Source organism: Zestomonas ipomoeae (assembly GCF_057128665.1).
In genome coordinates, this window is sequence record NZ_JBSKHQ010000016.1 from 1 (window position 1) to 57,344 (window position 57,344).

At 65.0% G+C, this 57,344-nt stretch carries 50 protein-coding genes and 1 pseudogene (1 of these 51 running past the window's edge); 33 read left to right on the forward strand and 18 right to left on the reverse strand.

What is annotated here, in order from left to right; all coding sequences use genetic code 11:
• The 18 genes from ACWKV7_RS16645 to ACWKV7_RS16730 form a co-directional block, all read left to right on the forward strand.
• A partial coding sequence (locus ACWKV7_RS16645) for a bacteriophage T4 gp5 trimerization domain-containing protein (protein WP_483858809.1) occupies positions 1 to 672 on the forward strand: 672 nt, incomplete at its 5' end.
• A gap of 42 nt (positions 673 to 714) precedes the next feature.
• Positions 715 to 3,927 carry an SH3 domain-containing protein gene (locus tag ACWKV7_RS16650; RefSeq protein WP_483858810.1) on the forward strand — a complete coding sequence of 1,071 codons (3,213 nt, stop codon included), beginning with the start codon at positions 715 to 717 and terminating at the stop codon, positions 3,925 to 3,927.
• Between the two features lie 3 nt (positions 3,928 to 3,930).
• The gene (locus ACWKV7_RS16655; RefSeq protein WP_483858811.1) at positions 3,931 to 4,512 is read left to right on the forward strand and encodes a hypothetical protein; all 582 of its coding nucleotides are present in this window, start codon (positions 3,931 to 3,933) and stop codon (positions 4,510 to 4,512) included.
• Between the two features lie 118 nt (positions 4,513 to 4,630).
• The gene (locus tag ACWKV7_RS16660) at positions 4,631 to 5,035 is read left to right on the forward strand and encodes a hypothetical protein (protein WP_483858812.1); all 405 of its coding nucleotides are present in this window, start codon (positions 4,631 to 4,633) and stop codon (positions 5,033 to 5,035) included.
• Positions 5,036 to 5,191: 156 nt separating this feature from the next.
• Positions 5,192 to 6,118 carry a tetratricopeptide repeat protein gene (locus ACWKV7_RS16665; RefSeq protein WP_483858813.1) on the forward strand — a complete coding sequence of 309 codons (927 nt, stop codon included), beginning with the start codon at positions 5,192 to 5,194 and terminating at the stop codon, positions 6,116 to 6,118.
• 327 nt (positions 6,119 to 6,445) lie between these two features.
• Positions 6,446 to 7,099, forward strand: a complete 654-nt coding sequence (locus tag ACWKV7_RS16670) for a hypothetical protein (protein WP_483858814.1) — start codon at positions 6,446 to 6,448, stop codon at positions 7,097 to 7,099.
• The gene (locus tag ACWKV7_RS16675; RefSeq protein ID WP_483858815.1) at positions 7,096 to 7,650 is read left to right on the forward strand and encodes a hypothetical protein; all 555 of its coding nucleotides are present in this window, start codon (positions 7,096 to 7,098) and stop codon (positions 7,648 to 7,650) included. The genes ACWKV7_RS16670 and ACWKV7_RS16675 overlap by 4 nt, the downstream gene beginning before the upstream one ends.
• Before the next feature lie 97 nt (positions 7,651 to 7,747).
• A complete protein-coding gene (locus tag ACWKV7_RS16680; protein ID WP_483858816.1) occupies positions 7,748 to 8,224 on the forward strand; it encodes a hypothetical protein in 477 nt (158 codons plus the stop codon).
• A 39-nt stretch (positions 8,225 to 8,263) separates the two neighbouring features.
• A complete protein-coding gene (locus ACWKV7_RS16685) occupies positions 8,264 to 8,755 on the forward strand; it encodes a hypothetical protein (RefSeq protein ID WP_483858817.1) in 492 nt (163 codons plus the stop codon).
• Between the two features lie 226 nt (positions 8,756 to 8,981).
• On the forward strand, positions 8,982 to 9,290 hold the full coding sequence (locus ACWKV7_RS16690; RefSeq protein WP_483858818.1) for a hypothetical protein: 309 nt from the start codon (positions 8,982 to 8,984) through the stop codon (positions 9,288 to 9,290).
• A complete protein-coding gene (locus ACWKV7_RS16695) occupies positions 9,283 to 9,654 on the forward strand; it encodes a hypothetical protein (RefSeq protein ID WP_483858819.1) in 372 nt (123 codons plus the stop codon). Before ACWKV7_RS16690 ends, ACWKV7_RS16695 begins: the two co-directional genes overlap by 8 nt.
• 76 nt (positions 9,655 to 9,730) lie before the next feature.
• Positions 9,731 to 10,339 carry a CDP-alcohol phosphatidyltransferase family protein gene (locus ACWKV7_RS16700; RefSeq protein WP_483858820.1) on the forward strand — a complete coding sequence of 203 codons (609 nt, stop codon included), beginning with the start codon at positions 9,731 to 9,733 and terminating at the stop codon, positions 10,337 to 10,339.
• Between the two features lie 28 nt (positions 10,340 to 10,367).
• Positions 10,368 to 12,122, forward strand: a complete 1,755-nt coding sequence (locus tag ACWKV7_RS16705) for a bifunctional alpha/beta hydrolase/class I SAM-dependent methyltransferase (RefSeq protein ID WP_483858821.1) — start codon at positions 10,368 to 10,370, stop codon at positions 12,120 to 12,122.
• A 3-nt stretch (positions 12,123 to 12,125) separates the two neighbouring features.
• Positions 12,126 to 13,469, forward strand: coding sequence for a phosphatase PAP2/dual specificity phosphatase family protein (locus tag ACWKV7_RS16710; RefSeq protein WP_483858822.1), 1,344 nt, complete (start codon positions 12,126 to 12,128; stop codon positions 13,467 to 13,469).
• Positions 13,462 to 13,905 carry a hypothetical protein gene (locus ACWKV7_RS16715; protein ID WP_483858823.1) on the forward strand — a complete coding sequence of 148 codons (444 nt, stop codon included), beginning with the start codon at positions 13,462 to 13,464 and terminating at the stop codon, positions 13,903 to 13,905. The genes ACWKV7_RS16710 and ACWKV7_RS16715 overlap by 8 nt, the downstream gene beginning before the upstream one ends.
• A gap of 10 nt (positions 13,906 to 13,915) precedes the next feature.
• Positions 13,916 to 14,536 (forward strand): lysophospholipid acyltransferase family protein, encoded by a 621-nt coding sequence (locus ACWKV7_RS16720; RefSeq protein WP_483858824.1) that lies wholly within the window; start codon positions 13,916 to 13,918, stop codon positions 14,534 to 14,536.
• Position 14,537: 1 nt separating this feature from the next.
• The gene (locus tag ACWKV7_RS16725) at positions 14,538 to 15,473 is read left to right on the forward strand and encodes a phosphatidate cytidylyltransferase (protein ID WP_483858825.1); all 936 of its coding nucleotides are present in this window, start codon (positions 14,538 to 14,540) and stop codon (positions 15,471 to 15,473) included.
• A gap of 232 nt (positions 15,474 to 15,705) precedes the next feature.
• Complete coding sequence (locus ACWKV7_RS16730) at positions 15,706 to 17,082, forward strand: GntP family permease (RefSeq protein ID WP_483858826.1); 1,377 nt, start codon at positions 15,706 to 15,708, stop codon at positions 17,080 to 17,082.
• Between the two features lie 282 nt (positions 17,083 to 17,364).
• On the opposite strand, the pseudogene ACWKV7_RS16735 reads toward ACWKV7_RS16730, so the two are convergent.
• Positions 17,365 to 18,014, reverse strand: a pseudogene (locus tag ACWKV7_RS16735) (uracil-DNA glycosylase family protein); the annotation flags it as partial.
• Positions 18,015 to 18,372: 358 nt separating this feature from the next.
• Between ACWKV7_RS16735 and ACWKV7_RS16740 the strand changes: the two are divergent.
• The 9 genes from ACWKV7_RS16740 to ACWKV7_RS16780 all read left to right on the forward strand — a co-directional run bounded on the left by ACWKV7_RS16740 (position 18,373) and on the right by ACWKV7_RS16780 (position 29,059).
• A complete protein-coding gene (locus ACWKV7_RS16740; protein WP_483858827.1) occupies positions 18,373 to 18,618 on the forward strand; it encodes an acyl carrier protein in 246 nt (81 codons plus the stop codon).
• A gap of 5 nt (positions 18,619 to 18,623) precedes the next feature.
• Positions 18,624 to 21,227 carry an aminotransferase class III-fold pyridoxal phosphate-dependent enzyme gene (locus ACWKV7_RS16745; RefSeq protein WP_483858828.1) on the forward strand — a complete coding sequence of 868 codons (2,604 nt, stop codon included), beginning with the start codon at positions 18,624 to 18,626 and terminating at the stop codon, positions 21,225 to 21,227.
• Positions 21,228 to 21,252: 25 nt separating this feature from the next.
• Entirely contained in the window at positions 21,253 to 22,416 is a 1,164-nt protein-coding gene (locus ACWKV7_RS16750; protein WP_483858829.1) for an acyl-CoA dehydrogenase family protein, read from the forward strand.
• Positions 22,417 to 22,488: 72 nt separating this feature from the next.
• Positions 22,489 to 23,769 (forward strand): fatty acid desaturase, encoded by a 1,281-nt coding sequence (locus ACWKV7_RS16755; RefSeq protein ID WP_483858830.1) that lies wholly within the window; start codon positions 22,489 to 22,491, stop codon positions 23,767 to 23,769.
• Between the two features lie 46 nt (positions 23,770 to 23,815).
• Positions 23,816 to 24,853: an FAD-binding oxidoreductase gene (locus ACWKV7_RS16760; protein WP_483858831.1), complete on the forward strand. Its 1,038-nt coding sequence runs from the start codon at positions 23,816 to 23,818 to the stop codon at positions 24,851 to 24,853.
• Between the two features lie 14 nt (positions 24,854 to 24,867).
• Positions 24,868 to 25,809, forward strand: a complete 942-nt coding sequence (locus ACWKV7_RS16765; RefSeq protein WP_483858832.1) for a fatty acid desaturase family protein — start codon at positions 24,868 to 24,870, stop codon at positions 25,807 to 25,809.
• Between the two features lie 34 nt (positions 25,810 to 25,843).
• Complete coding sequence (locus ACWKV7_RS16770) at positions 25,844 to 26,281, forward strand: HIT family protein (protein WP_483858833.1); 438 nt, start codon at positions 25,844 to 25,846, stop codon at positions 26,279 to 26,281.
• 91 nt (positions 26,282 to 26,372) lie between these two features.
• Positions 26,373 to 28,205 (forward strand): fatty acyl-AMP ligase, encoded by a 1,833-nt coding sequence (locus ACWKV7_RS16775; protein WP_483858834.1) that lies wholly within the window; start codon positions 26,373 to 26,375, stop codon positions 28,203 to 28,205.
• Positions 28,206 to 28,276: 71 nt separating this feature from the next.
• A complete protein-coding gene (locus ACWKV7_RS16780) occupies positions 28,277 to 29,059 on the forward strand; it encodes a helix-turn-helix transcriptional regulator (RefSeq protein WP_483858835.1) in 783 nt (260 codons plus the stop codon).
• 31 nt (positions 29,060 to 29,090) lie between these two features.
• Here the strand turns inward: ACWKV7_RS16780 and ACWKV7_RS16785 are convergent, their stop codons facing one another.
• The 7 genes from ACWKV7_RS16785 to ACWKV7_RS16815 all read right to left on the reverse strand — a co-directional run bounded on the left by ACWKV7_RS16785 (position 29,091) and on the right by ACWKV7_RS16815 (position 35,259).
• Complete coding sequence (locus ACWKV7_RS16785) at positions 29,091 to 29,624, reverse strand: DUF3299 domain-containing protein (RefSeq protein ID WP_483858836.1); 534 nt, start codon at positions 29,622 to 29,624, stop codon at positions 29,091 to 29,093.
• 75 nt (positions 29,625 to 29,699) lie between these two features.
• The gene (locus ACWKV7_RS16790; protein WP_483858837.1) at positions 29,700 to 30,473 is read right to left on the reverse strand and encodes a substrate-binding periplasmic protein; all 774 of its coding nucleotides are present in this window, start codon (positions 30,471 to 30,473) and stop codon (positions 29,700 to 29,702) included.
• Between the two features lie 57 nt (positions 30,474 to 30,530).
• A complete protein-coding gene (locus tag ACWKV7_RS16795; protein WP_483858838.1) occupies positions 30,531 to 31,613 on the reverse strand; it encodes a 5-(carboxyamino)imidazole ribonucleotide synthase in 1,083 nt (360 codons plus the stop codon).
• 47 nt (positions 31,614 to 31,660) lie between these two features.
• Complete coding sequence (gene purE / locus ACWKV7_RS16800; RefSeq protein ID WP_483858839.1) at positions 31,661 to 32,152, reverse strand: 5-(carboxyamino)imidazole ribonucleotide mutase; 492 nt, start codon at positions 32,150 to 32,152, stop codon at positions 31,661 to 31,663.
• A 155-nt stretch (positions 32,153 to 32,307) separates the two neighbouring features.
• Entirely contained in the window at positions 32,308 to 33,270 is a 963-nt protein-coding gene (locus ACWKV7_RS16805; RefSeq protein WP_483858840.1) for a hypothetical protein, read from the reverse strand.
• Between the two features lie 31 nt (positions 33,271 to 33,301).
• A complete protein-coding gene (locus ACWKV7_RS16810; RefSeq protein WP_483858841.1) occupies positions 33,302 to 34,261 on the reverse strand; it encodes a hypothetical protein in 960 nt (319 codons plus the stop codon).
• 89 nt (positions 34,262 to 34,350) lie between these two features.
• Positions 34,351 to 35,259: a LysR substrate-binding domain-containing protein gene (locus tag ACWKV7_RS16815; RefSeq protein WP_483858842.1), complete on the reverse strand. Its 909-nt coding sequence runs from the start codon at positions 35,257 to 35,259 to the stop codon at positions 34,351 to 34,353.
• A 190-nt stretch (positions 35,260 to 35,449) separates the two neighbouring features.
• Here ACWKV7_RS16815 and ACWKV7_RS16820 point away from each other — a divergent pair, with 190 nt between their 5' ends.
• From ACWKV7_RS16820 to ACWKV7_RS16830, 3 genes are all read left to right on the forward strand, one after another.
• Entirely contained in the window at positions 35,450 to 36,874 is a 1,425-nt protein-coding gene (locus ACWKV7_RS16820; protein WP_483858843.1) for an aspartate ammonia-lyase, read from the forward strand.
• A gap of 422 nt (positions 36,875 to 37,296) precedes the next feature.
• On the forward strand, positions 37,297 to 38,733 hold the full coding sequence (locus tag ACWKV7_RS16825; RefSeq protein WP_483858844.1) for an alanine/glycine:cation symporter family protein: 1,437 nt from the start codon (positions 37,297 to 37,299) through the stop codon (positions 38,731 to 38,733).
• Between the two features lie 256 nt (positions 38,734 to 38,989).
• The gene (locus ACWKV7_RS16830; RefSeq protein WP_483858845.1) at positions 38,990 to 39,745 is read left to right on the forward strand and encodes a substrate-binding periplasmic protein; all 756 of its coding nucleotides are present in this window, start codon (positions 38,990 to 38,992) and stop codon (positions 39,743 to 39,745) included.
• A 168-nt stretch (positions 39,746 to 39,913) separates the two neighbouring features.
• On the opposite strand, the gene glsB is transcribed toward ACWKV7_RS16830, so the two are convergent.
• The 6 genes from glsB to ACWKV7_RS16860 form a co-directional block, all read right to left on the reverse strand.
• Positions 39,914 to 40,825, reverse strand: a complete 912-nt coding sequence (glsB, locus tag ACWKV7_RS16835; RefSeq protein ID WP_483858846.1) for a glutaminase B — start codon at positions 40,823 to 40,825, stop codon at positions 39,914 to 39,916.
• Positions 40,826 to 40,895: 70 nt separating this feature from the next.
• On the reverse strand, positions 40,896 to 41,465 hold the full coding sequence (locus ACWKV7_RS16840; RefSeq protein WP_483858847.1) for a nucleotidyltransferase family protein: 570 nt from the start codon (positions 41,463 to 41,465) through the stop codon (positions 40,896 to 40,898).
• A 35-nt stretch (positions 41,466 to 41,500) separates the two neighbouring features.
• Positions 41,501 to 42,472: an XdhC family protein gene (locus tag ACWKV7_RS16845; protein ID WP_483858848.1), complete on the reverse strand. Its 972-nt coding sequence runs from the start codon at positions 42,470 to 42,472 to the stop codon at positions 41,501 to 41,503.
• A gap of 1 nt (position 42,473) precedes the next feature.
• Entirely contained in the window at positions 42,474 to 43,679 is a 1,206-nt protein-coding gene (locus ACWKV7_RS16850; protein WP_483858849.1) for a c-type cytochrome, read from the reverse strand.
• A 1-nt stretch (position 43,680) separates the two neighbouring features.
• Positions 43,681 to 44,220, reverse strand: a complete 540-nt coding sequence (locus ACWKV7_RS16855) for a (2Fe-2S)-binding protein (RefSeq protein WP_483858850.1) — start codon at positions 44,218 to 44,220, stop codon at positions 43,681 to 43,683.
• Entirely contained in the window at positions 44,213 to 47,041 is a 2,829-nt protein-coding gene (locus ACWKV7_RS16860) for a xanthine dehydrogenase family protein molybdopterin-binding subunit (RefSeq protein ID WP_483858851.1), read from the reverse strand. Before ACWKV7_RS16860 ends, ACWKV7_RS16855 begins: the two co-directional genes overlap by 8 nt.
• Positions 47,042 to 47,347: 306 nt before the next feature.
• Here ACWKV7_RS16860 and ACWKV7_RS16865 point away from each other — a divergent pair, with 306 nt between their 5' ends.
• Both ACWKV7_RS16865 and ACWKV7_RS16870 read left to right on the forward strand, forming a co-directional pair.
• Entirely contained in the window at positions 47,348 to 48,703 is a 1,356-nt protein-coding gene (locus ACWKV7_RS16865) for an 8-oxoguanine deaminase (protein ID WP_483858852.1), read from the forward strand.
• A 92-nt stretch (positions 48,704 to 48,795) separates the two neighbouring features.
• Complete coding sequence (locus tag ACWKV7_RS16870; protein WP_483858853.1) at positions 48,796 to 50,235, forward strand: nucleobase:cation symporter-2 family protein; 1,440 nt, start codon at positions 48,796 to 48,798, stop codon at positions 50,233 to 50,235.
• Between the two features lie 191 nt (positions 50,236 to 50,426).
• Here ACWKV7_RS16870 and ACWKV7_RS16875 read toward each other — a convergent pair whose 3' ends face one another.
• A complete protein-coding gene (locus ACWKV7_RS16875; protein WP_483858854.1) occupies positions 50,427 to 50,903 on the reverse strand; it encodes an RDD family protein in 477 nt (158 codons plus the stop codon).
• Between the two features lie 315 nt (positions 50,904 to 51,218).
• Between ACWKV7_RS16875 and ACWKV7_RS16880 the strand changes: the two genes are divergently transcribed.
• Positions 51,219 to 52,907: a Na/Pi cotransporter family protein gene (locus tag ACWKV7_RS16880; protein WP_483858855.1), complete on the forward strand. Its 1,689-nt coding sequence runs from the start codon at positions 51,219 to 51,221 to the stop codon at positions 52,905 to 52,907.
• 9 nt (positions 52,908 to 52,916) lie between these two features.
• On the opposite strand, the gene ACWKV7_RS16885 is transcribed toward ACWKV7_RS16880, so the two are convergent.
• From ACWKV7_RS16885 to ACWKV7_RS16895, 3 genes are all read right to left on the reverse strand, one after another.
• Positions 52,917 to 55,469 (reverse strand): TRAP transporter permease, encoded by a 2,553-nt coding sequence (locus ACWKV7_RS16885; protein ID WP_483858856.1) that lies wholly within the window; start codon positions 55,467 to 55,469, stop codon positions 52,917 to 52,919.
• Positions 55,470 to 55,627: 158 nt separating this feature from the next.
• Positions 55,628 to 56,599: a TAXI family TRAP transporter solute-binding subunit gene (locus ACWKV7_RS16890; protein WP_483858857.1), complete on the reverse strand. Its 972-nt coding sequence runs from the start codon at positions 56,597 to 56,599 to the stop codon at positions 55,628 to 55,630.
• A 186-nt stretch (positions 56,600 to 56,785) separates the two neighbouring features.
• On the reverse strand, positions 56,786 to 57,344 hold the 3' portion of the coding sequence (locus tag ACWKV7_RS16895; RefSeq protein WP_483858858.1) for a Crp/Fnr family transcriptional regulator. It continues 122 nt past the right edge of the window; only the last 559 of its 681 coding nucleotides appear in the window; its start codon lies off the right edge, out of view — the gene reads right to left on this strand; it ends in the stop codon at positions 56,786 to 56,788.

Genomic DNA, 57,344 nt, shown 5'->3' on the forward strand with positions numbered 1-57,344 from the left:
TGCCTGTACCACAAGGAACACGTCGTCCCCTACGACCTGCCGGCGAACAAGACCCGCAGCCTGTTCAAGACCCTCAGCAGCCCGGGCGGTGGCGGCTACAACGAACTGCGCATCGAAGACCGCAAGGGCCAGGAGCAGATCTATCTCCATGCCGAGCGCGACTGGGACGAGAACATCGAGAACGACCAGAAGATCCGCGTCGGCCACGAACGCCACGACACCGTCGAAGCCAACAGCTACAGCGAGCTGCGCGCCGAAGAGCACGTGACCGTCAAGGCCGAGCGCAAGGTCGAAGTCAAACCCAACGACCACCTCAGCGTCGGCCAGAACCAGCACATCAAGCTCGGCACCGCGCAACTGACCAAGGCCGGCCGCGAGATCCACCTCAAGGCCGGGCAGAAGATGGTCATCGAAGCCGGCATCGAACTCACCGTCAAAGCCGGCGGCAGCTTTATCAAGCTCGACCCCGGCGGTATCACCATCAACGGCCCGCTGGCCAAACTCAACGCCGGCGGCTCACCGGGCAAGGGCTCGGGCATCAAGATCCTCGGCCCGCTGCTGCCGGGCATGGCGGACAAGGACAAGGCCGGGGAGGTGCTGGAACAGGCGGTGCCGAACGACCCACTACCCGTACAGCGCAAACTCAAGCGCATGCTCAGTTTCTCCGGCTAATCGACCAAGCCAGGACGCCATACTTCAAGGATTCGACCCACCATGAGCGACACCAACAAAGTCCAGAACTGGAGCTATCCATTCAAGACGGCTGGCGAAAACAGCAAGGAAGTCACCGACCCGCAGCTGTACTTCGATGCCCAGGCCAAGGCCGAGAACGGCTACTACCCGCTGGGAGCCAACGGCCTCTGGCATGGCGGCGTGCACTTCGACGAAAAGACCGGCGCCTTGCTGGATCAGAGCGAGGTGCGCTGCATCGCCGATGGCGAAGTGATCGCCTATCGCATCGATGAAAAGTATCCGGAAACCCTCTATGGCTCCAACCAACCCGGCGCCGGCCCCGAGCCGGCCGGGGCCAAGTACTCGACGGGTTTCGTGCTGGTGAAGCATCGCCTGGAACTACCGCCAGCGCCGGCTCCAGCAGCTCCAGCATCCGGAGCCGCACCGGCAGCTGCAACTGCAACTGCAACTGCAACTGCAACGACAGAAAGCGCTCCCGCACCCGCGACTGCAACCTCGACACAGCCTGCCGCCACCTCGACCGCGGCAGCCGAGACACCGGCAGCAACCGAAGCGCTGACCTTCTACAGCCTGTATATGCATCTGCTCGACTGGGCCGGCTACCAAGCCCAGCCCGCGCTCAAGCGCCCAGCACATTGGGGCGGCGGCACCTGTAAAGTGAAGAGCGACACGACAGACAAAGTACTTGGCCTGAATGTGCGCGAGCACCACGTCGTGCCGGAAGGCAATGTAAATCGCCCGAAGTACGAAAACATTCTGGCCACGCTGCCGCGCGGCACGGAGTTCGAGGTCACCGGTAATGCAGAGAGCGGCTGGTACAAGCTGGTCAGGGCCACTCCTGCAGTCGAGGGCCTCGCTGAAAATACCGGCTGGGTCTATGTCGCCGAGTCGAAGTCGCTGGGCGGAAAACGCTATCTGGTTGCCGAGCACAAATCCAATGACGAACCCGCCGGGGCCGCGCGGTTCGGCCTCCATGTGCGCAAAGGGGGGGCGGGCAGTGACGTTCTTGCCGTGCTGCCCAGAGGAACCGAGATCACGGTCAACGAAGCGGAAGCCAGCGGCAATTACCTGAAGCTGGTGTCCATCGTCAGCGGCAGTTCCATACCGGTGCTGGCCGCAGACGCCGAAGGAAAACTCCCCGGCTATGTCTGGAAGGACTCCCTCGATCGACAACAGGAGCCCGACGCCCGAGGGCGAGACGCAGTGCATGTTCTTGCCACGCCTCACAAGATCAAGGCCGGCGAGCTGATCGGCCACCTGGGCGTCTACCAGGATTACAACCAGTCCGCGCCGAAACCCCGTCTGCACCTGGAGGTCTTCAGTTGCGACGACGTCCCGGCCTTCATCACCAAGAGCCAGGCAAGGGCAGCCGCCCTGCCCGAAGCGCAAAAGACCCTGATCAAGGTGCACAAGGGCTCGGCGATCATCCAACCGACCGCTGCCGACACCCAGATCGAGGCGAATGGAGATGTGCGCCTCTGTGCCGACTCGCCCAAGGAAGGCCGCTGGGCCAAGGTGCGGAAGTACGTCACCTGCAATGCCGACAAGACGACGGAGCTGAGCAGCTTCGATAGCGGCAAGTTGACCTACCAGCTAAGCGCGGCACAGAAGACCACATTGGCTGCCCGCATGGGCATCGAAGCCAGCGACATGCCAGGCACGGTCGACTTCCTCAAGGTCTACTGCAATACCGTTGAAGGGGGCGATCCCCACGACTACACGGGAGCGAACATTCCCGCCACCCACACCTGGCGGAAGATCGGCGCAGCGATAGGCGAGCCGATGTGGATCGAGCGCTCCCAACTCAACGCACAAGGAGGGCGCAGCAGCACCGCCGGAGCCTTGAGCGCCTGGAAGCAATTCCCCCTGCAAACCTCGAGCGACGGCGCCAAATCGGGCTACGACCGCATCCTGCCTGCCGGCTCTTGGGACGGCCTGCCCCATGAACGCAAGGCCATCGCCGGCGACAACGTACGCTGGTGGCATGTCACCGTTGGCGACGAGGCGGGCAACGACGCGTCCGGCTGGGTCCCGGAAAAAGACCTGATCGTCACCCGCCACTCCCCCTGGGAATGGCCCGGCTTCAGCACCCTCCAGGAAACCGCCGCCCCGGCCGACCTGCACGCCCGCAGCCTGCAAGCGGAAGGCCAAGCCACTCCGGCAGAAACCACCCAACTGCAAGGCCGTGTCGACGTCGCCGAACGCGGCCCGATATTGCAGAAGCTCTACGAAATCATCGACCAGCCGGACAGCGCTGGCACGCGCGACGGCCTCTTGAGTAAAAGAGAGATCAAAGAAGCCTTAGGAAGACCCTGGCTGGCGCAACAACTTTCGTTGTTGATTACTCAGTATGAGAGCGAGTGGTTTCCCAACGACGCCAAATGGAATGATCTCGATGCGCATATGGCGGATGATTTGGCAGAGTGGAAAAAGGAGAAAGAACGGATAAAAAATTTGATTTGGTGGGATATCCTGAAGGAAAAGCACGGGATACGGAGCGATGGAATAGCTTGGCATTTTCAGCCAGCGGTGCTCATTGGAAACTTTAAGGTGCAGACCGCAGCGTTTCTCACTTACAGAATAAACTTTGCCGCAGGACTCATCGAAAAGGTCATTCCAAAGACTCCTTCAAAAGAGCGAAAAATCAAATACGCATACGTAGACAAAAACGGAAAAACTCATGAGCTTGGAGACTTGGAATATATCGAGACAGCAAAAATAATTTCACCAGCCTCTCCTGAAGCCGGGACCGTTAGACTCATCGACATTAGAACTTTAAAGAGCTATAGAGACGGAGAGATAGGTTTTAATTTAAAAAATGACTCCTCTAGGCCATACATAAATGACTTGGCTCTTGCGAGCTTGCTTGGGGCAATGCTGGAGGTTGGTTATGATGATTTTTCTTGCAACGGTTTTAGTCATGCAGACGGCACTTCCGCACCAAGCGTTTCACATATAAACGGAGTCAATGGCGACTTCAAGTATCTACGAGCAGACGGAAGCACTCAGCAGCAATCAAGCCTACACATAAATACTCAGCCTGCTCTTTTAGATGAGGTCAGACAGAATAAATTCAACGACGCATTATATAAATATGGCTGGAAGCTTCTTTTCTCATACAAGTACACACTAAATGGAGAGATAAGAATACTAAACCATGCGCGACACTTGTCAAATCATCATCATCATCTCCATCTTCATAACTACTCCCCATCCGTTACAGTGGTAGAATGAATCATGAGATCATTACTTATTTTTATTGCCATGCTGTTTTGCTCAAAAATATATGCATGCGAGCTGGCATCAAAAATTTTCGAAGACCGTAACTGGGGGAGCAGGGAGTTTTTATCCATAACTCAACTGATCAACATCTACGATGCAGACCTTACGCCAGAGCTTGCTCTTGACAAATTAGCAGAAACATTTCCAAAAGAAAAAAAGGGCGGCCTCGTGTTAGCCAGAGGTAGATGCGCAGACGTACGATGGGTATCACGGCTTCACCTTAACCCTGTTTTACTTGGTGATGACCTCAATGGGCTAGTTATAACAGTTAGCACCTATAGCAAAGCCGGGAAGCTTATTGACAAAATAGATCTGGCTCACTTTCTATCTTATGAGGACTACGCAACAGAAAGAATAACCTCCAAGCTCGGCGCAAACTCATTTAAGCTATGCGATAGAACAGTCAAACTCTATGAATACATTGAACTAGAGGACCGAGTGGAATATTTCGATCCCCCTATCAAGTCAGAATGCGCAGAAGAAATATACACAATAAAAAATGGCTATTTTAGCAAAACCCAAACATCTAAAGGGTAAAGATAGTGCCGGGCAAACTACGCTATTGCTTTGGCTATCATTAGTGGCGATCACTTCGCCATCAATCCATTGTGCAGAAATTCCAGGCGATAGGGGTGCAGACGAAAAGACTCTTTGCATGGAACACGAAGATGTCTATTTTAGTTGCCACCTAGAAGAAAGGGACACTATTGTCTCCATTTGCTCCTCCGAGAACCGCTCTCCCAAAGAGGGTTACGTCCAATACCGATATGGCACGCCTGAAAACTCCGAATTGATATTTCCCGAAGACAAAGTTCCTCCGCAGGGAATATTCTTCCTCTCAGATGTGAGTGAGGGCAGCATTAGAGGGCTACACATGAGGTTCACAAAAGGGGAATACACCTACGTAGCATCTTCTGTTATGCCTCGCAGCCTCTATGTCATGAAAAATAACAAGGTGATATTCGAAGGCTACTGCTCTCCGGGAAGGTACTCAACCTTCCCACTTGAAGCATACCGAGGGATAGAGCAGCGTCCTATGGCCGAAGTTGTTCTGCATTAGTTCCAGTGCGGCACACAATGGGCAGTATCAACAGATGTCACAGATACTGCTGCTTTAACAGTAAGAGAATGGGTGCAGATTTAGTTTCAGCCAGTAGAAAAGCATTACAAGTAAAAGAGCACGCTGAGCAACGCCTTGAGCCTTAAGGAACATGTAATGCTTAGAATAATCATTATCGCGTGCCTCTCAGTAGGCGCAAGCTATTCGCTGGCTGAGAACTGTGCTCATGACTTTAACCAAGACAATAAATGTGACAGCTACACTATAACCCCAGTAGACAATTTCGATGGAGCAAATAAAGTAACCATCCTCTTAGGAGGTATCGGGGAGATAACAGGCGTATTTTATACAGGCTCCGGAGGCATATATCCCGGCTATCTCCCTGGAGAAATAACTATCCCCTTAAACTACGATAGTCCACGCGATAAACTTCAACAGACCTATACCTTCCGCTGGGATAAGCAGGTAGAAAATTTCGCACTCATTAAAGAGGCCGCCTGGGAAGAGCCCTATAGAGAAGAGCAATACACCCTAAACAATGAACATATTCCGGACAGGGATCGTTTCCCACAGAATTTCGAAGTAAAACGATTTGATTGTTGCCTATTTTTTTCTGACTTTGATGGCCAACCAATTAATTATACAGCCTTGAATCCAGACAAAGCCAAGAAATCCATCGAAGATGACCTTCGTCGGCTGAGAGAGTATCTACCCAGAGGTACAAATAGTCTTCTATTCTATACAGACACACCGCCAAGTGCAGCAAATAGAAAGCCAATACCTGCCGACTTTATTTATGAATTGAGCACTATTCTTTCTAACCACAACGTTGAGGCGCTTAATAATTACGCCTTTTATCTACAAAAAACAGGCAATGATGTTCTGGCAATTATTTTGCTTCGCAAAATCAGAGATACCTACCCACAGCGAGTAGTTGCAGCTTTAAATTTGGCAGACAGTTATTGGAAAATAGGCATGAAGGAATCCGCCTGCCCTTTATACAAAGAATATGAAAAGGAAATGACACAGCGTGGCAAGCAAGCGAGGATACCAGAGAGACTAAACAATCGGCTAGAGTGCTGATTGATTGCTTAAATTATAACTGGAGCCATCTCTCGAGCCTCTGCACTCTGGCGGCAATATTTGGTAAAGAAGGCGATATGACAAATACAGTACTTGGCCTAAATTTACGCGAGCACCTTAAAACCTCCAGCAATAATAAAACTTCTTCAAGTAAAAAATATTCTGCGCACGATACCGCGCGACACAAAGCTCGAGGTCACCGGTAGTCCCAAGGGCGACTGGTAGAAGAGCGGCAGAATAAATTCAAAAATGCTCTGCATAAATTCGGCTAGAAAAGCATGCTTTCCTGGCAGTATGAGTTAGCCGAAAAGAAGAAGATTCTATCGCATGCGCAGCATTATAGCGATCACCACCATGTGCACATCCAATGGTGCCCCCAACTTACATAGCAATAAACTAGCCATGAATCACTTCATATTTGCTCTGTACTTCGCCCTATGCACTGGATGCATCACACCTCTAGCTATCGCCCAACCTCTTCCTGCAAGTCTTAAAGAGATAGATGTCGAGAATTATGTAGATGTAACTGGCGATTTTTTCACCCCGCACAGTGCCCTGTTGGAGCTTGAGAAGAAATCAAACCATGGGCATTTAATGAACAACCACCACATACCATTAGAGACTGGCAGCACGGCGCGCTTCGATTGGCTCACAAGTATCCATGAGGAATCCTTCATTGATGAGACAGGTGAAGAACTATCCGGCTTAGCCATAACTCTATCAACAAAAAAACAAGGGCAATCTATCGACACTCTCAATGCAGCACACTTTCTAACCTATGAGGGATACGCAAAGAAGCGCTCATCCATCCTTAACGAGAACATGATTGAAATCTGCGATAAAACGATCGAGCTTTTCCGCTATTCAGAAAACGGGGACATCATTGGAAAACTATCGCCGTATAGAGAAAGTCCGTGCCAGACGACGCGCTACTTGATAAAGGATGGGGTCTTCAAAAAAATCAGCGCAAAGGACCAATGATAACGAACAAGAAACCCTCCATATTTTTTGCTGCCTTACTAGCAACCTTTGGATGCAAAGCCACCACGCCGCCCGCTGATACTATCGAACTGGACGGAAAATATGGAAGCATTGTCTACGAGTCTCCCCAAAAAGGGGGAACCTGGAAGGATATCTCCTATAAAAATAGCTTATACAAAGAACAACTATTCCTTGGACAAAGCTCTTATTTCGAATCCGGCCAAGAGCCCGACTTCTCACACAATGGAGCTTACTTCAGAGTAAACAGGCTATTACACGGCACAATAGATATAGGTGCAGGCCAAGAGGAAGAATACGCAAACTACTATTGCTCCTTCATCGACATGCACACCGGATGCGTCGTCAGACAAGAGACCGGCTCATTCTGTGGCGGCAGTTGGTCATCTGACGGGGACGATTGGCTTTGGGATGGGGAGCAGCACATAATTGACTTGCGCAAAGTAGAAGGCTTTAGCCTAGGGGACCTCGAAGAATACTTCTCTGAAATTGGCGGAACCAAAAATGTCGATATCTGCACCCAAAGTAAGTAGACAATTCGACGCATGAAGCGGGGAAAATTTGGACAAATTTATTTTTTGGCCTGGAGAAGCTTAGTTGACTCAAACAGCCCAACGGAAGGACAACGGCTTGATTAATCTCAAGTGCAACAATTGGTTTTCTCGGCCAGTTCGAACTTTGGCGCTAGTGGCCATTGCCGCCAGTGCGATGATGGAGGCCCGCGCAGAAGCCTTCGATTGGCAAGGCATTACCTACTCGGAGGCGCGGGCCGAGCTTGCCATGCTGCAGCCCGATGCCGTTGGCGTCTGGACATGTGGCTACACGACCAGCACGACGTCGCAGGAAACTCTCATGGTTGAGATTGATGAGCAGTTTCTCTATCTGAAGCAGCAAAACCAGATTCGGCAATTGACGTTGAAGAGCGAAGACGGGGACAGCATGGTCTATACCCTGCCTGATGAGAGCCTGGTTGTGCGCATGACGATATTGCAGCGCACCAAATTCAGCGAATATCAGGAGTCGCATGACCGCCAAGTATCGGTCGAAATAGAAGGCCAAGGGCGCTCCGAGAAGCGCGATCTTTACGGTGAAGACTGTGGAATCTGACGTTTCCCGGTCGTAGATGGGCAATTTATGAATGGATGCATGCGCAAGGTACCCAAAACGGCAGTTCTTCTCGCACTGGTAGGAGTCCAGCTGATCCCGCCCGGCATTCTCGATGCCCGAGGAGCACAGCGTAGTGAGCAAAACACTGCTCGATACGCAGACGCATTCCCGGTTGTGCCCGAGAATGGCTGTCGCAATCTGAATCTGGAATCAACTCTGGAAGCGTTTTACGAGGATGTCGCTCTGCAACGCTTGCTCGTTCAGGAAACCGTCCGCAAGAGCGTCATGATCGATGCCGACCCGGAGCCAAGACCGGTCACCACCGTGCTGTCGTCCCGGCAACTGACCTATCCGCTCATTCCCAACGCCGCGGATAGGCAATCGAATGATCTGGCGGTGCATCTCGTCGACAGCGACTCGCGAAGAGCCACCGTGCTTTTGAGCAAGCGGGATACGGACTATCAGGTCGTTTATGTCTTCGAAAAGCATGAGTGCTGGAAGCTGACGGAAATCATCGACTTCTCCCTCTGAACAAGTATTGCTCACACCCCCTCTCCCGGTGTTCCCGATGAATCGATGGCTACGCAGTCTGCTCCTTTGTCACTTGGCTGTTCCCCTGGCCTGCTTCGCTGACGGTCCTCGCTTCGACGAGTATGCAGTCGACAGACTATTCCGGGGCGCGCATGCAGCCCTGGCAGCGGATGCGGACGACGACTCCCTGTGGAGCGCTGCCCGCAAGCAAGCCCTGGAAAGGCCGGTGAACTTTGCCGGGCATTACGTTCTGTTCACCGCTGGCTGCGGTGGCGGTGCGGTTTGCGGGGAAGTGCTGGACGCCGAAACCGGTCGGGTCGCCGCCTCGCTGCCCAATGCCTACGAAATGGACAGTGCCGATGGCAGCTACTTCGACGCCGGCCACCAGGCGAACAGTCGCTTGCTGATCATCAGCGGCATAGCCGCCGATCCGGAAACCGGCCCAGGCGGTGAAGTGCTGCCGCGCCGCAATCGCATCCGTTATTTCGAATGGCAGAACGGCGCGTTGCGGCTTGTGAAGGTTGCCGATGAATAGTCCTCTCCCGGTGCTTTTCGCCGCCATCGCCACGCTCGCTCTTATTCCACAAGCTTTCGCGCAGGAAGGCTGCTACGGCCACCTCACCGAACTGGTGCGCAGCAGTGACTTTCCCTTCCGCTATGTGGATAAGGGCCAAGCCAACTTGCTGATCGACAACGACACCGATGGCCGCATCATGGCCCAGCTGTTTTTCGCTACCGATGGCTCGGGTGTGATCGGTTGGGTCAGATATGACGTAGCGGCTCGGCAATTGATGAATATCTCCGCCGATCTCGAAACGCCAGAACCGCTGCAGTTCGACCGTACCCATGCGCTCGCTTTCGAGGCCTGTCTCGCCGAAGCTCCGCGCAAACGTGACTGAATCGACATTGGCCGGGTGACCGCAGCCGCGCATTTGCGTCTTTACGCTAATTCCTCAACAGAACGGAACTCTGCCTATGCCCTCCATCTATCAGCTCAAACCCCGCTTCCAGGCGCTGTTGCGCCCCCTGGTCACGCGCCTGCATGCCCAGGGCGTGACGGCCAACCAGGTTACCCTCGCCGCCTGCGCGGTTTCCCTGCTGGTGGCCGCACTGGTGGCGGGGTTCGTCGAGCATGCCTGGTTGTTCGCGTTGATCCCGCTGTGGATGTTCCTGCGCATGGCGTTGAATGCCATCGACGGCATGCTGGCGCGGGAGTTCGGCCAGCAGTCGAAGCTCGGTGCCTATCTGAACGAGCTCTGCGATGTGATCGCCGACAGCGCTTTGCTGCTGCCGTTCGCTTTACTATCTGGCGTGTCGCCACTATGGGTGGTGGTCGTCACCCTGTTGGCGTTGATCAGCGAATACGCCGGCGTGCTCGGGCCGATGGTCGGTGCCTCGCGCCGCTACGACGGGCCGATGGGCAAGAGCGACCGGGCGTTCTGCTTCGGTGTGCTGGCCGCCGGTGTCGCCAGCGGGCTGCTGCCCCTGGGCTGGATCGATTATGCGTTGATGCTGATCGCCGCGCTGCTGCTGTACACGATCTACAACCGCGTGCGTCTCGGATTGGCCGAGACGGCGCACTGAAATCCCTGAAAAGGAAAAGGAACTTCCCATGCGTAACTGCCAAACCCAGACCTTCACCACCCACGACGGCGTCGAGCTGTTCTACCGCCACTGGCCGGCGGCGGACGAGAGCGCCGGCCCGCGCCGGGCGGTGGTGCTGTTCCACCGCGGCCATGAGCATTCGGCGCGCCTGGCCCATCTGGTCGATGAGCTGAACCTGCCGGACTTCGATTTCTTCGCCTGGGACGCCCGCGGCCATGGCGAATCCCCCGGCGCGCGCGGCGACAGCCCAAGCTTCGCCACCAGCGTGCGCGACGTGCAGACCTTCATCGACCATATCGCCAGCGAGCACAGCATTCCCGAGGAGGACGTGACAGTGCTGGCGCAGAGCGTCGGCGCGGTGCTGGTGGCCACCTGGACCCATGACTACGCGCCGAAGATCCGCTCGCTGGTGCTCGCCTCGCCAGCCTTCAAGGTCAAGCTCTACGTGCCCTTCGCCCGTCCGGGGCTGAAGGCGATGCGCGCCTGGCGCGGCAATTTCTTCGTCGACAGCTATGTGAAGGCGCGCTTTCTCACCCATGACCCCGAGCGCATCGCCAGCTACGACAGCGACCCGCTGATCGCCAAGGCGATCTCGGTAAACATGCTGCTGGGGCTCTACGAGGCAGCGGAGCGGGTAGTGGCTGATGCCGCGGCGATCCAGATTCCCACCCAGTTGCTGATTTCCGGCGCCGACTTCGTGGTCGAGCGCAAACCCCAGGAGCAGTTCTTCGAGCGCCTGGGCAGCGTGCGCAAGGAGAAGCACATCCTGCCCGGCTTCTTCCACGACACCCTCGGTGAGCGCGACCGCGCTCATGCCGTCGCCCGCGCCCGGCGCTTCATCCTGCAGAACTACCAGCAGCCGACGAGCCGCCCGTCGCTGCTGGATGCCGACCGCCTGGGCACCACCTGTGCAGAGGCCGAAAGCCTGGCCGCACCGCTGCCGGCGAAGTCGCCGCGCGCGCTGTACTGGAGCCTCACCCGCGCCGGATTGAAGGTCGGCAGCCTGTTTTCCGATGGCGTGAAGCTGGGCTTCGACACCGGCTTCGACTCCGGCAGCACGCTGGACTACGTCTACCGTAACCAGCCCAGCGGCGAGAACGCCCTGGGCCGGCTGATCGACAAGAACTACCTGAATTCCATCGGCTGGCGCGGCATTCGCCAGCGGAAAATCCACGTGGAGGAGCTGCTGCGCCTGGCCATGCAGCGCCTGCGCGAGGCTGGCGCGCCCGTGCGCATCGTCGATATTGCCGCCGGCCATGGACGCTACATTCTCGAGGCGCTGCAAGACATGGAGCAGTTGCCGGAGTCGATCCTGCTGCGCGACTACAGCGACATCAACGTGCGCGACGGCCAGAAGCTGATCGAGCAGAAGGGCCTCGGCGAGATCGCGCGCTTCGTCAAGGGCGACGCCTTCGACCGGGCCGATCTGGCGTCGCTCGATCCCAAGCCGAGCCTGGCGGTGGTGTCAGGCCTCTACGAGCTGTTCGGCGATAACCAGATGGTCGGCGGCTCACTGGCCGGGCTGGCCGAGGCGGTCGAACCCGGCGGCTACCTGGTCTACACCGGCCAGCCCTGGCACCCGCAATTGGAGCTGATCGCCCGCGCCCTGACCAGCCATCGCGATGGGCAGGCGTGGGTCATGCGCCGGCGGACCCAGGCGGAGATGGACCAACTGGTGGAAGCCGCTGGCTTCCGCAAGCTGACCCAGCGCATCGACGAGTGGGGCATATTCAGCGTGTCCCTGGCGCAGCGGCAGGGCTGAGCCATGGACGCCACCGCACGCGAACCGGGGCTGTGGAAACGCGCCCTGCTCTGGCTGCTGTTTCTCGGCCCGTTCTTTTTCGCCAGCTACGGGCTGGCGACCTGGGTCACCGCCCAGCGCGACGACGTCGGCACCTTCGTCTTCGCCTGGGAGGCGCAGATGCCGTTCTGGGCCTGGACCATCGTGCCCTACTGGTCGATCGACCTGCTCTACGGCCTGTCGCTGCTGCTCTGCGCCACCCGCCACGAACTGGATAGCCACGCCAAGCGGCTATTCAGCGCGCAGGTAATCGCCGTGAGCTGCTTCCTGCTGTTCCCGCTGCGCTTCACGTTTCCGCGCCCGGAAATGGATGGCCTGTTCGGCACGCTGTTCGAGATCCTTGGTGCCTTCGACAAGCCATTCAACCAGGCGCCCTCGCTGCATATCGCCCTGCTGGTGATCCTCTGGGTCATCTACGCGCGGCACCTGCACGGGCTCTGGCGCTGGCTGATGCACGGCTGGTTCGCGCTGATCGGGCTGTCGGTGCTGACCACCTGGCAGCACCACTTCATCGACGTGCCGACCGGCGCCCTGGCCGGCTGGCTGTGCGTCTGGCTGTGGCCGACGGAAGGCACCAGCCCGCTGCGGGCACTGCACCCGGCCCGCTCGGCACAACGCCGGCGGCTGGCGCTGAGCTATGGCCTGGGCGCGGCATTGTGCGCAGTACCAGCCTTTGCCCTTGGCGGTGGCTGGCTCTGGCTGCTGTGGCCGGCAGTCGCGCTGCTGCTGGTAGCGCTGAACTACGGGCTGATCGGCGCAGCGGGCTTCCAGAAGCGTGGCGACGGCAGCCTGAGCCCGGCGGCGCGCTGGCTACTGGCGCCCTACCTGGCCGGTGCCTGGCTCAATTCCCGACTGTGGACCAGGCGGCAGCCGGCGCCGGTGGAAGTCGCCGATGGCGTCTGGCTGGGGCGACTGCCCGGCGCCGCGCAACTGGCCCCCTTCCAGGCGCTGGTGGATCTTTGCGCCGAACTGCCGGTGGTGCCGCAGGGACGGGTCTATCGCACGCTACCGGTGCTGGACCTGACGGCCCCCGACGCCGATACCTGCCGTGCCGCCGCCGAAGCCATCGAGCAGGCGCGCGAGGCCGGCCAGGTGCTGGTCTGCTGCGCCCTGGGCTATTCCCGCAGTGCCACGGCGGTGGCGGCCTGGCTGCTGCATAGCGGTAGGGCGACAACGGTGGAGGATGCCGTGGCCCGGGTTCGCGCGGTGCGGCCGCAGGCCGTGCTTGGCGAGGCCCATCGGCAGGCGCTGCATGCGCTGCTAGGCGGCGAGGTCGCCAGCGCGGCACCGGAGGTGGCCCATGCCTGACTGGAACCTGAAGGTCACCGCCGCGCTGCTGCGACGCGGTGCGGAGCTGGACCGGCTGTCCGCCAGCCTCACCCTGATCGCCCTGTTGCTCGGGCTGATCGGCATCCTGTTCAACGCCACGCATGCACTGTTGTTCGCCTTGGTCGGCACGCTGATCCTGCTGGGACTGGCGCAGAAGTACTGGGCCTTGCGGGTGGCGTTCGACGCCGAGCTGTTCGCCGACATGGCCGACGCCGCCGGTGAGCAGCCGCACAACACCGAGGCCCTGGACCGCGCGCTGATCGACCTCCGCCTGCTGCCCGCGACCCATGCCGGCCGGCCCTGGGCCGAGCGCAGCCAGGGTGCGCTGCGCCTTTTGCGCGTCCAGGCCACGCTCTGCGCCCTGCAACTGCTGCTGGCCCTGGCCGGCCTGCCGCTCATTGCCCTTACCGAGTAGGAACTTACCCATGCTCGAAGCACTGACCGCTTTCACCATCACCGCCGCCGCCCGCGCCGTCACCGGTGCGCGCAGCCTCTGGCTGGGCTGCGAGCCGCAGCCGGTACAGCGCATCTACTACGCCAACCACAGCAGCCATGGCGACTTCGTGTTGCTCTGGGCCTCGCTGCCGCCAGAGCTGCGCGCCCGTACCCGTCCGGTGGCCGGCGCCGACTACTGGCAGAGGGGTGCCTTGCGCCGCTATGTCATCAATCGCGTGTTCAACGGCGTGCTGATCGACCGCGAACGCCGCGATGCCCACAGCAACCCGCTGCAGCCAATGCTCGATGCGCTGGACGAGGGAGACTCGCTGATCCTCTTTCCCGAAGGCACGCGCAACCTGGAAGACGGCCTGCTGCCGTTCAAGAGCGGACTGTTCCACCTGGCCAAGGATCGCCCGCAGGTCGAGCTGGTGCCGGTGTGGATCGCCAACCTCAACCGGGTGATGCCCAAGGGCCGCATGCTGCCGCTGCCGCTGTTGTGCACCCTGAGCTTCGGCGCGCCCCTGCTGCTCGCCGAGGAGGAAACCAAGGACGATTTCCTGAACCGCGCCCGCGAGGCGCTGCTGGCGCTGGCCGAGGAGGCCAACTGAAATGGATAACAACACACTGCTGCTGTTTCTCGGGATCGGAGCGGTACTGGCACTGGCCTCGCTGACCGGCTGGATACTCAAGCGACGCGCCGGCGACGCGCCGAACGTGGTGATCGACAACCTCAATGCACGGATCAACGCCTGGTGGGTGATGGTGGCGGTGATCGGCACCGCCTTCCTGTTCGGCAAGCTGGGGGTGATCCTGCTGTTCTACTGGGTCTCGTTCTCCGCCCTGCGCGAGTTCATGACCCTGACACCAACGCGGCGCAGCGATTACCCGGCGCTGGTCGCCGCCTTCTACTTCGCGCTGCCGATGCAGTACCTGCTGATCGCCATCGACTGGTACGGCATGTTCTCCATCTTCATTCCGGTGTACCTGTTCCTGCTGTTGCCGATCCTCGCCTCTCTCGGCGGCGATACCACGCGCTTCCTCGAGCGCGCCTCGAAGGTGCAGTGGGGGCTGATGATCGCGGTGTTCTGCATCTCCTTCGTGCCGGCGCTGCTGACCCTGGACGTGCCCGGCTACGAGGACCGCAACCTGCTGCTGATCGCCTACCTGGTGATCGTCGTGCAGTCCTCCGATGTGTTGCAGTACATCTGCGGCAAGCTGTTCGGCAAACGCAAGATCGCGCCGAACCTGTCGCCATCGAAGACCGTGGAAGGCTTCGTCGGCGGCGTGGCGCTGGCCACCGGCGTCGGCGCCATGCTCTGGTGGATCACCCCGTTCAACCTCTGGCAATCGGCGCTGATCGCCCTGTGCATCAACCTGCTCGGCTTCTTCGGCGGGCTGGTGATGTCGGCGATCAAGCGCGACCGCGGGGTGAAGGACTGGGGCTATCTGATCGAAGGCCACGGCGGCATGCTCGACCGTCTGGATTCGGTGTGCTTCGCCGCGCCGATCTTCTTCCATATCGTGCGCTTCTGGTGGACGCCCTAGGCATCGGCCTGGCGTTGCCCTGCGGCGCGGGCCAGATGGCCGCTTGCGTTGGGCTTCGTCGCTGTGCTCCTCAACCGCAACCTACCTGCTAGACCCAACGGGTGGCGCCGTTGACTTATCGGGCGCCATGCACAGCGAGAATATATCCGTTCCGACTTTCCCACCTCCGGCCTCGAACGCCTACAGTTGCCTGCACGCCAACTGGCGAAAACAACAAGAGAGGAAGGCACAGATGGTGGGGAATATCGGGCTGTTGGGCGGCTTGGCGCTGCTCATCTTCATGGCCTTGCGTGGGGTCAACATCTTCATTGCCGCGCTGTTCTGCGCCCTGGTGGTGGCGGTCAGCAATGGCCTGGCGGCGCCCAAGGCGCTGCTGGAATTCTTTCCCTTCGGCCCGCTGGGGGCCTTTACCTTCGCCGGAAAGTTCTTCGTGCTGTTCCTCTGCGGGGCGATCTTCGGCAAGTTGATGGCCGCCAGCCAGGCCGCCGGCAGCATCGCCCAGGCGATCACCCGCGGGCTCGGCACGCGGCGGGTGCTCTGGGTGTCGATGCTGGTGTGCGCGGTGCTCACCTACGGCGGCGTGGTGGTGTTCGTGGTGATCTTCACCATGTACCCGCTGGGAGTGACGCTGATGCGCGAGGCGAACCTGCCCAAGCGCCTGTTCTGCGGCGCCACCAGCCTCGGCGCCGGTACCTTCACCATGACCGCGCTGCCCGGCACGCCGTCGATCCACAACGTCATCGCCGCCACCGCGCTGGGCACCGATCTGTTCGCCGGCGCCTGGATCGGTCTGTTGGCCAGTGTCCTGATGGTTGTCCTGGGCATGGCCTACCTGCAGCGCGAATGGCGCCTGGCCCGCGAGCGCGGCGAGGGCTATACGAGCGACGCGCAGGACCAACGCATGGTGCAACTGGCCGGCGCCCCCGGCAGCGGGCCGCACTGGGGCGTGGCCCTGGTGCCGCTGGCGGTGGTGCTGGGCATCATCCTGCTGCCACGGCTGTTGCTGATCAGCGGCGCGGTGAGCGTCGGCGAGGGCCTGGTCGGCGGCCTGGTGGGCTTCAGCCTGGCGCAGCCGGTGCTGTGGCCGAGCCTGGCGCTGGTGATCGCCTCGCTGGTGGCGATCCTGCTGTTTCCCGGTCTGCGGCGCGGCACCCTCGCACTGCTCGGCCAGGGCGCGGACGACTCGATCATGCCGCTGCTGAACACCGCTGCAGTGATCGGCTTCGGCGGGGTGGTGACGCAAACCCCCGGCTTCGGCCACTTCGCCCAGTGGGTGCTGGGCATCGACCTGCCGCCGTTGCTCTCGCTGTTTGCGGCGGTCAGCGTAGTCTCGGCCATCGTCGGCTCGGCCTCCGGCGGCCTGCAGATCTTCATGCAGACCCTGGCGCCGAAGTATCTGGAGATGGGCATCGAGCCGGAGGTGCTGCACCGCATCGCCAACATCGCCGCTGGCGGCCTGGACTCGCTGCCGCACTGCGGCGCGGTGATCGCCACGCTGATGATCATGGGCCTTACCCACCGCCAGGCCTACAAGGACATTTTCGTCATCACCGTCGCGGTGCCGGTGATCGCCGGCCTGCTGTGCATCGGGGTGCTGGGCTTGCTCTGAGTAGGCGCTGGCGGGCTGCTCTAGCCTGGTTGGCGAATGAATTCGCCCCTACAGGCTGAGGCGAGACAAGCCCCGGGGATTTCGTGCCATTGGGCTTCGTCGCTGCGTTCCTCAACCGCAACCTACCGGCTGAGTCTGCGCTGGCGGGTTGCACCCGCGAGGCCTCGTCCGCCCCAATCGACGGATTCGTAACTTTTATTGCTTCATATAAAAAGCGTGAATCAGACGATCGGCTGTGCCCGAGCTCTGTTCTTTCAGGCGTAGCCGTTTGCGAATGATTCGCAGTTGGTCCAGGCGCGCCTCCAGCAACTGCGGGAAAACGCTCGCGCCAGACTCGGTTGCACGGCGACGGGTGGGGCCGCGGGTAGAGGCTGAAGCGGCGGCCGGCGCTGCCTTCGGTCGTCAGCTCGATGTCGAAACGAGCGCTGAAGCGCGCGTCGCTGCGCCAGAAGGCTTCCAGTTGCTCGCGATCAGGCTACGGCTGATCGATGGCAAACCAGTGGAACGCTTCGCGGCCGAGCGTGATCAGCTCATGGCCCGATCAACAGGCGGCATATCAGCCCGTGGAAGCGCCGCTTCACCCGCATCGACCAGGCTTTGTTACCGAGCGGCTTGTAGGGCACGGTGATGATCCAGAAGAACTGCCTGCCCAGGTCTCGCTCGCCCTGGAAATCCGGCATCTCCCGCCCATGCAGGTGGCGGTAGAGCGCCTTGCGCAGCAGCTGCCCACCCGCACCGATGAAGGTTCGCCATGGCGAACCTCGGCGCGACCGGGTCGCGCCCGAAGAAGCCCAGGCGGGCATCGGCATCGCCGAGGCCGACGATCGGTTGCAACGGGCCCTGGCGCATTGGCGATAGGCCTCGAGATCGATGCCTTCGGTGTGGCGGGCCAACTCGCGATAGGCCTCGCACAGCGGCGGATCGAGCGGCATGGGTGCTCCTTGGGCCGGACCGCTTCACTGGCCCTTCAGACCGCTGCGAGCCCAGGCGTGCTGCCCCGTGGCAGCGACCCGCCAGACACGCCGCGCCTAGCGGAATCGCACCGCATCGGCCCGAGTGAGACCTCCCTCACAGCAGCGCGGTGGCCCTGCCGGCCCATCGTCGCCGCTACTCCACATGGAGTATTGCGCCTGCGGACAGGTCGAGCCGATCATCGGCCCCAATCTTTAGTTCTGAAGCGAGTTTTGCTTTTTTCAGCGCATTTCGCACCAAAATTGGTCGTTTAGTCGGCCAATTCAGGGAATTTAGAGCAATTTTGGCGTGTCTTCAGGGCACGAAGGGGATGGATGCGTGAGCTTCGACGAGATGATTTCCCTGGTGTCCGGCGTGGTGGCGTCGGTGCTGGACCAGGAGCCCCACGGGCTGGATACCGAGCGGCCGTTCCACGAAATGGGCATCGACTCGGTGATCGCCGTCGGCCTCTCCGCCGAGTTCGAAGACCGCCTCGGCGTGACGCTCGACCCGGAGCTGGCCTTCGAGCACGACACGGTCAACAAGATCAGCCGCTACCTGCATACGCTGGTTACCGCGGGTTGAACGCCATGCAGACCTCCCGACTGAACCAGACCCGCCAGGAACTGCTCGATTTCGTCGGCCTCGACGAGGCGGTCGCCAAGGCCCAGGGCACCCGGCTCACCACCGCCAGCGGCCAGACCCTGATCGACTTCGTCGGCCAGTTCGGCGCCGTGCCGTTCGGCTACAACCCGGCGCCGATCCTGGACGCGGCCAAGACGTTCCTCGACGGCGCCCAGCCGTCCTTCGTGCAACCGCTGCTCAACCCTCATACCGAGCGCCTGGCCGAACGCCTGGTGGCGCTGGCGCCCGGTGCGTTGAGCCGGGTCGCGCTCACCACCAGCGGTGCGGAGACCGTCGAGGCGGCGATCAAGCTGGCGCGTGCCGCCACCGGCCGCGAGCTGATCATCGGCACCCAGAGCGGCTTCCACGGCAAGACCCAGGGCGCCGTCGGCGTCACCGGCAAGCCGGTCTACCGCGAGCCGTTCCAGGTCGGCACCCAGGGCTTTCTGCACGTGCCTTACGGCGACCTGCCGGCGCTGCACGAGGCGCTGCGCGAGCGCAAGGCGGCGGCGTTCTTCGTCGAGCCGGTGCAGGGCGAGGCGGGCATGATCACGCCGCCGCCCGGCTATCTGCGCGAAGCCCAGGCGCTGTGCCGCCAGCACGGCACGCTGCTGGTGGTCGACGAAATCCAGACCGGCCTCGGCCGCACCGGCCGGCTGTTCGCCAGCGAGGCCGACGGCCTGGAGCCGGACATCCTGCTGCTGGCCAAGGCCCTCGGCGGCGGTCTGGTGCCGATCGGCGCCTGCCTCTATGGCGAGCAGTGCTGGAGCCGCGAGTTCGACCGTTTCCACAGCTCGACTTTCGGCGTGAACGGCTTCACCGCCGCGGTGGCACTGGCCGTGCTCGACCAGTTGGAGGCCGACGAGCGCCGGCTGGTACGCGAAGTCGCCGAGAAAGGCGCCTACCTGCGCGATGCCCTGGATACCCTGGTGGAGCGCTACCCCGAGGTATTCGTCGGTATCGACGGCCGCGGCCTGATGCAGGGCCTGAAATTCCGCGACTGGCCCGGCGAGCGCCTGTACACCCTGGCCCTGGCCAGCTCGGTGGGCGCGCTGGTGCCGATCGTCTGCGGCTACCTGAAGAGCCGCCATGGCGTGTATTGCCTGCCGACCCTCAGCGAAAGCAATGTGCTGCGCATCCAGCCGCCGTTCAGCATCGCTCGCGACGACATCGACGTGCTGATCCACGGCCTGACCACGGCCGCCGAACTGATCCGCCACGACCAGCAGGACCGCCTGGTGCTCGAGGCCCATGGCTTTCCGCCACGCCCGCTGGCCGCGCGCAAGGCGGCGCCGGGCCCGGCAGCCGCACCGACCACCGGGCGCTGCCTGGGCCGCTTCGCCTTCTTGCTGCATCCGACCACCGACGAGAGCGTCAATGGCGACAGCGTGGTCGCGCCGCTGGGGCTGAACGCCGAGGAAAGCGCCTTCATGCAGGACTGGCTGGCGCAGTTCTCCGAATGGGCCAAGCCGGACCTGGACACCGGCATCACCTATCACGCCCGCCGCATCCACAACAGCGACGGCGATTATGTGGAAGGCTGGCTGGTGGGCAGCCTGCTGCAGCCCAAGGACCTGATGCGCCTGAGCCTGGCCAAGCGCAAGAAGCTGCTGGGCAACTACCTGGACACGGTGGCCGGGCTGGACGTCGACTTCGTCGGCCTCGGCGCCTACACCTCGGTGATTTCGAGCGCCGGGATGGACGTGCTCAACGAGCGCTTCCACACCACCACCGGCAACAGCCTGACCGCCATGGTCGGCGTCGAGGGCCTGGCCAGTACCTGCCTCGCCCGCGGCAAGCCGTTGGCCAAGCGGGTCACTGGGGTGATCGGTGCCTACGGCTCGGTCGGTCGCCTGGCCAGTCTCAAGCTGGCGCAGAGCTGCGAGCGCCTGGTGCTGCTGGGCAACGCGGCGAACAAGGCGGCGATGCGCGAACTCGGCCTGCTGGCCGGGGAGATCTACCGCCAGGCCCTGAGCACGGCTGGCGAGCCCCACGGCATCGGCAAGGCCCTTGCCCGGCTGATCCCGGACCGGCAGGACGGCGAGCGCCTGCTCGCCTACGGCGACAGCGCCGAGGGGCTGCTCGCGCTGTTCGAGGAGGTCGAGCGCCTGGCGGCGGCCGCCGGTGTCCCCGCCCCGCTGACCATCGCCTCAGACCTCGGCCATTGGCTGCCGGAACTGGAAGCGATCCTCTCGGCGACCTCCAACGGCTCGGCGTTCATCGACCCGGCGGCGCTGCGGGCCAACGCGGTGATCTGCGATTGCGCGCAGCCGCCGGACATCCGCCATCACACCCTGCGCGAACGGCCCGACGTCAGCGTGGTGGAAGGCGGGCTGATCCATATGCCCGAGCGCGACTACCGCTTCGGCAGCCAGAACCTCACCAGCCTGCCGACCGGCATCGCCTACAGCTGCCTGGCGGAAACCATCGTGCTGACCATGGCCGGCAAGGACCGCGACTACAGCATCGGCAAGCGCCCGGCGCTGGCCGACGCCGAGGAAATCTTGCGCCTGGCCCTGGCATTCGGCTTCGCACCGGCCGTCGACCAACTCGTCGAAATGGCCGGCTAACCCCCTATCTGAAGAGGCACTACCCATGTCGATCAAACACGCGAGAGCCGTTACCGAACACCGTCTTCCTGGCCTGGTGGCCGCCCTCCAGGCCCGCGGCCTGATGACGCTGGAACATGCCGATCCGGCCGAACTCTGCCAGCTGTTCCGCGAACTGGGCGGCACCCATCTGCTGGTGCCCCAGGCCCTCGGCGGCCTCGGTGCCTCGCCGAGCGAGACCGTCGATATCCTGCGCGCGGTCGGTTCGCTGTGCCCGTCGCTGGCGGTAATGATGACCATGCACCACCACACCCTGGCCACCATCGTGCAGCTCGGCGGCATCGTGCCGGCCGCCGACGAGCTGATGGGCGCCATCGCCGCCAACCACCTGCTGGTCGCCTCCGCCTTCGCCGAGGGCACGCCCGGCGCGGCGATCTTCAACGCCAGCCTCAAGGCCCGCGCGGTGGAGGGCGGCTTCCTGCTGCGCGGCAGCAAGAAGCCCTGCACCATGAGCCACGGCATGGACGTGATCGTCGCCGGGGTCGCCCGCGAGGCGGCCGCCGGGCCTGAGGTGCCTGGCTTCGCGGTGGTCTTTGCGGAAAGTGGCAAGATCACCCGCGAGCGCTTCTGGAAGACCCCGGTGCTCGCCGCCGCCGACAGCAACACGCTGCTCTTCGACGATGTGTTGGTGCCGGACGACCTGGTGTTGCTGGCCGAGGGCGAGAACGCCGAGCAGATCGCCGAATCGGCCCAGGCCACGTCGCTGGCCGGGCTCTGCTGGTTCCAACTTATGGTCGGCGCCACCTACCTGGGCGTGGCCTCGGCGCTGGTCGAGCTGCTGATGAACCGGCGCGGCGCTCCGGAGACCCACCTGGCGCAGCTGGCCATCGAGCTGGAGGGCGCGCACCAGGCGCTGCTGGGCAACGCCTACGCGCTGGAGCGCCAGGACAGCGTCGACCTGGATACCTACAACCGCGCCCTGTGCACCCGTTTCAGCGTGCAAGGCGCCATCGAGCGAGCCACCAACCTGGCCACCGAGCTGCTCGGCGGCATGAGCTTCATCGCCTCGGACGAGGTGAGCTACCTGCTCGCCGCCTCACGCGGGATCGGTTTCCATCCGATCTCACGGGTCGCCGCCGCACCGGCACTCGCCGAATTCCTGCGCGAGCACGCCCGCAGTGCCGCCAAGCCGGAACCGGCCCACGCCTGATATGCCAGGCCGGGCCACTGCGGCCCGGCCGCAGGCATCGACTTCCCGAGCAATCCTTCGAGCCTGAAGACCATGCCGACACCCTCAGAAGCACTCTATCCGCCGCGCCCCGGCAACGTGGGCCCGCTCTTCCACGCCCTGGCCATGCCGCTGTTCGCGCTGTTGCTGGTGTTCAACAGCCTCGCCATCGGCGCGATCCTGGCGCTGTCCACCGTGCTGCACGGCGGGCGCCTGCTGCTGTGCCTGATTCCTGGCGTGTCGGCGCTGGGCAGCGGCATCGCCGCCTTCTACCACCGCCAGGTGCAGCGCCTGGCCGACCGCTGGCTGAAGGACCCGCGCGACGAGCCGATCCTCGCCGGCGCCATCACCCTCGGCTGCACCGCCTTCCCGGTGCTGATCGCCCAGCTGTGGCTGAAGGAGATTTCCTGGCCGCTGGTGATCGCCTTCTACGCCTTCGTCTACGGGCCGAACATTCGCGCCTTCGTGCGCTCGTTCAGCTGCATGCACCAGGAGGGCCATCGCCGCGGCGGTATCTTCAAGCGCGACAGCCTGTGCGAGAAGTGGACCGGCAATTCCTTCCTCTACATGTTCTTCGCCGTGCCCATGGGCCTGATTCCCCATGCCGCCGCGCACCTGCAGCAGCACCACCGGGAAAACGCCGGCCCGCTGGACGTGTACGCCACCGCGCGCTACGACCACGCCAGCGCCTGGGACTTCATCGTCTACATGGTGCGCGAGGTGATGTACCAGCAGTTCATGGTCTCGCCGTACCTGTACTTCAAGAGCAAGAACAAGCCGGTGCAGATGCGCAGCATGCTGGTCGGCAACCTCATCTACTTCGCGCTGTTCGCCGCCCTCGCCCTCTACAGCCTGGACATCGCCGTGCTGTACATGCTGGTGCCCTGGTGCGCGAGCAACTTCCTGATGGGCGTCATCCACTGGGCGCAGCACGCCTTCTACGGCGAGCAGAGCGACCCGAAGGACTACATGTACAACACCATCACCCTGCTGGAGACGCCGGTGAACATGCTCAACGAGGGCTACCACGTCTGCCACCACCACTGGGCCAACGTGCACTGGTCGGAAAGCCCGGCGCTGTTCGAGCGCATCAAGCCGGAGATGCAGGCGGCGCGCTCCATCGTGTTCCGCGACCTCAGCGTGCTCGACCTGTTCCTGATGCTGATGCTGCGGCGCTTCGATGCGCTGGCCGAGAAGCTCGACTGGTGGGAGCCACTTTCCCACGCGGAAAAGGTCGCGCTGCTCAAGCGCCGCTGCCGCGCGGCACCGATCGCCGAGCAGGAACGCGCGCGCGCCGCCGCGAGCACCGAACAACCGCTGGGCGCGGCGTCTTAGCCGCCCAGCGAACCGATCACGCGTTAGGCAAGCCGGGATGCTGACCATGAAGAAGCTGTTGAACCTTAAAGTCGTCTCGATCGAAGCGGAAACCGAGGACGCGGTGACCATTCACCTGCGCCCGCCGCTGTTCCGCAAGCTCGGCTACGTCGCCGGCCAGTACCTGAGCCTGGAGTTCGGCTCCGGCGGCAGCCCGCTGTGCCGTTCCTATTCCCTGAGCAGCACGCCGGGTATCGACCGCCACCTGTCGATCACCGTCAAGCGGGTCAGCGGTGGCAAGGTCTCCAACCAGTTGCTGCAGAAGCTTTCAGCCGGCGACACGGTGAAGGTGCTCGGCGCCCACGGTCGCTTCACCCTCACTCCCGATCCGCAGCAGGCCCGGCACCTGGTGCTGCTGGCCGGCGGCAGCGGCATCACGCCGATCTTCTCGATCCTCAAGTGCGCGCTGTACTTCGAGCCGGGCAGCCGCGTCACGCTGATCTACTGCAACCGCAACCGCGAGTCGGTGATCTTCCGCGACAAGCTGACCTGGTTGAAGGAACGCTTCGGCGAGCGGCTGAACATCGTGCATGTGTTCTCCCGCGGCGACGACGGGCAGAACAGCGGCCGGCTGACCCGCGAGCGCGCCGTGCAACTGATCGGCGAACTGTCCGAGCCGACTGCGAAGCACACCGAGTACTACCTGTGCGGGCCACTGGGCATGATGGAGGAGGTGCTCGAAGCCCTGCGCGACCTGCGGGTGCCAGAGCCGGCGATCCACCTGGAGAACTTCGTCGCGCCGAAGAAGCCGGCCGCCGCTGGCGAACAGGTCGCCCGCCAGGTGTCGCTGCAGATGCAGGGTCGCGAGCACCGCTTCGAGGTGCTGCCTGGCCAGTCGATTCTCGACGGCGCCCTGGCCAGCGGCCTCGAACCACCATTCTCCTGCCGCAGCGGCTTCTGCACCGCCTGCGTGTGCACCACGCTGCGCGGCGAGGTGCGCATGAGCGAGGGCCATGGTCTGTCCGAAGCGGAGCTGAAAATGGGCCAGGCGCTGATGTGCGTCGGCTTTCCGACCACCGATGACGTCTGTCTGGCCGTCGACTGAGCGAGGACGCTGTGATGAATCGAGCGGCACAAGATCAATTCCGCCTGACCAAGCGCGCCGAGCTGCGCGTGGCCAGGGACCGCCAGGCCGAACTGCAGGCACTGATGAAACCGGTGCCGGGCAGGTTCCTGTTCTGGCTGGCGGTGCACGTGGCCGTGTGGGTCGCCTGCGCGGCGCTGGTGGCGTTCACCGACTCGCCCTGGTTGCATCTGTTCGCGGTGCTGTTGCTGGGCAGCCAGCTGCACGCCTTCACCGTGTTGCAGCACGACTGCGGCCACCAGAGCGCCTTCTCCTCCCCGGCCCTGAATACTGGGTTCGGCCGCGCGCTGGCGTTTTTCATCGTGTTCCCCTACACCGCCTTCACCGAGTGCCACAAACGCCACCACCGCTACCTCGGCGACGCGGAGCAGGATCCGGACGAATGGAACTACGCCCGCGGCGTCTGGTGGATGTTCGCCCGCATCGCCGTGTTCGTGCCGCGCTTCACCTACTTCGCCCTGGTGCGCTACGGCAACCAGGTGCGCAACACGGTGCTCGCCGAGCTGGCGTGCAACCTGCTGGGCATGGCGGCGCTGCTGGCGGCGGCGATCTGGCTGGGGCGGGTCTACGAGTTCGTGCTGATCTTCGTGCTGCCGCTATTGCTGCTGGCGGTGCTGTACAACCCGATTTCCCGGGGCTACGAGCACTTCCCCATGGCCACCCTCGACGAGCATGACGGCGATCGCCTGGATCTGGCGAAAAACACCGTCACCGTGACCAGCCGGGTGATCGGCCTGCTGTGGGCCAACATCAACTACCACGTCGAGCACCACGCCTATCCCGGCGTGCCCTTCCACAACCTCAAGCGCCTCTCCGCGCTGCTTGCCGACAAGCAGTTCCTGCGCGACCGCTGGCTGCTCGAACGGCTGTTCGCCGCGCAGCCGACCCTGCGTGAAAACCCGCTGATCGGCGACTGACACCCCCTTTTCTTTCCCACGGACGCTGAAACCCATGGATTGCCTGTTCTGCAAGATCGCCGCCGGCGAGGCGGAGTGCGCGCGCGTGTATGCCGACGAGCACTGCTTCGCCTTCATGGACATCCACCCGCTGACCCGCGGCCATGTGCTGCTGATTCCGCGCCAGCATGCGGAAAAGCTGGAAGAGCTGGACAGTGCCAGTCGCCAGCACCTGTACGCGGTGTTCGAACGACTGGTGGCGGCCCAGCGCAAGGCCGGCCTGGGCGTCGAGGGCACCCACCTGATCGTCAACGACGGCAAGGCCACCAACCAGCACATCCCCCATGCCCACCTGCACCTGGTGCCGCGACAGCGCGGCGACGGGCTGGGGTTCGGCTACCGCATGTTCCTGCACTTCACCGGCCTGTTCGGCCTGCGCACCGCCCTGCACCGCTTGCAGGAGCAGGCCCGCAGCATTCAGGCGCAGCTCTGACGCCAGCGACACGCACCTTTTACCGGGCGAGCGCCGCGAACCGTCGACGGCACGCGCCGGCTACCAACTTAACGATCGAGAGGGTAAGGCAATGAGCAATCATCGTTCCCAGGTCAGCCTCGGCTCCGGCAACTTCGCCGCCTGCCTGCAGCGCCACGCCGAACGGCAGCCCACCGCGCTGGCCTATCGCTTCCTGCTGGATGGCGGCGACAAGGAAGCGACCGTCGACTACGGCGAACTGGACCAGCGCGCGCGATCCATCGCCGCCGCCTTGCAACAGCACGGCCGCCAGGGCGAGCGCGTGCTGATCCTGCTCAACCCCGGTTTCGACTACGTCGCCGCCTTCTTCGGTTGCCTGTATGCCGGCATGATCGCCGTGCCGGCCTATCCGCCGAGCACCAGCAAGATCCTCGATCGCCTCGACAGCATCATTCTCGACTGCCAGCCGGCGGCGGCACTGGCCACGCCGGAACACCGCGCCGCGGTGCAGCAGCGCCTGCACGCCATGGCACCGGGCGCCCGCGTGCTGGCCCTGGACGAGCTGCCGCCGACGCTGGCCGACGCCTGGCAATGCCCGCAGGTGGCCGAGGACGACCTGGCCTTCCTGCAATACACCTCCGGCTCCACCGGCGACCCCAAGGGCGTGATGATCAGCCATCGCAACCTCGTGCATAACTCGGCGATGATCCAACGCAACTTCGCCATCGCCCCGGACAGCCACATCCTCAGCTGGCTGCCGCCGTACCACGACATGGGGCTGATCGGCGGCATCCTGCAGTCGGCCTACAGCGGCTGCGCCACCACGTTGATGACGCCGATCCACTTCCTGCAGCGGCCGATCCGCTGGCTGCGGGCGATCAGCAAGTACCGCGCGACCGTCAGCGGCGGGCCGAACTTTGCCTTCGAACTCTGCGTGCGCAAGATCAAGGACGAAGAACTCGAGGGGCTTGACCTGAGCAGCTGGGCCGTTGCCTTCAACGGCGCGGAAAACGTACGCGCCGCCACCGTCAGCGCGTTTCAACAGCGCTTCGCCGCCTATGGCCTGCCCGGCAACGCCAGCACGCCCTGCTACGGGCTGGCGGAAAGCACACTGATGGTCACCGCCAGCGGCCCGCGCCACACCGCGGTGATCCGCGGCTTCGACGCCCAACGACTGGAAGACAACCAGGCGCTGACCCTGCAACGGCCCGGGCCGGCCGGCGACGACCGCCTGCGCGACCTGGTCAGCAGCGGCAGCACCAGGGCAGGCGGCGCGCCGTTCATCATCGATCCGGAAACCGGCGTGGAATTGGCGCCCGGGCAGGTCGGCGAGATCTGCGTGGCCAGCGACAGCGTCGCCGACGGCTACTGGCAGCGCCCGGAAGCCAGCGCCCGTGCCTTCGTCGAGAGCCCGAGCCGGGGGCGCTATTTCCGCACCGGCGACCTGGGCTTCGTGCTCGACGACGAACTCTTCGTCACCGGTCGGCTGAAGGACCTGATCGTGGTCAACGGCGTCAATCACCACCCCGGCGACATCGAGGCCACCGTGTATCGCGAGCAGGAAGGCTTCCGCCCTGATGGTTCGGCCGCCGTCAGCCTGGAGATCGATGGCAGCGAACGCGTTGCCATCGCCCAGGAGGTGGAGCGCCGCGCCTTGCGCGAGCTGGACATCGACCAACTGTTCGAGGACATCCGCGCCAGCCTGTGGAGCCGCCATCGCCTGGCCCAGCCGGTGATCGTGCTGGTGCAGGGCGGCAGCCTGCCGCGCACCTCCAGCGGCAAGATCAAGCGCCAGGAGTGCCGCCGGCTGCTTACGACTTTAGTCGAACGCTCGCGGGCCGGCGCGGTGGCGGCGGAAACAAACCTGGAAAGCCGAGTCATAGCTATGGAGTTCGCCGGCAGAAGGATCGAGTTGCCGGCGAAGTCGGACCTTGCGGCAGTCTGACCGGGCCTTGCGACCTGCTTGCGTGCCGCATTCGCAGTGATGCCACCACTATAAGAACAAAGGGACACATCATGCTTGCCGACCCAATGGACCGGGCCAAACCGGGCGCCAACCTGTTGCACTTCCTCGGACCGATCGTCGACGCGCAGACCGTGGCCGAACTCAAGGCCACCACCGCGCGCGCGCTGCGCAGCATCCTGCCGTGCGATCACTTCCTGTTCGCCCTCGGCGAGCGGCGCGGCGGCACCGCCTACATCGCCGACTGCATCCACACCACGCCCACCGACTACGTGCGCGCCTTCGTGCGGCGCGACGGCAGCATTCCGCCCACCAAGCCGGAACTGATCGAGACTGTCGGCACCCCGCGCCTGACCTGGACGGAAAGCCTGATCGATCCGGTGGACCGCATCTGGGCCGACATCCTGGTCCGCCATCGCATTCGCAACGTGGCCTGGACGCTGTTCCCCGGCAGCACGGCGAACAGCTTCGTCGGCTATTTTTTCTACAACGTGGCGCCGGCAGTGGTCCGCGAGAGCAAGCTGCGCATGGCCATGCTCGCGCCCAACATCCACATCGCCCTCAGTCGCATCCTCGGCAGCGAGCAGCGCTGGGCGGCCGACGCCGGGGAAGAGCCGCCCGGCCAGGCGCTGCCGCTGTCGACCCGGGAGATCGAAGTGGCGCGCTGGGTCGCCTGCGGCAAGACCAACCTGGAGATCGGCCGCATCCTCAAGATCAGCGACAAGACGGTCAAGACCCATGTGCAGAACATCCTGTACAAGCTCGACCTGGCCAACCGCTCGCAGATCGCCGCGCGCTTCTCCAGCTTCCTGCGGCTGCCATCCATCGCCAGTTAGCTGGGCGGCGCAGTCGCCGCGCCACGGCCCGCTAGAGGTCCGCTTCCTCCACCGCCCGCACGCTCGAAGCATCCAGCGCATAGGCGGCGTCGGCCAGCTCGTTGCTGACCGGCTCCACTTTCAGCGTGCCGCTGACCCACAGCGGCTGGTAGATATCGTCCAGGGCCAGGCCCTTGGCATAGCGCACCAGCACGATCTGGTTCGGCGGCGGCGGCGGCACGTGGATGCAGGCGCCGGGATAGGGCACCAGGAAGAAAAGGGTGCTGCGGCCCTGGGCGTCGCTTTCCAGCGGCACCGGGTAGCCGCCCAGGCGGATCGCCTTGCCGTCCAGCGCCGCCACGGTCCTGGCCGAATACATCACCGCCGGCAGGTCGCGTTGCTGCTTCAGGCCGCCGGGGCTGTAGAAGGCGCTGTCGCCTTCCGCGCCGGCATGGTCGATCTCCGGCATCTCCTCCAGGGCGCGGCGGTCATCCGGCGGCATCAGCGCGAGCCAGTCGGTTTCCGGCAGTTCGGCGTGGGCGACGCTGCTGAGCAGCAACAGGCAAAAGATCAGACAGGCACGCATGGCGAGGGTCCCACGGGAAAAAGACCCGCCGAGACTAGCAGCCGCTCGCGCCGACGCCCATAGCCGACCGTGCGCTCAGTCGAGCGGCGCCTCCGGGGAGGGCACGCCGTGGCGGTTGTAGATCAGCTCGACTTCGCCGCTGGCGCGCATGGTGCCCAGCACCGCGCCGAGGCGGTCGTAGAGCCCCTTGCGCGCCCCCTCGTAGAGCCGCCGCGAGGCACCGTAGTGGTTGTCGATCCACTGCTCGTGGCGATAGTCGGCGTAGGCATAGTCGTCGAAACCGAGGCTGCGGAACTCCGCCTCCAGGGCTTCCCGGTCGAGCACGATCAGCCGCTCCAGCCGGTGGGCCTGGAACATGCGGGCGAGAATGGCGTCGTCGACCATCAGCGACTTGCGGATCGCCTGGTCCTGGTCGAATTCCTCGAAGTAGACGGTACCGCGCTTGGCCCCGATCTCGCCGCGGTGGAGATCGGCATAGCGCTGCAACGTGGCCTCCTGGCCGGGGCGGACGATGAACAGGATGGTCTTGCGCTGCGCGCCGATCGGCGGCAGGTAGTGCACGAAGGCGACCCGCTCGCGGCTGAACAGCACCCGCGGAACCAGGTCGACGCGACCCGACTTGAGGTCCTCCAGGCTGCGGATGAATGGCCGCTGGCGCCACTGCACGGTGGCCCCGACACGTTGCGCAGCGGTTTCCAGGATTCGCACCAGCGGGCCGCTGGGCTGGCCATCCAGATCGAACATCTCCGGCGGCCGGGGGCGGTAGTCGGCGATCAATACCTCGTCGGCGAGCGCCGGCGGTATCCCGCAGAACAGACAGCACAGCAGCGCAATGAACGGCCTGGGCATGGGACAGCTCGACTCGCGTGGGACCCCAGCCAGCTTAGCCCAGCGCCGCGGGCGGCACTACCCGGCGATCAGCGCCTGCACCTCGGCGATGCGTGCCTGCAGAGTGGCCGCATCGGCGCAGCGCAGGGTGGCGTGGCCAACCTTGCGCCCGGCCTTGAAGGCCTTGCCGTAGTGGTGCAGGTGGCAGTCGTCGATGGCGATCACCTTGTCCACCGCCGGCACCGCACCGATGAAGTTGAGCATGGCGCTCTCGCCGACCTTGGCGGTGGAGCCCAGCGGCAGGCCGGCGACAGCGCGCAGGTGGTTCTCGAACTGGCTGCACTCGGCGCCTTCGATGGTCCAGTGCCCGGAGTTGTGCACGCGCGGGGCGATCTCGTTGGCCTTCAGGCCGCCGTCCACTTCGAAGAACTCGAAGGCTAGCACGCCGACGTAGTCGAGCTTGTCCAGCACGCGGCCGACGTAGTCCTCGGCCAGCGCCTGCAGCGGGTGGTCGGTACTGGCCACCGACAGGCTGAGGATGCCGCTGTCGTGGGTGTTGTGCACCAGCGGGTAGAAGCGCGTCTCGCCATCGCGGCCGCGCACGGCCACCAGCGAGACTTCGCCGGTGAAGGGCACGAAGCCTTCGAGGATGCACGGCACGCTGCCCAGCTCGGCGAAGGCACCGACCACGTCCTCGGGCTTGCGCAGGACTTTCTGCCCCTTGCCGTCGTAGCCGAGGGTGCGGGTCTTGAGCACCGCCGGCAGGCCGATCTGGATCGCCGCGTGGTCGAGGTCGGCCTGATCGAGCACGTTGGCGAATTCCGGGGTGGGAATGCCGAGATCCTTGAACATGGACTTCTCGAACCAGCGGTCACGGGCGATGCGCAGGGATTCGGCACTGGGGTAGACCGGCACGAACTGGGAGAGGAAGGCCACGGTCTCGGCCGGCACGCTCTCGAACTCGAAGGTGACCAGGTCGACTTCGTCGGCCAGCTGGCGCAGGTGGTCCTGGTCGCCGTAGTCGGCGCGGATGTGCTCGCCGAGGGCCTGGGCGCAGGCGTCCGGCGCCGGGTCGAGAAAGGCGAAGTTCATGCCCAGCGGAGTGCCCGCCAGGGCCAGCATGCGGCCCAGCTGGCCGCCACCGATCACACCGATTTTCATGCGCTACATCTCCAGTTGCCGCCTGCTGCATCCAGCGGATGCGACGATCAGGCTTCGCGGGGGTCCGGGTTGTCCAGCACGCTGCGGGTCTGCTCGTCGCGGAACTGCTTCAGCGCGGCATGGAACTGCGGGTGCTGGTGGCCGAGCATGCTGGCGGCCAGCAACGCGGCGTTGATCGCCCCGGCCTTGCCGACGGCCAGGGTGGCCACCGGCACGCCGGCGGGCATCTGCACGATGGACAGCAGCGAGTCGACGCCGGACAGCACGGCCGACTGCACCGGTACGCCGAGCACCGGCAGGTGGGTCTTGGCCGCACACATGCCCGGCAGGTGGGCGGCACCGCCGGCACCGGCGATGATCAGCTGGATGCCGCGCGCCTCGGCCTGTTCGGCGTACTGGAACAGCAGGTCCGGGGTGCGGTGGGCGGACACCACCTTGACCTCGTAGGGAATGCCCAGCTTGTCCAGCATGTCGGCGGTGTGGCTGAGGGTGGACCAGTCGGACTTGGAGCCCATGATCACGCCTACCAGTGCGCTCATCATCGTGCCTCTTTACAGTGCGCCCGCGGGCGCGACACAAAAACCAACAAGCCACGCGATGAGGCGTGGCTTGTCATGTCGGGGCAAACCGACGGGCCGGTCGGTTTGGAGGCGGCGCAGTATATCGTAAAGCGTAAATTGACGCGCCCCTGGGATTACCGTTCGTCTCCTTCGCCGGCCGGCAGGAAGTCGAACGCCTGCAGCCGGGTCACGGGCCGGTTGTCGAAGCGGCGCAGCAGGCCGCCGATCTCGCCGGCGCGTCGCGCGCAGCCGTCATGGACCTCGCTGCCGAGGATGGTGTTTTCCGACAGCATGGCCGGCCTGCCCATGCTGCCCAGGGCGAAAATCAACGTGTCGGTCCCGGTACCGTAGCCCGTCGAGCTTTCCAGCCGCACCTGCAGGCGCCCGTCCTCCAGCGCGTGCTGCAGCGTGGCGTCGGCGAAGCGGAACTGCGCCGGTACGTCCTCGTAGAGGTCCAGGCCGATCATGCGCAGCGGCGCCAGCGAGCCATCGAAGGCCGGCGCCTCTTCGTCGTCATTCGGCGCCGGGGTTTCGAAGACCATATCCGGCAACGGCTCGTGCAGTGTCGCCTGCACCTGGCAGAACACCTCCCGCCTCGGCGGCGGCGCCGATTCTCCCGGCCACACCCAGGAGCTGGCCACTACCATGATCTGCTCCGGCACTTCGAAGCGGCCTTCATAGGCCTTCGGCAGCCCGGCGATCCGCTCGCGGTCTTCGGCACGCATGCCCGCAAGCTGCGCTTCTTCGATTTGCTCCGCATGCAGTTCCAGGCGGAACGCATCGGAGGCATTCGCGGCGGGGGCCAGCACCTCCTGGAAATAGGCGGCGATGCCCTTGCGCTGGGCCGCGCTCAACGGCTCGCGCTGCACGCTGATGCGCACCGCATGCGGGTCATCCTCGACCTGGTGGAAGTGGATTCGGGCGACTTCGTAGCCCTGGGCGATCAGGGCGTCGCTGAGGGCGGAGAGGTAGTCGTAGTCCCAACCCGTCTCTTCCGAGCGGATCGGTTCTGCGAAACGGAACTGCAACTGCGGCTCGCCACCGCACGCCGCCAGTGCCAGCAGCGGCAAGAGCCTGAAAAAACGAAATAGACGCATGGTGATCTCCACGAGACGCGACGCCGGTCGCTCAGGATTCGTTCTGGAAGCGATACTCGACCGCATCCAGCCGATCCAGGGTCTTGCCGTAGAAGTAGGTGAAGGGGCGGCCGGCCTTGGTCACGCGATCGATGCATTCGCGCTGCATGCGTTCGAAACGCTCCCGATTCATCGCCTCTCCTGCACTGTGCTCGAGCATTCCCAGGCGCCCGAAATCGAAGTCGATGTAGTGCTGGCCGCCAGTCGCCGGGTCATCGCGGAGCCTGTACTCGACCCGTTGCTCATCAAGGCTGGTTTGCATCTCGACGCCCGAAAAAAGCAGCCGATGGGGAACGGTGATCGGCAGGAGCTCGCCCATCGTCTGGAAGAGTTCATCCAGCATCTCGCCCCCACTGGGCGTGCCCAGACGCAGATTGAGCGTGGGCAGGGGCCTGCTCAACTGCGCCGTGACCTTGCAGGAGATCTCATCCGATGCAACGAGGGTGAATACGGCGGGCTTGTCGCCCTCCTGGTAGACCAGCGCGGGCCCTTCTTCGAAGGTCGCCGTGCTGTTGAAGGTGCGGCGCAGGCGCTGGGTTTTTTCGCGCATCTGCTGGCGCAGGTTGTCGTCCAGCAGGTGCCCGCTCGGGGAGTTGAAGAGTTCGTCGAGCCGTTCCGGCTGGATTTCCAGGCTCAGCTTGTCCGATCGCTGATCGCGTGCCGCCAGCCGCGCGCTGAACAGGTCCCGCAACGCCTGTCGTCGTTCGGCGCTCAGCGGCTCGCCGGCAAAACTTACCCGCACCGACTGGCCATCGCCCAGCAGCTTGAAGCCGACCTGCTCGGCGGTGAACTGCTGCTCGGCCAGCGCCTGCTCCAGGGATTCATGCAGCGCAGGGTCGATGCCGCCCTGCTCGGCATTGACCGGTGTATCGAAGTGCAGCACCAGCTCATCGCCGCCGCAGGCGGCCAGCAGCAGGCAAAGCGACAGGGGAAAAAGGCGCAAGTGGCGCATGGCTCCATCCTTGGTATCGAAGAGGGGCGCGCATGCTACCCGACGCCGCCGCATCCAGCCTTGCCCGCCGTCACATTCGCCCCGCCGAGCTAGCCCTGGCTGGCGACACCCGCCTCCAGCTCGCGCCACAGCCGGCGCACCGCCGGCTTGCGTTGCAGGGCGCAGCGGTACAGGCGGATCTCCAGCGGCACGTGCCAGTGGGTGCCGCCGCAGACCGCCAGTTCGCCGCGGGCCAGCTCATGGGTCACCGACAGTTGCGGCACCCAGGCCACGCCGAGGCCCTGCAGGGCCATGCTCTTCAGGCTGTCGGCCATTGCCGTCTCGTACACGGTGGTCGAACGCAGGCCGCGCTGGCGCAGCAGCAGGTTGACCGAGCGGCCGAGGAAGGCCCCGGCACTATAGGCCAGCAGCGGTACGCTCTGCCCACCGTCGAGGTCGAACAGCGGCTGGCCGGTCTCGTCCACCGCGCAGACCGGCTGCATGGAGGTCACCCCCAGGTGCAGCGAGGGGAAGATTTCCGGGTCCATCTGCAGCGCCGCATCCGGGTCGTAGTAGGCCAGGATCAGGTCGCAGGCGCCTTCGCGCAGGGCGTGCACGGCCTCGCCGACGTTGGTCGCCACCAGCCGGGTGGAGAGCGGCAGGCCGGCGCGGCGCAGGCGGGCGATCCAGGCCGGGAAGAAGCCGAGGGTCAACGAGTGGGCGGCGGCGAACTGCAGCACCTCGCCCTGCTGGCCTTCCAGCTGGTGCAGGTGCCGCGCCACCTCGCCGAGCTGGTCGACCACACTGCGAGCAGTGACCAGGAACAGCTGGCCGGCCTCGGTAAGCTCCACCGGCGTGCGCGCGCGGTTGACCAGGGTCAGGCCCAGCGCCTCCTCCAGCGCGCGGATGCGTCGGCTGAACGCCGGCTGGGTGACGAAGCGGCGCTCGGCGGCCTGGGAAAAGCTCCGGGTGGCGGCCAGGGCACTGAAGTCCTCCAGCCATTTCATCTCCAGGTTCATAGGGCCTCCTCCGGCCTCGCTCGCACGGCGCATGCCTTCCTATACGCTCGCCGCGATCCTGGCGTCACAGCCGCATTATGCCGTTTGTGCATGGGCCAGCATTTAATGGCATTGGCCGCCGTCGGGCTTGCAACCTTAGTCTAGTGGGCATTGCGCGACTGCCAGCGCTTCCCCCGAGATCGTCCCCATCATGTCCATCGCTGCATCCTTCCGAGTCGAAAAAGACCTGCTCGGTACCCTCGAAGTCCCCGCCGACGCCTACTACGGCATCCAGACCCTGCGCGCCGTGAACAACTTCCGCCTGTCCGGGGTGCCGTTGTCGCACTACCCGAAGCTGGTGGTCGCCCTGGCCATGGTCAAGCAGGCCGCGGCGGACGCCAACCATGAGCTCGGCCACCTGTCGGCGACCAAGCATGCGGCGATCAGCGAGGCCTGTGCGCGGCTGGTGCGCGGCGATTTCCACGATCAGTTCGTGGTGGACATGATCCAGGGCGGCGCCGGCACGTCGACCAACATGAACGCCAACGAGGTGATCGCCAACGTCGCCCTGGAAGCCATGGGCCACGCCAAGGGCGAGTACCAGTTCCTGCACCCGAACAACGACGTGAACATGGCGCAGTCGACCAACGACGCCTACCCGACGGCCATTCGCCTGGGCCTGCTGCTCGGCCACGACTCGCTGCTGGCCAGCCTCGACAGCCTGATCCAGGCGCTGGCGGGCAAGTCCGTCGAGTTCGCCCAGGTACTGAAGATGGGTCGCACCCAGCTGCAGGACGCGGTACCGATGACCCTCGGCCAGGAATTCCGCGCCTACGCCACCACCCTCGGCGAGGACCTGCAGCACCTCAAGTTGCTCGCCCCGACCCTGCTCACCGAAGTGAACCTGGGCGGCACCGCCATCGGCACCGGCATCAACGCCGACCCGCGCTATCAGCATCTGGCAGTGGCGCGCCTGGCGGCCATCAGCGGCCAGCCGCTGACCCCGGCCGCCGACCTGATCGAAGCCACTTCCGACATGGGCGCCTTCGTGCTGTTCTCCGGCATGCTCAAGCGCCTGGCGGTGAAGCTGTCGAAGGTCTGCAACGACCTGCGCCTGCTCTCCAGCGGCCCGCGCACCGGGATCAACGAGATCAACCTGCCGGCGCGCCAGCCGGGCAGCTCGATCATGCCCGGCAAGGTCAACCCGGTAATCCCCGAAGCGGTCAACCAGGTCGCCTTCGAGGTGATCGGCAACGACCTGGCGCTGACCCTCGCCGCCGAGGGCGGCCAGCTGCAACTGAACGTGATGGAGCCGCTGATCGCCTACAAGATCTTCGACTCGATCCGCCTGCTGCAGCGCGCCATGGACATGCTGCGCGAACACTGCATCGTCGGTATCACCGCCAACGAAGCGCGCTGCCGCGAACTGGTGGAAAGCTCCATCGGCCTGGTGACCGCACTCAACCCCTACATCGGCTACGAGAACTCCACGCGCATCGCCAAGCTGGCCCTGGAAAGCGGCCGTGGCGTGCTGGAGCTGGTGCGCGAAGAGGGCCTGCTGGACGAAGCCACGCTGGCCGACATCCTGCGCCCGGAAAACATGATCGCGCCGCGCCTGGCCCCGCTGAAGCCCTGACGCTCATCGCTTGAGCCGCGCAGGGAGGCGCGGCCGGGCCGGCACCGACGCGCCGGCCCGCCCTTATTTGCCTTTGGCAGATGGCTCCACCAAGGCCGCATCAGACGGCCCCGATAACAACAATGACTGGTGAATCCATGCACAACACAATACGCCTCGCCCACTCTCCCTGTATCCTTCGCGCCCCCGCGGTCGGAGCCGCGGTTGCCGGCCGGAACGCCAGTCGTTCGCGGCGGTCAGCTAAGCCGGCATAGCCAGGCCCCGGAACACCCGAGCCACGGCTCGGTGCGCCCATTTACGGCCGATACCCAAACCACTGCACTTGTCCGGCGACACCGGACAGCTCCGGCAGTTTCCGGCGCAGCCCCGCTACCCGCGAGCCGCGCCAGTCCCACAAGCAAAACAAAGGGAGATATCCCCCCATGCTCGACGTTATCAACGACCTTCTCTGGGGCAAGCTACTGATCGTCATGCTGATCGGTCTTGGCCTGTTCTTCACGGTCGCCTCGCGTTTCGTTCAGTTCCGCTACTTCGGCAGCATGTTTCGCATCTTCGGCGAAGCCTTCCAGCGCAAGCCGGGCCATCTCAGCTCGTTCCAGGCCCTGATGCTATCGGTCGCCGGCCGTGTCGGCGGCGGCAACATCGCCGGTGTGGCCGTGGCCATCACCCTCGGCGGACCAGGTGCGGTGTTCTGGATGTGGGTCGTCGCCCTGGTCGGCATGGCCACCAGCTATTTCGAGTGCTCGCTGGCCCAGTTGTACAAGCGCAAGGCCGATGACGGCACCTACCGCGGTGGCCCGGCCTTCTACATCGAGCACGGTCTCGGCCAGCGCTGGCTGGGCATCGTCGTCTCGCTGCTGCTGCTGGTGACCTTCGGCTTCGGCTTCAATGCCGTGCAGTCCTTCACCATGGCCAGCTCGCTGCACGACACCTTCAACGTGCCGACCTACATCAGCGGCATCGCCCTCACCGTGGTGGTCGGCCTGATCATCCTCGGCGGCGTCAAGCGCATCGCCCAGTTCGCCGACGTGCTGGTGCCGGTGATGGCGCTGTCGTACATCGCCGTGGCGCTGTTCGTCATCGGCGGCAACGTCGACCGCGTGCCGGAAACCCTGGCGATGATCGTCAAGAGCGCCTTCGGCCTGGAGCCGGCCTTCGCCGGCGGCATCGGCGCGGCGATCATGATGGGCGTCAAGCGCGGCCTGTTTTCCAACGAAGCCGGCCTGGGCAGCGCGCCCAACGTGGCAGCGGTGGCCGAGGTCAAGCACCCGGCGGCGCAGGGCATCGTGCAGTCCCTCAGCGTGTTCATCGATACCCTGATCATCTGCAGCTGCACCGCGCTGATCATCCTGCTCTCGGGCGTCTACCAGCCGGGCATGGAAATGGGTGGCGTGATTCTGACCCAGACCGCCCTGGCGGCCTCGGTCGGCGAGTGGGGCCGGGTATTCATCAGCGTTGCGCTGCTGGTGTTCGTCTTCACGACTATCATCTACAACTACTACCTGGGCGAGAACGCACTGGGCTTCTTCAGCAAGAAGCGCGAGCCGATCATGGTCTACCGGGTATTGGTGATCGCGCTGGTACTGTGGGGTGCGATGCAGGACCTGGGCACCGTGTTCGCCTTCGCCGACGTGACCATGGGCCTGCTGGCCCTGGCCAACCTGGTGGCCCTGGCGCTGCTGTTCAAGGTCGGCCTGCGCCTGATGCGCGATTACGATGCGCAGATCAAGGCTGGCGTCGAGCAGCCGGTGTTCAATCCGCAGGACTACGCCGATCTGGACCTGGACCCGGAAGCCTGGCCTGGCGCCAAGCCGGAAATCCGCGGCATCCACATCGCTGCGGCCCAGCACCAGCGTTGATCCCCGCTCCCCGGCCGGCTGGATGACCTCCGCCGGCCACCCTGTTCCAGGCCCCGCTGGCACATCCGTGTCGGCAAACCAGACGTGCTAGCGGGGCCTGGTATTTCGCAACGCGTCACCCGGACTCAGCCGCGCAATGCGGCGCACACCGGACGTACGGCCCCGGACCCCAGGCTCCGGGTTTACGCTGCGCTCAGCCCCGACCTACGGGCCTGGCGGCTGGCCGCGAGGATTTTCCTTTTCGGAGTCGTCATCCATGCGCCGTCACCTGTCCTTCTCCCTGCTGTTCGGTCTGCTGCTCGCGTTCGGTGCCCACGCCGAACTGCCCAGCGACTACCGCGTCATCCTGCTCACCGAGAACTTCCCGCCGTTCAACATGGCGGAGAACGGCAAGAACTTCGCCCGCGACGAGAACATCAAGGGCCTCAGCGCCATCACCGTGCGCGAGATGTTCCGCCGAGCCGGCATCGACTACAGCCTGACCCTGCGCTTCCCCTGGGCGCGCATCTACAAGCAGACCATGGAGACGCCGAACCATGGGCTGTTTTCCACCTCGCTGACCGACGAGCGCAAGCCGTTGTTCAAGTGGGTCGGGCCAATCGCCCAGTACGAAAGCGTGCTGGTCGCCACCGAGGAAAGCGGCCTGAAAGTCGCCAACCTCGACCAGGCCAAGGCCTACCGCATCGGCGCCTACAAGAGCGCCGCCGTCAGCCAGCACCTTGAGCGCCTGGGCTTCCAGCCGCAAAACGCGCTGCGCGACCAGGAAAACATCCACAAGCTGCAGCGCGGCAAGATAGACCTCTGGGCCACCTCCGACCCGGTGTGGCGCTACTACGCCAAGGAAGCCGGCGCCACCGGCCTGCACACCGTGCTCAGCTTCCACACCTCCGACCTCTACCTGGCCCTCAACAAGGACACCCCGGACGAGGTGATCACCCGCCTGCAAGCCGCCCTCGACAGCATGCGCAGCGAGGGCTACGGCACCTGCCAGAAGAATCCGGAGCTGTGCTGAGCCTGTAGGGCGGGCCGGCCGGCAGGCGCTTGGCGCGGCTACGACCTGTCATTCCCAGCAGCGGACGCCATGGCGGGGTTCACCCGCCAGGCACCGGGAAGGACGGAATTCACCGCTCAAGGCTGAGGGGGCTCGAATTCATTCGCCTGGCAGGGGCCGGGGTCCGCCCTACGCGTACACCGACCAGCCGATGCGCTGGCTCAGTTGCTCCAGCGCCGCCATGCCGGCCAGGGAGTTGCCGGCGGGGTTCAGTTCCGGCGACCACACGCAGACGGTGAACTGCCCCGGCACCACCGCGACGATACCGCCACCCACCCCGCTCTTGCCTGGCAGGCCGACGCGGTAGGCGAAGTTGCCGGCCTCGTCGTACAGGCCGCTGGTACCCATGATGGCGTTGACCTGCTGGGTCTGGCGCCGGCTCAGCACCTGCTCGCCGCTGTGCAGGCACAGCCCCTGGTTGGCGAGGAAGCCGAAGGCGCGGGCCAGGTCGACGCAGTTCATCGCCAACGCACAGTGGTGGAAGTAGCTGTGCAGCACCGCCTCGACGTCGTTGTGGAAGTTGCCGAAAGCCTGCATCAGGTAGGCCATCGCCGCGTTGCGCGCGCGGTGCTGGTATTCCGAGTCGGCGACCTTGGCATCGGAGACGATCAGCGGATTGCCGCTCAGGCGCCGGACGAAATCGCGCATGGACAACGCCGGCGCGGCGAAGCGCGACTGGTTGATGTCGCAGATCACCAGGGCGCCGGCATTGATGAAGGGGTTGCGCGGAATGCCGCGCTCCAGTTCCAGCTGCACCAGCGAATTGAACGGCTGGCCGGACGGCTCGTGGCCGAGGCGTTGCCAGATGTCCTCGCCGGAATGCTGAATCGCCTGGACCAGGCTGAACACCTTGGAGATGCTCTGGATCGAGAACGGTGTCTGCGCATCGCCCGCCATATGCACCTGGCCGTCCACACCGTAGACGGCGATGCCCAGTTGGTTGGCCGATACCTCGGCCAGCGCCGGGATGTAGCTGGCTACCTTGCCCTTGCCGAGCAGCGGCCGCACGTCTTCGAGAATTTCCTGCAACAAGGCTTGCATAGCGTCACTCGCACCACGCGCGGAACCGCCCGCGCCAATGCAGTGCTAGACGCTTGCCAGGCGGGGGCCATCACAGGTCGAGATCGGCGGGGTGATCCACGTCGCGCAGCAGGCCGGGGTCGTCCAGCGGCAGCGCCAGGCAGGCATCGCCTCGCTCCCGTAACAGCGTGCGAGCGCCGCTATCGCCGGTCAGGGACAGCAGCGCCGGCCAGTGACGGCGGCCGAACAGCACCGGATGGCCGCGCTGGCCGCCCACCAACGGGTAGACGATGCGCTCGGCGGTGGCCTGCGCGGTCAACGCGTCCAGGCTGGATGGCAAGATCCAGGGCATATCGCCGAGCAACACGGCGATGGCCTGCGCCGGGCTGGCAGACAGCGCGCGCATGCCGGCCGCCAGGCTGTGGCCCATGCCCAAGTCAGCCTCGGCGCAGTGGACGATGCGCGTGCCTGGAGGGATGCCCAGGGCCTGAGCGTCGTCTTCACGGCGCAGCACCACCGCCACCTCGGCAAAGTGAGCGTGGGCCAGTTGCAACGTGGCGGCCAGCAGCGAGCGGCCGTCGGCCAGGCGGGCGCGTCGCTTGTCGCTGCCGAAGCGGCGGGCGCTGCCGGCGGCGAGAATCAGGGCGGTGACGTGTTGCATGCTCACAGGCACTGAGTGCGATGGGGGTTTGCCCTTCATAGCGCCTCGCGCCCGATGCCATTGCGCACCCGCAGCACGTCGGCGAGCACCGCCAGGGCGATTTCCGCCGGGGTCTTGCTGCCCAGGTTGAGGCCGATGGGCGCGTGGATGCGCGCCAGTTCGGCGTCCCACAAGCCGCCGCTGCGGCGCAGGCGTTCGAAGCGCTTGGCGCTGGTGGCCTGCGAGCCCATCACGCCGATGTAGAACGCTGGCGTGCGTACCGCCTCGATCATCGCCAGGTCGTCGATGCGCGGGTCGTGGGTCAGCGCCAGCACGGCGGTGTCGGTGTGGCAGAGGCCGGCGCGGATGGCCTCGGAGGGCAGTTCGCGGCGGATTTCCACGCCGGGCAGCGAGACGCCTTCCAGCACCTCGTCGCGCGGATCGCAGAGGATCACCTCGTAGCCCAGGGCCAGGGCGAACTCGGCGCAGACCTGGGCGACGCTGGAATAGCCGGCCAGCAGCAGGCGCTGGGCGGCGCCGACGCGGATATGCAGCCAGTCGCCATGGCGCTCGATGCGTGGGCCCTGCTCGCGGTCGTCACTCACACGACGGGCACCATCGCGCAGGCAGACTTCGCGCAGCAGCCGGCGCTGGCCGCGCAGCGCGCCTTGCAGCTCGCCCAGGTGGGCCTGCACCGCGCAGTCGGCCGGCAGGTTTTCCACCAGCACCTCCAGCACGCCGCCGCAGGGCAGGCGGATCGGCGCCCGTGGTTCGCTGCCGTCGCCGTAGCGCAGCAGGCAGGCCGGCTCGGCGAATTCGCCGTCGCGCAGGCGCTCCAGCAAGTCGTCTTCCACGCAGCCGCCGGACAGCGAGCCGAGCCACTGTCCGGCAGCGTTGGCCACCAGCAGCGAGCCGGGCGCACGCGGGGCCGAGCCGTAGGTGGCGAGCACGGTGCACAGCCAGATGCGCTGGCCGGCCCGCGACCACTCCAGCGCGCGCTGCAGCACCTGGGCGTCGAGCGATTGCACCTCAGTGCCCTCCGCCGGCGGCGCGCAGTTCGCCGACCCGTTCGCGCGGCACTTCGCCGTCCAGCCCGCCCCAGGTCTGGCGCAGGTAGTCGAGCAGGTCGGCGAGCTGGCGGTCGTCCAGCTTGTCGCGCAGGCCGGGCATCGGCTGCATGCGCTTGAAGCCGGTGAACTGCTGCTCCTGGATGCCATCGTCGATCACCCGCAGCAGGTTGCGCGGGTCGGGCAGGCGCAGGGTGCTGTTGCCGGCCATGGCCACGGCGACGTGGGGAATGCCTTCGCCTTCGCTGCCGTGGCAGCCGGCGCAGAGGTTGAGGTAGTCCTGTCGCCCGCGCCGGCCGCTGTCGCTCAACTCGGCCGGCGGGCGCGGGGTGATGCGCCTGGCCGGCGGCGGCTGGTCGCCGAGCAGGTAGGTGGCCATGTCGCGGTGGTCCTGTTCGGGCAGGTACTGGGTGCTGTGGTGCAGCACCGGGTACATCTCGTTGAACACCGAGCCCTGGGCGCTGATGCCGTGCTTGAGGAAGGTGGCCAGGTCGTCGATGCTCCAGCCGCGCTCGGCCAGGTCCTCGGCGAGCAGGCTGGGCGCCTCGTAGCCGAGCAGTTCGGCGCCGGCCAGGCGGCGTTCCTGGTCCAGCGCGCCGACGGCATTGCGCGGGGTGTGGCACTCGCCGCAGTGGCCGAGCACTTCCACCAGGTACTGGCCGCGTTGCCAGGATTCGCTCTTGCCCTCGCCCACTCGCAGCTGCACGCGGTCGGCGTAGAGCAGATTCCAGGCGTTCATGCCGGTGCGAATGTTGTAGGGGAAGCTCAGCTCGGATGACCGGTTGGGCCGGGCGATCGGCTCCAGGCTCATCAGGTAGGCGTAGATTGCGTCGGAGTCCTCGCGGCGCATCAGGTGGTAGGAGGTGTAGGGCATCGCCGGATAGAGCTGGGTGCCATCCGGGCGCTCGCCCTGGGTCAGTGCGCGATAAAGGTCGTCGGCGCTGTAGTGGCCGATGCCGTGCTGCGGGTCCGGGGTGATGTTGGTGCCGTAGATCACGCCATAGGGCGACTGCATGGGAAAGCCGCCGGCATAGGGCGCACCGCCCTCGGCGGTGTGGCAGGCCACGCAGTCGGCGGCGCGGGCCAGGTAGCGGCCGTGCTCGATCAGCTCGTCAGTGGCGGCGCTGGTGGCCAGGGGCAGCAGGGCGAGAAGCAGGTAGGCGCGCATCTCAACCCTCCCGGAGCAGATCGAGGTCTTCCAGCACCTCGCGGGCCGCCTGGTAGTAGCGCACGTAGCCGGTGCAGCGGCAGATGTGCTCGCCGAGGGCCGCCTCGATCTCCCGCTCCAGCTCGCTGCGCTTGGCCGGCTGGCGCTGCAGCTTCTCCACCAGCACGGTGGCGGCGTTGACGTAGCCGGGCGTGCAATAGCTGCACTGGAAGGCGAAGCGCTCGACGAACTTCTGCTGCACCGCGCTCAGTTCCACGACCTGGCCGTTGGCGTCGCGCCGGGCGTGGCCTTCGATGGTGCGCACGCGCTTGCCGTGGAAGAAATGCGCGCCGGTGATGCAGGTGCGCATTTCCTCGCTGGTGCCGTCCGGGTTATCGAGGATCAGCACGCAGGCGCGGCACACGCCCTGGCCGCAACCGAGGCGCGAGCCGGTGAGGTTCAGGTGCTCGTGGAGGAATTCGATCATCGGCAGGTCGTCCGGCACCTCCAGCGGGCCGACCGCCTGGCCGTTGACGATCATGCTCAGGGGACGCTTAGGCATCGAGGGCCTCCTTGATACGCGCGGAAGAGAGGGGCAGATCACGCAGCCGCTTGCCGGTGGCATGGGCGACGGCGTTGGCGATGGCGGCGACCACCGGGATCATCACCACCTCGGCGATACCCTTGGCCGGATCGCTGGGAGACAGCGGCGGCAGGATCTCCGCGCTCTGCGACCACACGGCCACGTCCTTGGCGCGCGGCAGACGGTAGCGGTTGAAGTTCCAGGTGCCGTCGCCGGGGCCGCCTTCATACAGCGGCATTTCCTCCAGCAGGGCGTGGCCGATGCCCATGGCGATACCGCCTTCGAGCTGGCCGAGCACCAGCTCCGGCACGATCACCCGGCCGCATTCCAGCCAGGAGTGGTGGTTGAGCACCCGCGCCTCGCCGCTGCCCTTGTTCACCTTGACCTCCACCAGGGTCGCCACCGGGCTGTAGTAGGTGACCATGGCGTTGTTCAGCTGGGTGTCCGGGTATTTCACGCTGAGACGGTCGAGCAGGTGGAAGCCGTGGCTGCGCATCTGCACCTTTTTCGCCGCCGGCGCGCCGTCGCCGTACTTCAGCGCCAGGGCGTCGAGCGGCAGGCCCTCGCGGCTGCCGTCGATGGCGAACTCGGCCTCGGCCCAGCTCCAGCGATTGAAGCCATGCACGCTGACGCCGGTGACCAGCCCCAGCTCATGGGCCTTGTGCGCCAGCAGGGCAAAGGGGATCGGCGGCAGGCCGTCGGCGGTGAGCTTGCCATCGACCCAGTGGGCGTTCTCCCGGCGTACCACATAGGGATTGGCCAACCCGCCGTAGATGCCCTGGCCCCAGATGTGCAGCGCCGCCGGCCACAGGCCGTGGTTGAACAGCACCCGTGCCGCCTCGCGGGTGGCGTGGCCATGGTAGTAGGCGGAATTGGACGCCGAGGACGGCGAGGCCAGCTTGCCGACCCAGCGCGGGTTGGCCAGCGCGGCGTCCTGCTCGGCCTGGCTGATCAGGTAGGGGTTGCCGCTGGTGGTCAGCGCGAGCTCCGGCCAATCCACCTCGCCGGTCTTGATCTCGTCGGCCGGCTGGCCGAGCCAGTCGGCCACCAGCAGGGCCTGGGAGGTGGCCATGCCGGTGCCCATGTCGATGCCGATGTGGCGCAGGCGGATGCGCCCGTCGGCACTGAACTCGAGGCTGGCCATCGGCGCCTCGGAGCCGGTGCCGAAGTCCTTCTGGCAGATGGCGAAGCCGACGCCGTAGAGATGGTCCGGGTCCTCGGCATCGAAGCGCTTTTTGCGCTCATGGCGAGTCCGCCATAGCTCGTGCTCGGCGGCCTTTTCGAGGATTTCGTCGAGGCGCAGGGCACCGGCCGGGATCGCGCCCTGGGTGTTCTTCATGCCGGACTTGAGCACGTTCTTCTGGCGCAGGGCGATGGCGTCCACGCCCAGGCGCTCGGCCAGCTCGTCCACCATCATCTCGGTGGCGGCCATGGTCTGCAGGGTGCCGAAGCCACGCATGGAGCCGGCTTCCACCGCGCGGGAGAAGTAGGCGGTGGCGCTCAGGTCGCTCTGCGGCAGGTAGTAGATCGACTGCGCGGCGGTGGCGCCGACCGCCGCCACCACGGCGCTGTAGTTGGGCCGGCCGCCGCCGTCCAGGCTCATGTCGGCGCGGAAGATGCGGAAGCTGTGGTCGCGCCTGTCCACCGCCAGTTGGTAGCGCATGTCGAACGGATGGCGCTTGATGCCGCTCTGGAACTGCTCGTAGCGGTCGTTGGCCAGGCGCACCGGCACACCGTCGCCATACAGCGCCGCCAGGGCCGCGTAGAAGACGAAGATGTTGTTGTCCTTGGAGCCGTAGCCGACCGTGTAGCCGGGGTGCAGGTTGAGGTTGGCGGCCTTGAAGCGCGAGGCGGCGAGCAGGTGGGCGAGCTGTTCGGCGTTCTCGAACGGGCACTGGGTGGCGACGACGAAATGCAGGGTGCCGCTGGCCGCGTCGTACCAGCCGTTGCCGTTGTCCGCCTCCAGCGCCGCCGGCTCGATGGACTGGCTGCTGTAGCGCTCGTCGAACACCAGCCAGTCCTCGGGCGGCTGCTCCAGCTGCTCGCGCATGCGCTCGGCGTGGTAGAGGCCCTGCTGGGTCAGGTCGCCGGTCAGCTTGGCGCCCTGCGGCCAGGTCGGCTTGCGCTCGCGAATGGCCGGGAACAGCAGACTGTCCTTGAGGCTGGAGAACTGGTCCGGCTGGTAGGGATCGTCGCCGCCAACGCGCACGAAGCGGAAGCTGCCGTAGGGAGCGGACTGGAACGGCGCGGCCGCCGCGCCGTAGCGAATCGCCTGCTGGTTGAACTGCAGGCGCTTCTTCGCCTGCCGGTAGCGCTCGAAGTCGTGCCAGATCAGCAGCGCCACCGGGTGGCCGATGAACATCGCCACCTGGCCCTCCGGAAGCAGCGGGTCGAGGTCATAACCCCAGGGGAAGCGGATGCGGTCGCGGGCCAGGTCGGCGGCGGTCACCAGGCGGTCGGGCTGCAGCTCGGCGCCCAGCAGGGACAGGTCCAGGCCCTGGTACAGGCGCGCGGTGTCGGTGGCCTTGAGCAGCAGGGCATGGCCCTGGCGCTGCGGCCAGCCGGGCATGTCCTGGGCGCGGATGTCGCGGGCGAAGACCTTGGCGCCGCTGGCCTTGGCGGCGCCGTCGATGCGGCCTCGGGCCTGGCCGTCGGCATACCAGGGCTGGGGATTGGCGGTGACCTGCGCCTCGAACAGCGCGGCGAAGGCGCGGCTGCCGAGCGGCGCCACCGCCACGCCGATGCCGGCGATGATCGCGCGCTGCAGGAAGGCGCGACGGGACAGTTGCATTTCGGACATGACGATTCCCGGAGCGCGGTCATGGCCGCGCCCTGTTGTGCGTGTTGGCATTGAAAAAGCGGCGCCCCGAGGAGCTGCGGCGGAAGTCGAGCGGAATTACCTGACTTTCAGGTCAAGTTTATGGCAAAGCGCTGCGACAGAAAAGCGCATCCTGTCTGTAGGGTCAGAAAATTCTCTGGGCGCCTTGCCCGATAGGGTTGCGGAGACTATCTTCCTTGCCACGCCCATCCGGGCGGACCTGGATCAGCAGACAGGGTCAACACTGAGCTGGCTTACCTGAAACCCACTTTCAGAGGAGCCAACTCAATGGCTGCCACCCGTATCTGGATCAAGAACCCCCTCGCCGTGTTCACCGCCAACGCGCTCGATGCCTCCGGCGGCCTGGTCGTCGAAGACGGCCTGATCGTCGAACTGCTCGGTGCCGGCCAACAACCCGCCCGCCCCTGCCAGCAGACCTTCGATGCCCGCGAGCACGTGCTGCTGCCGGGGCTGATCAACACCCACCACCACTTCTACCAGACCCTCACCCGCGCCTGGGCGCCGGTGGTCAACCAACCGCTGTTCCCCTGGCTGAAGACGCTCTACCCGGTATGGGCGCGGCTGACCCCCGAGCAATTGGCGCTGGCCACCCAGGTGGCGATGGCCGAGCTGCTGCTGTCTGGTTGCAGTACCGCGGCCGACCACCATTACCTGTTCCCCGACGGTTTGGAGCAGGCCATCGACGTGCAGGCCGGCATGGTCGCCGAACTGGGCATGCGCGCCACCCTCACCCGCGGTTCGATGAGCCTGGGAGAGGCCGACGGCGGCCTGCCGCCGCAGCACACGGTGCAGAGCGGCGAAGCCATCCTCGCCGACAGCGAACGGCTGATCCGCGACTACCACCAGCGCGGCGACGGCGCCCAGGTGCAGATCGCCCTGGCGCCCTGCTCGCCGTTCTCGGTGACGCCGGAGATCATGCGCGCCAGCGCCAAACTGGCCGACTACCACGACGTGCGCCTGCACACCCACCTGGCCGAGACCCTCGACGAGGAAACCTTCTGCCTCGAACGCTTCGGCCTGCGCACGGTGGACTACCTGGACAGCGTCGGCTGGCTCGGCCCGCGCACCTGGCTGGCCCACGGCATTCACTTCAATGCCGAGGAGATCGCCCGCCTCGGCCGCGCCGGCACCGGCATCTGCCACTGCCCGGTGTCCAACATGCGCCTGGCCTCGGGCATCTGCCCGACCCTGGAGCTGGAAGCCGCCGGCGCACCCATCGGCCTGGGGGTGGACGGCTCGGCCTCCAACGACGCCTCCAACCTGATCCAGGAAGCGCGCCAGGCGCTGTACCTGCAACGCCTGCGCTACGGCGCCGAGCGCATCACCCCGGAATTGGCGCTGGGCTGGGCCACCCGCGGCTCTGCGCGCCTGCTCGGCCGCGACGACATCGGCGAGCTGGCGCCGGGCAAGCAGGCCGACCTGGCGCTGTTCAAGCTCGACGAGCTGCGCTTCTCCGGCAGCCACGATCCGCTCGCCGCACTGATCCTGTGCGGCGCCGAGCGCGCCGACCGCATGATGATCGGCGGCCGCTGGCGGGTGATCGATGGGCAAATCGACGGCCTCGACCTGCCGGCGCTGATCGCCCGCCACCGCGAAGCCGCGCGGCGCCTGCTCGCCGCCTGATTCGCGCAGCACCGCAGTAGCAACACAAGGGATGCTCCGGCATCCCTCATGCAAGCCCATGACCGTACAACAACAATTGGCAGGCTTCGATCATGACTACGCACCACACCGAGCAAGACCCGGCCGCGGCCGGCAGCAACGACCTGATCTACCAACTGCACGACCGGCCGCCCGTCGCCGCCTCGCTGTTCGCCGCGTTGCAGCACGTGCTGGCGAGCTTCGTCGGCATCATCACCCCGACGCTGATCGTCGGCGGCGTGCTCGGCCTCGGCGCGCACGTGCCCTACCTGGTGAGCATGGCGCTGTTCGTCTCCGGCCTCGGCACCTTCGTCCAGGCCAAGCGCATCGGCCCGGTGGGCGCCGGCCTGCTGTGCCTGCAGGGCACCAGCTTCGCCTTCTTGAGCGTGATCCTCAGCGCCGGCTTCATCGTCAAGAACCGCGGCGGCAGTCCGGAAGACATCCTGGCGACAATCTTCGGCGTGTGCTTCTGCGCGGCCTTCGTCGAGATCGCCTTCAGCCAGGTGATCACCCGCCTGCGCAAGGTGATCACCCCAGTGGTGACCGGCACCATCATCTGCCTGATCGGCCTGTCGCTGATCAAGGTGGCGATGACCGACATGGCCGGCGGCTTCGGCGCCGACGACCTCGGCGCGCTGCACAACCTGGCCCTGGCCGCCCTGGTACTGGGCACCATCGTGCTGCTCAACCTGTTCAAGTGGCCGCTGCTGCGCCTGTCGTCGGTGGTGATCGGCCTGGGCCTCGGCTTCTTCGCCGCCTGGCAGGTGGGCATGGTGGACTTCGCCGAGATGGCCGAGGTACCGCTGGTCAGCGTACCGGTGCCGTTCAAGTACGGCTTCCACTTCGACTGGGTGGCGTTCGTGCCGATCGCGGTGATCTTCCTCATCACCCCGCTGGAGACCTCCGGCGACCTCACCGCCAACTCGATGATCTCGCGCCAGCCGGTGAGCGGCCCGCTGTACCTGCGGCGGATCAAGTCCGGGGTGCTGGCCGATGGCTGCAACTCGGCCATGGCGGCGTTGTTCAACAGCCTGCCGATGACCACCTTCAGCCAGAACAACGGCGTCATCCAGCTCACCGGCGTCGCCAGCCGCCATGTGGCGTTCTACATCGCAGGGCTGCTGGTGCTGCTCGGGCTGTTCCCGCAGATCGGCGCGGTGCTGCAGCTGATGCCCAAGCCGGTGCTCGGCGGCGCCACGCTGATCATGTTCGGTACGGTGGCGGTGGCCGGCATCAAGATCCTCGCCGAGGCCGGCCTGCAGCGGCGCAACGTGCTGATCGTGTCGATCTCCATCGGCCTCGGCCTGGGCGTGGCCGGCGTGCCGGAGGTGCTGTCGCAGATGCCCGAGGCGCTGAAGAACATCTTCGGCTCGCCGATCACCATCGGCGCCTTCAGCGCCATCCTGCTCAACCTGCTGCTGCCGGTGGACGGTGGTGGCCAGTTGGAGGAGGGGGAGGAGGCCGAGCATGGACAGTCGATAAAGGCGCGGTTTGCTACCGACAGCGATGCTTGAGCATTTCCGATAGCATGGCAATGTCCCGCCCGAGCGGGGCATTGCCATTTAATGGAGCATCGCTTGCAGCCTTTCCCGAAGAAGCGCCTTTCCGTAGGCGCCCTAATCACCAACAGCAATGGCGAAATACTGATCGTCAAACCCAGCTATCGAGAGGGCTGGCTGTTACCCGGCGGGGTAGTAACGCCCCTTTAGGATTTGCTGCCGCCATAGATGTCGGAAACGCTTCTGATCTTTTCACTGAGCTTGCCCGTCTGGATCACAATGGTCCTAGCGTGCATATCACCCAAGCGGGTTCTCGATTCGAGAAAAATCCAGGCCCAATCGATGGGAATCAACGCCCCCGCATTGCGGGTAAATGACTGCGATACGGTGCAGCCCCGGAACGTTTTCATATCGACGGCCGCAATACTCAATAATCGCTTGCCGAGACTTTGACCGTTGGGCAGCGCGTCCGCTAACAGAATGTAAGCAAAGGCGATCAGGCCTGCCGTAACGGCGCTGGCCTTTGGCGTGATAGCTGGTATGTAGAGAGACAGCATGTCGGCCAAGAACTTGATGATCAGGAAAATCAATATTGCAGCCGCGCAATCGATAGCTTTAGCGAAGAAACGCCGAGTGATACTCGCCAGTATTTTGGGTTTTTGGCTTTTGCCTTTTACAGCCATGATTTTTCCTATCGCGGTAGTTGGGCATCTGAGCGACGAGGACTTTCGCCTAAATCGGCATCCACAGTCGGTGGTCCATTATATGGCGAACCGCGCCCTGACCTTCGTCGGTTTCGGCGCGGCGCTAGCCAGTGCCACGCGCTGACCCAGCGCGGCTCGGACTGGCGTCAATGGCGAATCGCAACTACAGCTAAACACAGGCCCGCGAGAAAATTCGAACATAGCGCGGCTTCGCTGGTCGATTGCTCAAGTAGGCGATTTTCGCCTCGCGCTCCGCGAGACCCCATTAAAAAAGACTGCCAGGGAGGCCGCATTATGCTGACCCTGCTCAACCTGCTGTCCGCCGTTGCGCTGCTGATCTGGGGCACGCATATCGTGCGTACCGGTATCCTGCGGGTGTATGGCTCGCAACTGCGCCGGGTGCTCAGCCATAGCATTCAACGCTTGCCGATGGCGTTCGGCGCCGGTATCGGCGTGACCGCGCTGGTGCAAAGCAGCAACGCCACCGCGCTGCTGACCACCTCCTTCGTCGCCCAGGGCCTGATGGCGCTGGGACCGGCGCTGGCGATCATGCTCGGCGCGGACGTCGGCACGGCGCTGATGGCACGGGTGCTGACCTTCGACCTGTCCTGGCTGTCGCCGCTGCTGATCTTCCTCGGGGTGATCTTCTTTCTCTCGCGCAAGCAGACCCGCGCCGGCCAGCTTGGCCGGGTCGCCATCGGCCTGGGCCTGATGCTGCTGGCATTGCAGCTGATCGTCGCCGCCGCCGGGCCGATCACCGAGGCCAGGGGCATCAAGGTATTGTTCGCCTCGCTCACCGGTGACCTGCTGCTGGATGCGCTGATCGGCGCGCTGTTCGCGCTGATCTCCTATTCCAGCCTGGCCGCGGTGCTGCTCACCGCCAGCCTGGCCGGCGCCGGGCTGATCAGCCTGCCGGTGGCCATCGGCCTGGTGATCGGCGCCAATATCGGCAGCGGCATCCTCGCCTTTCTCAACGCCAGCATGCAGAACGCTGCCGGTCGCCGGGTGGCGCTCGGCAGCCTGCTGTACAAGCTGATCGGCCTGCTGCTGGTGATGCCCGCGCTCGACCCGCTGGTAGCCTGGCTGGACAGCCTGGAATGGAGCCACCAGGGCCTGGTGATCGGCTTCCACCTGCTCTACAACAGCCTGCGCTGTCTGCTGTTGTTGCCGACGGTGCGCCCCATGGCCCGGCTGTGCACCTGGCTGCTGCCGGAGCAGGCCCAGGACACCGGCGTGGCGCGCCCGCGCCACCTCGACCGCAGCGCCCTGGGCACGCCCTCGCTGGCGCTGGCCAATGCGGTGCGCGAGACGCTGCGCATCGGCGACCTGATCGAAACCATGCTCGGCCACCTGCTGGAGGTGCTGCGTGACCGGCGCCCCGAGCTGGGCAAGGAAATCCGCCGCCTGGACGACGACGTGGACGCGCTGTACAGCGCGGTGAAGCTGTACCTGGCACAGGTGCCGCGCGATGCCCTGGGCGATCACGACAACCGGCGCTGGGCGGAAATCATCGAGCTGGCGATCAACCTCGAGCAGGCTGGCGACATCATCGAGCGCATGCTCGGCAAGTTGCAGAACCAGAAGACCGCGCAACGCCATTCGTTCTCCGACAGCGGCCTGGAGGAGCTGGCCAGCCTGCACGGGCAACTGCTGGCCAATCTGCGCCTGGGCCTGTCGGTGTTTCTCTCCGGCGATGCCCACAGCGCCCAGCAACTGTTGCGGGAAAAAATGCGCTTTCGCGTGCGCGAGCGGCGCCTGGCCCATGCCCACGTGCACCGCCTGCACCGGCAGGTGGTGCAGAGCATCGAGACCAGCTCCCTGCATCTGGAGCTGATCGCCGACATGAAGCGCCTGAATTCGCTGTTCTGCGCCAGCGCCTATGCGGCGCTGGAGGGAGGCGAGGGGCACCCGCTGCCGGACGAGGAAGACACTCCGCCCGACGCAACGGACCGCCCCCTGCCCCAGGCCGGCGGAGCCGGCTGAGGCACCCGATCAGCGCTTGCAGCGGCGCCGCTGCAAGCCCACCACCAGGCCGAACAGCAGCAGGCCCGGCAGCCACATCAGCTCCTTGGGCCAGCGCTCGGTGGGTGCGCGCACCCGCAGGATCTCCTGGTCGAACTCCAGGCCGGCGTCGGCGGCCGGGCTGCCGAAGGCGACGCTGTCCACCAGCACCTTGCCGTCCTGCTCGTAGGTCATCAGCCCGAGCCTGGCCAGGCGCTCCGCGCCGTTGGCGCCATCCGGCACCGGCAGCAGCAGGGTGAACTCCCGCGGATCACCCACCGCGTCCTCGCCGCGAATGCGCAGGCGCAGCTGGCTGTCCTCGCCCACCGTGTCCAGCGCCTGGGCCAGTTCGGTCGGCGGAATATCGCGGTAGGGGTCGTGCACGATGTCCATCCAGAAGCCGGGGCGGAACAGGGTGAAGGCCACCAGCAGCAGCAGCAGGCTTTCGTACCAGCGGCTCTTGGTGAGGAAGTAGCCCTGGGTGGCGGCGGCGAAGATCAGCATGGCCAGGGTCGCGGCGATGAAGATCAGCACGCCGTGCCAGAAGTCCACGTCGATCAGCAGCAGGTCGGTGTTGAAGATAAACAGGAACGGCAGCGCCGCCGTGCGCAGGCTGTAGTAGAAGGCGACGATGCCGGTCTTGATCGGGTCGCCCTTGGACACCGCGGCAGCGGCGAACGAGGCCAGCCCCACTGGCGGGGTGACGTCGGCCATGATGCCGAAGTAGAAGACGAACAGGTGCACCGCGATCAGCGGCACGATCAGCCCGCTCTGCTGACCCAGCGCCACCACCACCGGCGCCAGCAGGCTGGAGACGACGATGTAGTTGGCGGTGGTCGGCAGGCCCATGCCGAGGATCAGGCTGAGCAGCGCGGTGAGGATCAGCATCAGCAGCAGGTTGCCCATCGACAGCAGCTCGACCAGATCGGCCAGCACCAGGCCGACGCCGGTCTGCGAGACCGCGCCGACGATCAGGCCGGCGGCCGCCGTGGCGATGGCGATGCCGATCATGTTGCGCGCGCCGGCGATCAGCCCTTCGCGCAGATCGATCACGCCGTCCATGAAGGTGCCGTGGTCATGGCTGCCGTCCTTGCGCAACCAGCTCAGCAGCGGGCGCTGGGTGAGCAGGATGATCACCAGGATCACGCTGCCCCAGAAGGCCGAGAGGCCGGGGGACAGGCGCTCGATCATCAGGCACCAGACCAGCACCACCACCGGCAGCAGGAAGTGCAGGCCGGAGAGCAGCACCGGGCGGGTCTGCGGCAACGCCTCCAGCGGTGCGTCGGGATCTTCCGGCGGCAGCGGTGGCGTGCTCGCGGCAATCTTCAGCAGGCCGACGTAAACCAGCGCCACCAGCGCGCCGATGCCCCAGATGGCCGCATCGCCGAGCGCTGGCTTGAGCCAGCCGAGGCCGTAGTAAACCCCCAGGGACAACCCGGAAATCAGCGCGGCGCCGAACGCCAGGCCGGTCAGCCGGCGCAGCCAGGGGTGCGCCGGGCCGCTGCGCGGCAACGGCACCAGGCCGAGCTTGAGCGACTCCAGGTGGACGATGTAGACCAGCGCGATATAGGAAATCAGCGCCGGCAGGAACGCGTGCTTGACCACCTCGATATAGGGAATGCCGACGTACTCGACCATCAGGAACGCCGCCGCGCCCATCACCGGCGGCATGATCTGGCCGTTCACCGAGGAGGCGACTTCCACCGCGCCGGCCTTCTCCGAGGAAAAGCCGGTGCGCTTCATCATCGGGATGGTAAAGGTGCCGGTGGTGACCACGTTGGCGATGGACGAGCCGGAGATCAGTCCGGTGAGGCCGGAGGCGACCACCGCTGCCTTGGCCGGGCCGCCGCGCAGGTGGCCGAGCAGGCTGAACGCCAACTGGATGAAATAGTGGCCGGCGCCGGCCCGTTCCAGCAGTGCGCCGAACAGTACGAAGAGAAACACGAAGCTGGTGGAGACGCCGAGGGCGATGCCGAACACCCCTTCGGTGGTGATCCACTGGTGATTGGCCAGCGCGGTGAAGCTCACCCCGCGATGGGCCAATAGGCCGGGCATCCAGGGGCCGGCCAGGCTGTAGACGAGGAACACCAGGGCGATCACCGCCAGGGCCGGGCCGAGGGCGCGACGGGTCGCTTCCAGCAGCAGCGGAATGCCGATGCAGGCGGTGACCAGATCGGCGGTGGTGAGGTTGCCGGGACGCTGAGCCAGTTGTTCGTACATGACGAACAGGTAGGCGGCGGCCGCCGCGGCCACCAGGCCGAGGGCGACATCCAGCAGCGGCACGTAGTCCCGTGGCGAGCGCTTGAACGCCGGATAAACCAGGAACGCCAGCAGCAGGGCGAAGGCCAGGTGGATGGAGCGGGTCTCGGTGTCGTTGAACACGCCGAAGCCGAACACGAAGGGCAGCGGCGAAGCGATCCACAATTGGAACAGCGACCAGAGCAGCGCCAGAACGGCGATGATTTGCGCCATCGGCGCACCGGGCAGGCGCGCGCCGACATCCTGGGCGATCAGTTCTTCGGTGGACAGGGACTTGTCTTGCATGGGACGGCAACCTGCACGTGGAAGGGACATGCAAAACCCGCGGCCGGGGCGCGCGGGTCTTCGCTTAACACGGACTCGGGCGGGACGCTCGTAGAGGCGAATTCATTCGCCTGGCCAGGTATCCCGCCGGGCGAATGAATCGCCCCTGAATCCGTTGCCTACAGCCAGCCACGTTCCTTGTAGTAGCGCGCGGCGCCGTCATGCAGCGGCGCGGACAGGCCGACCTTGATCATGTCCTCGGCCTTCAGATCGGCGAACGCCGGGTGCAGGCGCTGGAAGCGCTCGATGTTCTCGAACACCGACTTGACCAGTTGGTAGACCACTTCCGGATCGGTCTTGGCGCTGGTGGAGAGCACCGCCTTGCCACCGATGGACGGCGTCGCCTGGTCATTGCCCTTGTACATGCCGCCAGGGATTTCGGCCTTGGTGTAGTAAGGCTTTGCGGCGAGCAGCTTGTCGATCTCCGGGCCGGCGACCGGCACCAGCACAGCGTCGACGGTGGTGGTGGCTTCCTGGATGGCGCCGTTGGGATGGCCGACGAAATAGGTCATGGCATCGATGTTGTTATCGCCCAACGCACTGGCCTGCTCGGCCGGCTTCAGCTCGGCGGCGAGGGCGAATACCGACTTGTCCCAGCCCTTCTCGCGCATGATCTCTTCCAGGGTGTCGCGCTGGCCGGAACCGGGGTTGCCGATGTTCACGCGCTTGCCCTTGAGGTCGTCGAAGCTCTTGATGCCGGCATCCTTGCGCGCCAGCACGGTGAACACCTCGCTCTGCAGGGAGAACACCGCGCGCAGGTCGTCCATCGCACCTTCGGCCTGGAACGGCTCGAGGCCCTTCATCGCCTTGTACTGGTGGTCGGACTGCATGATGCCGAAGTTGAATTCGCCGTTGCGAATGCCGTTGACGTTGGCCACGCCGCCGCCGCTGGCCGGAGCGTTGCACTTGATGCCATGGTCGGCGCTGCCGCGGTTGACGAAACGGCAGATCGATTGCCCGGCGACATAGTAGACGCCGGTCTGGCCACCGGTACCGATGGTGACGAACGTGTCCTGCGCGTGTGCGGCGCCGCCCATCACGCTTCCGGTGAGCGCGGCCGCCAGGGCCCATGCCAAAGATTTGCCATTCATGGGAATTGCTCCTTTGTTTTGCTTGTTAGGATTCGACTCGCCCGGCCGGGGCTGGCCGCAGGAAGCGACGTTTATACCGGATAGCCTCCTGCCATACGCATGCCGAAGGCGCATGGGCCATGCCGGATATGATAGGAGCCAGCCGCTGGGGTTCCCCGCGGGGCCGATATTGCCGGCGACGTGGTATCAGCCGGCCGCCTGCCGCAGGCGTGGCAGGTCGAGAATCTCGATTTCCCCATAGGTCAGCCGCAGGATGCCCTGGGCTTCCAGTTCCTTGAGGATCTGGTTGGTGGTCTGCCGGGAGATCGCCAGCATCAGCGCCAACTGCTCCTGGGCCAGGTGCAGCACCTGGCGCGGCTCGGTCTCGCCATAGCCCTCGGCGATCATCAGCAGCCGCCGTGCCAGGCGCGGCGCGGCCGGCAGCAGGCTCATCTCTTCCAGGGCGATGAACGCCAGGCGCAGCTTGTGGCTCATCAGCAGGGCGATGTCGCGCCAGTAGCGCGGCTCGCGCTCCAGCAACTCCAGCAGCCGCGCCTGGGGTACCTGCAATAACTGGGTCGGACCTTCGGCGAAGGCATCGTGGGTGCGCGGCTGGCCATCGAACAGGGAAATCTCGCCGAACCAGTAGGGCGGCTCGACCAGCGTCAGCAGCGCCTCCTTGCCGCTGCGGCTCACCGCGCCGACGCGCATCGCCCCGTCCAGCACCGCGTAGAGCCCGCAGGGCCTGTCGCCACGACTGAACAGC

Bases quoted from the DNA above. Each gene is read 5' to 3' on its own strand.
- ACWKV7_RS16650 (WP_483858810.1), top strand. From the start codon at position 715: ATGAGCGACACCAACAAAGTCCAGAACTGGAGCTATCCATTCAAGACG.
- ACWKV7_RS16655 (WP_483858811.1), top strand. From the start codon at position 3,931: ATGAGATCATTACTTATTTTTATTGCCATGCTGTTTTGCTCAAAAATA.
- ACWKV7_RS16660 (WP_483858812.1), top strand. From the start codon at position 4,631: ATGGAACACGAAGATGTCTATTTTAGTTGCCACCTAGAAGAAAGGGAC.
- ACWKV7_RS16665 (WP_483858813.1), top strand. From the start codon at position 5,192: ATGCTTAGAATAATCATTATCGCGTGCCTCTCAGTAGGCGCAAGCTAT.
- ACWKV7_RS16670 (WP_483858814.1), top strand. From the start codon at position 6,446: ATGCGCAGCATTATAGCGATCACCACCATGTGCACATCCAATGGTGCC.
- ACWKV7_RS16675 (WP_483858815.1), top strand. From the start codon at position 7,096: ATGATAACGAACAAGAAACCCTCCATATTTTTTGCTGCCTTACTAGCA.
- ACWKV7_RS16685 (WP_483858817.1), top strand. From the start codon at position 8,264: ATGCGCAAGGTACCCAAAACGGCAGTTCTTCTCGCACTGGTAGGAGTC.
- ACWKV7_RS16695 (WP_483858819.1), top strand. From the start codon at position 9,283: ATGAATAGTCCTCTCCCGGTGCTTTTCGCCGCCATCGCCACGCTCGCT.
- ACWKV7_RS16700 (WP_483858820.1), top strand. From the start codon at position 9,731: ATGCCCTCCATCTATCAGCTCAAACCCCGCTTCCAGGCGCTGTTGCGC.
- ACWKV7_RS16705 (WP_483858821.1), top strand. From the start codon at position 10,368: ATGCGTAACTGCCAAACCCAGACCTTCACCACCCACGACGGCGTCGAG.
- ACWKV7_RS16710 (WP_483858822.1), top strand. From the start codon at position 12,126: ATGGACGCCACCGCACGCGAACCGGGGCTGTGGAAACGCGCCCTGCTC.
- ACWKV7_RS16715 (WP_483858823.1), top strand. From the start codon at position 13,462: ATGCCTGACTGGAACCTGAAGGTCACCGCCGCGCTGCTGCGACGCGGT.
- ACWKV7_RS16720 (WP_483858824.1), top strand. From the start codon at position 13,916: ATGCTCGAAGCACTGACCGCTTTCACCATCACCGCCGCCGCCCGCGCC.
- ACWKV7_RS16725 (WP_483858825.1), top strand. From the start codon at position 14,538: ATGGATAACAACACACTGCTGCTGTTTCTCGGGATCGGAGCGGTACTG.
- ACWKV7_RS16730 (WP_483858826.1), top strand. From the start codon at position 15,706: ATGGTGGGGAATATCGGGCTGTTGGGCGGCTTGGCGCTGCTCATCTTC.
- ACWKV7_RS16745 (WP_483858828.1), top strand. From the start codon at position 18,624: ATGCAGACCTCCCGACTGAACCAGACCCGCCAGGAACTGCTCGATTTC.
- ACWKV7_RS16750 (WP_483858829.1), top strand. From the start codon at position 21,253: ATGTCGATCAAACACGCGAGAGCCGTTACCGAACACCGTCTTCCTGGC.
- ACWKV7_RS16755 (WP_483858830.1), top strand. From the start codon at position 22,489: ATGCCGACACCCTCAGAAGCACTCTATCCGCCGCGCCCCGGCAACGTG.
- ACWKV7_RS16760 (WP_483858831.1), top strand. From the start codon at position 23,816: ATGAAGAAGCTGTTGAACCTTAAAGTCGTCTCGATCGAAGCGGAAACC.
- ACWKV7_RS16765 (WP_483858832.1), top strand. From the start codon at position 24,868: ATGAATCGAGCGGCACAAGATCAATTCCGCCTGACCAAGCGCGCCGAG.
- ACWKV7_RS16770 (WP_483858833.1), top strand. From the start codon at position 25,844: ATGGATTGCCTGTTCTGCAAGATCGCCGCCGGCGAGGCGGAGTGCGCG.
- ACWKV7_RS16775 (WP_483858834.1), top strand. From the start codon at position 26,373: ATGAGCAATCATCGTTCCCAGGTCAGCCTCGGCTCCGGCAACTTCGCC.
- ACWKV7_RS16780 (WP_483858835.1), top strand. From the start codon at position 28,277: ATGCTTGCCGACCCAATGGACCGGGCCAAACCGGGCGCCAACCTGTTG.
- ACWKV7_RS16785 (WP_483858836.1), bottom strand. From the start codon at position 29,624: ATGCGTGCCTGTCTGATCTTTTGCCTGTTGCTGCTCAGCAGCGTCGCC.
- ACWKV7_RS16790 (WP_483858837.1), bottom strand. From the start codon at position 30,473: ATGCCCAGGCCGTTCATTGCGCTGCTGTGCTGTCTGTTCTGCGGGATA.
- ACWKV7_RS16795 (WP_483858838.1), bottom strand. From the start codon at position 31,613: ATGAAAATCGGTGTGATCGGTGGCGGCCAGCTGGGCCGCATGCTGGCC.
- purE (WP_483858839.1), bottom strand. From the start codon at position 32,152: ATGAGCGCACTGGTAGGCGTGATCATGGGCTCCAAGTCCGACTGGTCC.
- ACWKV7_RS16805 (WP_483858840.1), bottom strand. From the start codon at position 33,270: ATGCGTCTATTTCGTTTTTTCAGGCTCTTGCCGCTGCTGGCACTGGCG.
- ACWKV7_RS16810 (WP_483858841.1), bottom strand. From the start codon at position 34,261: ATGCGCCACTTGCGCCTTTTTCCCCTGTCGCTTTGCCTGCTGCTGGCC.
- ACWKV7_RS16815 (WP_483858842.1), bottom strand. From the start codon at position 35,259: ATGAACCTGGAGATGAAATGGCTGGAGGACTTCAGTGCCCTGGCCGCC.
- ACWKV7_RS16820 (WP_483858843.1), top strand. From the start codon at position 35,450: ATGTCCATCGCTGCATCCTTCCGAGTCGAAAAAGACCTGCTCGGTACC.
- ACWKV7_RS16825 (WP_483858844.1), top strand. From the start codon at position 37,297: ATGCTCGACGTTATCAACGACCTTCTCTGGGGCAAGCTACTGATCGTC.
- ACWKV7_RS16830 (WP_483858845.1), top strand. From the start codon at position 38,990: ATGCGCCGTCACCTGTCCTTCTCCCTGCTGTTCGGTCTGCTGCTCGCG.
- glsB (WP_483858846.1), bottom strand. From the start codon at position 40,825: ATGCAAGCCTTGTTGCAGGAAATTCTCGAAGACGTGCGGCCGCTGCTC.
- ACWKV7_RS16840 (WP_483858847.1), bottom strand. From the start codon at position 41,465: ATGCAACACGTCACCGCCCTGATTCTCGCCGCCGGCAGCGCCCGCCGC.
- ACWKV7_RS16850 (WP_483858849.1), bottom strand. From the start codon at position 43,679: ATGCGCGCCTACCTGCTTCTCGCCCTGCTGCCCCTGGCCACCAGCGCC.
- ACWKV7_RS16855 (WP_483858850.1), bottom strand. From the start codon at position 44,220: ATGCCTAAGCGTCCCCTGAGCATGATCGTCAACGGCCAGGCGGTCGGC.
- ACWKV7_RS16860 (WP_483858851.1), bottom strand. From the start codon at position 47,041: ATGTCCGAAATGCAACTGTCCCGTCGCGCCTTCCTGCAGCGCGCGATC.
- ACWKV7_RS16865 (WP_483858852.1), top strand. From the start codon at position 47,348: ATGGCTGCCACCCGTATCTGGATCAAGAACCCCCTCGCCGTGTTCACC.
- ACWKV7_RS16870 (WP_483858853.1), top strand. From the start codon at position 48,796: ATGACTACGCACCACACCGAGCAAGACCCGGCCGCGGCCGGCAGCAAC.
- ACWKV7_RS16875 (WP_483858854.1), bottom strand. From the start codon at position 50,903: ATGGCTGTAAAAGGCAAAAGCCAAAAACCCAAAATACTGGCGAGTATC.
- ACWKV7_RS16880 (WP_483858855.1), top strand. From the start codon at position 51,219: ATGCTGACCCTGCTCAACCTGCTGTCCGCCGTTGCGCTGCTGATCTGG.
- ACWKV7_RS16885 (WP_483858856.1), bottom strand. From the start codon at position 55,469: ATGCAAGACAAGTCCCTGTCCACCGAAGAACTGATCGCCCAGGATGTC.
- ACWKV7_RS16890 (WP_483858857.1), bottom strand. From the start codon at position 56,599: ATGAATGGCAAATCTTTGGCATGGGCCCTGGCGGCCGCGCTCACCGGA.